Origin of the sequence: Catenulispora sp. GAS73, assembly GCF_041262085.1 — a bacterium.
Taxonomy (GTDB): Bacteria; Actinomycetota; Actinomycetes; order Streptomycetales; family Catenulisporaceae; genus Catenulispora.
Genome location: NZ_JBGCCM010000057.1, coordinates 1 through 54,678, shown reverse-complemented (window position 1 = coordinate 54,678; position 54,678 = coordinate 1). Strand labels below are relative to the sequence as shown.

General features: G+C 68.1%; 52 protein-coding genes, 1 tRNA gene and 2 pseudogenes. 30 read left to right on the top strand and 25 right to left on the bottom strand.

The window, feature by feature from the left end; translation table 11 throughout:
- Nucleotides 1-379: 379 nt before the first annotated feature.
- Nucleotides 380-1,849: a class II fumarate hydratase gene (locus ABH935_RS47505; protein ID WP_370384611.1), complete on the bottom strand. Its 1,470-nt coding sequence runs from the start codon at nt 1,847-1,849 to the stop codon at nt 380-382.
- A gap of 111 nt (nt 1,850-1,960) precedes the next feature.
- Here ABH935_RS47505 and ABH935_RS47500 point away from each other — a divergent pair, with 111 nt between their 5' ends.
- Nucleotides 1,961-2,617: a Bax inhibitor-1 family protein gene (locus tag ABH935_RS47500; RefSeq protein WP_194918852.1), complete on the top strand. Its 657-nt coding sequence runs from the start codon at nt 1,961-1,963 to the stop codon at nt 2,615-2,617.
- A 129-nt stretch (nt 2,618-2,746) separates the two neighbouring features.
- Nucleotides 2,747-3,952 (top strand): LCP family protein, encoded by a 1,206-nt coding sequence (locus ABH935_RS47495; RefSeq protein ID WP_370384610.1) that lies wholly within the window; start codon nt 2,747-2,749, stop codon nt 3,950-3,952.
- A 13-nt stretch (nt 3,953-3,965) separates the two neighbouring features.
- On the opposite strand, the gene ABH935_RS47490 is transcribed toward ABH935_RS47495, so the two are convergent.
- The gene (locus ABH935_RS47490; RefSeq protein WP_370384609.1) at nt 3,966-5,114 is read right to left on the bottom strand and encodes an LCP family protein; all 1,149 of its coding nucleotides are present in this window, start codon (nt 5,112-5,114) and stop codon (nt 3,966-3,968) included.
- Between the two features lie 233 nt (nt 5,115-5,347).
- On the opposite strand from ABH935_RS47490, the gene ABH935_RS47485 reads away from it, so the two are divergent.
- Nucleotides 5,348-6,208 carry a DUF1003 domain-containing protein gene (locus ABH935_RS47485; RefSeq protein ID WP_370384608.1) on the top strand — a complete coding sequence of 287 codons (861 nt, stop codon included), beginning with the start codon at nt 5,348-5,350 and terminating at the stop codon, nt 6,206-6,208.
- Between the two features lie 2 nt (nt 6,209-6,210).
- Here ABH935_RS47485 and ABH935_RS47480 read toward each other — a convergent pair whose 3' ends face one another.
- On the bottom strand, nt 6,211-6,939 hold the full coding sequence (locus ABH935_RS47480) for a hypothetical protein (protein ID WP_370384607.1): 729 nt from the start codon (nt 6,937-6,939) through the stop codon (nt 6,211-6,213).
- Between the two features lie 147 nt (nt 6,940-7,086).
- On the opposite strand from ABH935_RS47480, the gene ABH935_RS47475 reads away from it, so the two are divergent.
- Nucleotides 7,087-7,506, top strand: coding sequence for an SRPBCC family protein (locus tag ABH935_RS47475; RefSeq protein ID WP_370384606.1), 420 nt, complete (start codon nt 7,087-7,089; stop codon nt 7,504-7,506).
- Complete coding sequence (locus ABH935_RS47470) at nt 7,506-7,952, top strand: MarR family winged helix-turn-helix transcriptional regulator (protein ID WP_370384605.1); 447 nt, start codon at nt 7,506-7,508, stop codon at nt 7,950-7,952. The genes ABH935_RS47475 and ABH935_RS47470 overlap by 1 nt, the downstream gene beginning before the upstream one ends.
- Before the next feature lie 48 nt (nt 7,953-8,000).
- On the opposite strand, the gene abc-f is transcribed toward ABH935_RS47470, so the two are convergent.
- A complete protein-coding gene (abc-f, locus tag ABH935_RS47465) occupies nt 8,001-9,623 on the bottom strand; it encodes a ribosomal protection-like ABC-F family protein (protein ID WP_370384604.1) in 1,623 nt (540 codons plus the stop codon).
- 211 nt (nt 9,624-9,834) lie between these two features.
- A pseudogene (locus ABH935_RS47460) lies at nt 9,835-9,945 on the bottom strand (alpha/beta hydrolase); the annotation flags it as partial.
- Here ABH935_RS47460 and ABH935_RS47455 point away from each other — a divergent pair.
- The 3 genes and pseudogenes from ABH935_RS47455 to ABH935_RS47445 all read left to right on the top strand — a co-directional run.
- Nucleotides 9,932-10,563: pseudogene (locus ABH935_RS47455) on the top strand (FAD-dependent oxidoreductase); the annotation flags it as partial. The pseudogenes ABH935_RS47460 and ABH935_RS47455 sit on opposite strands and share 14 nt — an antisense overlap.
- An 87-nt stretch (nt 10,564-10,650) precedes the next feature.
- A complete protein-coding gene (locus ABH935_RS47450; RefSeq protein WP_370384615.1) occupies nt 10,651-11,241 on the top strand; it encodes a TetR/AcrR family transcriptional regulator in 591 nt (196 codons plus the stop codon).
- Between the two features lie 106 nt (nt 11,242-11,347).
- Nucleotides 11,348-12,112: an SDR family NAD(P)-dependent oxidoreductase gene (locus ABH935_RS47445; protein ID WP_370384603.1), complete on the top strand. Its 765-nt coding sequence runs from the start codon at nt 11,348-11,350 to the stop codon at nt 12,110-12,112.
- A 15-nt stretch (nt 12,113-12,127) separates the two neighbouring features.
- Here ABH935_RS47445 and ABH935_RS47440 read toward each other — a convergent pair whose 3' ends face one another.
- Together ABH935_RS47440 and ABH935_RS47435 are read right to left on the bottom strand one after the other, a co-directional pair.
- On the bottom strand, nt 12,128-12,859 hold the full coding sequence (locus tag ABH935_RS47440) for a TetR family transcriptional regulator (RefSeq protein WP_370384602.1): 732 nt from the start codon (nt 12,857-12,859) through the stop codon (nt 12,128-12,130).
- Nucleotides 12,860-12,947: 88 nt separating this feature from the next.
- Complete coding sequence (locus tag ABH935_RS47435) at nt 12,948-13,901, bottom strand: amidohydrolase family protein (protein WP_370384601.1); 954 nt, start codon at nt 13,899-13,901, stop codon at nt 12,948-12,950.
- Nucleotides 13,902-14,104: 203 nt separating this feature from the next.
- On the opposite strand from ABH935_RS47435, the gene ABH935_RS47430 reads away from it, so the two are divergent.
- Nucleotides 14,105-14,521: a YidB family protein gene (locus ABH935_RS47430; protein WP_370384600.1), complete on the top strand. Its 417-nt coding sequence runs from the start codon at nt 14,105-14,107 to the stop codon at nt 14,519-14,521.
- Nucleotides 14,522-14,745: 224 nt separating this feature from the next.
- Nucleotides 14,746-14,818, top strand: a tRNA-Ala gene (locus ABH935_RS47425).
- A 270-nt stretch (nt 14,819-15,088) separates the two neighbouring features.
- Here ABH935_RS47425 and ABH935_RS47420 read toward each other — a convergent pair.
- Complete coding sequence (locus ABH935_RS47420; RefSeq protein WP_370384599.1) at nt 15,089-15,760, bottom strand: hypothetical protein; 672 nt, start codon at nt 15,758-15,760, stop codon at nt 15,089-15,091.
- A 736-nt stretch (nt 15,761-16,496) separates the two neighbouring features.
- Between ABH935_RS47420 and ABH935_RS47415 the strand changes: the two genes are divergently transcribed.
- Both ABH935_RS47415 and ABH935_RS47410 read left to right on the top strand, forming a co-directional pair.
- Entirely contained in the window at nt 16,497-17,024 is a 528-nt protein-coding gene (locus ABH935_RS47415) for a hypothetical protein (protein ID WP_370384598.1), read from the top strand.
- A gap of 36 nt (nt 17,025-17,060) precedes the next feature.
- Nucleotides 17,061-18,077 carry a peptidase gene (locus ABH935_RS47410; protein ID WP_370384597.1) on the top strand — a complete coding sequence of 339 codons (1,017 nt, stop codon included), beginning with the start codon at nt 17,061-17,063 and terminating at the stop codon, nt 18,075-18,077.
- Between the two features lie 31 nt (nt 18,078-18,108).
- Here ABH935_RS47410 and ABH935_RS47405 read toward each other — a convergent pair whose 3' ends face one another.
- A complete protein-coding gene (locus ABH935_RS47405; RefSeq protein WP_370384596.1) occupies nt 18,109-18,657 on the bottom strand; it encodes a hypothetical protein in 549 nt (182 codons plus the stop codon).
- 915 nt (nt 18,658-19,572) lie between these two features.
- Here ABH935_RS47405 and ABH935_RS47400 point away from each other — a divergent pair.
- Nucleotides 19,573-19,716: a hypothetical protein gene (locus ABH935_RS47400; RefSeq protein WP_370384595.1), complete on the top strand. Its 144-nt coding sequence runs from the start codon at nt 19,573-19,575 to the stop codon at nt 19,714-19,716.
- A gap of 230 nt (nt 19,717-19,946) precedes the next feature.
- Here ABH935_RS47400 and ABH935_RS47395 read toward each other — a convergent pair whose 3' ends face one another.
- From ABH935_RS47395 to ABH935_RS47365, 7 genes are all read right to left on the bottom strand, one after another.
- Complete coding sequence (locus ABH935_RS47395) at nt 19,947-20,672, bottom strand: choice-of-anchor P family protein (protein ID WP_370384614.1); 726 nt, start codon at nt 20,670-20,672, stop codon at nt 19,947-19,949.
- Nucleotides 20,673-20,922: 250 nt separating this feature from the next.
- On the bottom strand, nt 20,923-22,794 hold the full coding sequence (locus tag ABH935_RS47390; protein ID WP_370384594.1) for a hypothetical protein: 1,872 nt from the start codon (nt 22,792-22,794) through the stop codon (nt 20,923-20,925).
- 104 nt (nt 22,795-22,898) lie between these two features.
- The gene (locus tag ABH935_RS47385) at nt 22,899-23,090 is read right to left on the bottom strand and encodes a hypothetical protein (RefSeq protein ID WP_370348223.1); all 192 of its coding nucleotides are present in this window, start codon (nt 23,088-23,090) and stop codon (nt 22,899-22,901) included.
- Nucleotides 23,087-24,748, bottom strand: coding sequence for a hypothetical protein (locus ABH935_RS47380; protein ID WP_370384593.1), 1,662 nt, complete (start codon nt 24,746-24,748; stop codon nt 23,087-23,089). The genes ABH935_RS47385 and ABH935_RS47380 overlap by 4 nt, the downstream gene beginning before the upstream one ends.
- Nucleotides 24,749-24,753: 5 nt before the next feature.
- Complete coding sequence (locus tag ABH935_RS47375; RefSeq protein WP_370384592.1) at nt 24,754-25,617, bottom strand: septum formation family protein; 864 nt, start codon at nt 25,615-25,617, stop codon at nt 24,754-24,756.
- Entirely contained in the window at nt 25,614-27,086 is a 1,473-nt protein-coding gene (locus ABH935_RS47370) for a glycosyltransferase family 2 protein (protein ID WP_370384591.1), read from the bottom strand. Before ABH935_RS47370 ends, ABH935_RS47375 begins: the two co-directional genes overlap by 4 nt.
- Nucleotides 27,087-27,111: 25 nt before the next feature.
- A complete protein-coding gene (locus ABH935_RS47365) occupies nt 27,112-27,720 on the bottom strand; it encodes a hypothetical protein (protein WP_370384590.1) in 609 nt (202 codons plus the stop codon).
- A 421-nt stretch (nt 27,721-28,141) separates the two neighbouring features.
- Between ABH935_RS47365 and wecB the strand changes: the two genes are divergently transcribed.
- Nucleotides 28,142-29,260, top strand: a complete 1,119-nt coding sequence (gene wecB / locus ABH935_RS47360) for a non-hydrolyzing UDP-N-acetylglucosamine 2-epimerase (RefSeq protein WP_370384589.1) — start codon at nt 28,142-28,144, stop codon at nt 29,258-29,260.
- Between the two features lie 405 nt (nt 29,261-29,665).
- Nucleotides 29,666-29,986: a DUF3024 domain-containing protein gene (locus tag ABH935_RS47355; RefSeq protein WP_370384588.1), complete on the top strand. Its 321-nt coding sequence runs from the start codon at nt 29,666-29,668 to the stop codon at nt 29,984-29,986.
- A 27-nt stretch (nt 29,987-30,013) separates the two neighbouring features.
- Here ABH935_RS47355 and ABH935_RS47350 read toward each other — a convergent pair whose 3' ends face one another.
- Nucleotides 30,014-31,243 (bottom strand): hypothetical protein, encoded by a 1,230-nt coding sequence (locus tag ABH935_RS47350; RefSeq protein ID WP_370384587.1) that lies wholly within the window; start codon nt 31,241-31,243, stop codon nt 30,014-30,016.
- Between the two features lie 751 nt (nt 31,244-31,994).
- Here ABH935_RS47350 and ABH935_RS47345 point away from each other — a divergent pair.
- From ABH935_RS47345 to ABH935_RS47335, 3 genes are all read left to right on the top strand, one after another.
- Nucleotides 31,995-32,762 carry a hypothetical protein gene (locus tag ABH935_RS47345; protein ID WP_370384586.1) on the top strand — a complete coding sequence of 256 codons (768 nt, stop codon included), beginning with the start codon at nt 31,995-31,997 and terminating at the stop codon, nt 32,760-32,762.
- Between the two features lie 546 nt (nt 32,763-33,308).
- Nucleotides 33,309-35,852 (top strand): trehalose-phosphatase, encoded by a 2,544-nt coding sequence (gene otsB / locus ABH935_RS47340; RefSeq protein WP_370384585.1) that lies wholly within the window; start codon nt 33,309-33,311, stop codon nt 35,850-35,852.
- 883 nt (nt 35,853-36,735) lie between these two features.
- On the top strand, nt 36,736-37,356 hold the full coding sequence (locus ABH935_RS47335) for a hypothetical protein (RefSeq protein WP_370384584.1): 621 nt from the start codon (nt 36,736-36,738) through the stop codon (nt 37,354-37,356).
- 207 nt (nt 37,357-37,563) lie between these two features.
- Here ABH935_RS47335 and ABH935_RS47330 read toward each other — a convergent pair whose 3' ends face one another.
- Nucleotides 37,564-37,725, bottom strand: coding sequence for a hypothetical protein (locus ABH935_RS47330; RefSeq protein WP_370384583.1), 162 nt, complete (start codon nt 37,723-37,725; stop codon nt 37,564-37,566).
- A gap of 63 nt (nt 37,726-37,788) precedes the next feature.
- Here ABH935_RS47330 and ABH935_RS47325 point away from each other — a divergent pair, with 63 nt between their 5' ends.
- From ABH935_RS47325 to ABH935_RS47290, 8 genes are all read left to right on the top strand, one after another.
- Entirely contained in the window at nt 37,789-38,130 is a 342-nt protein-coding gene (locus ABH935_RS47325) for a hypothetical protein (protein WP_370384582.1), read from the top strand.
- Nucleotides 38,131-38,152: 22 nt separating this feature from the next.
- The gene (locus ABH935_RS47320) at nt 38,153-39,115 is read left to right on the top strand and encodes a metal ABC transporter solute-binding protein, Zn/Mn family (RefSeq protein ID WP_370384613.1); all 963 of its coding nucleotides are present in this window, start codon (nt 38,153-38,155) and stop codon (nt 39,113-39,115) included.
- 117 nt (nt 39,116-39,232) lie between these two features.
- Nucleotides 39,233-40,108 carry a metal ABC transporter ATP-binding protein gene (locus tag ABH935_RS47315; protein WP_370384612.1) on the top strand — a complete coding sequence of 292 codons (876 nt, stop codon included), beginning with the start codon at nt 39,233-39,235 and terminating at the stop codon, nt 40,106-40,108.
- Nucleotides 40,108-41,007, top strand: a complete 900-nt coding sequence (locus ABH935_RS47310; protein WP_370384581.1) for a metal ABC transporter permease — start codon at nt 40,108-40,110, stop codon at nt 41,005-41,007. Before ABH935_RS47315 ends, ABH935_RS47310 begins: the two co-directional genes overlap by 1 nt.
- Complete coding sequence (locus tag ABH935_RS47305; RefSeq protein ID WP_370384580.1) at nt 41,004-41,888, top strand: metal ABC transporter permease; 885 nt, start codon at nt 41,004-41,006, stop codon at nt 41,886-41,888. Before ABH935_RS47310 ends, ABH935_RS47305 begins: the two co-directional genes overlap by 4 nt.
- Before the next feature lie 22 nt (nt 41,889-41,910).
- A complete protein-coding gene (locus tag ABH935_RS47300) occupies nt 41,911-42,360 on the top strand; it encodes a Fur family transcriptional regulator (protein ID WP_370384579.1) in 450 nt (149 codons plus the stop codon).
- A 96-nt stretch (nt 42,361-42,456) separates the two neighbouring features.
- Nucleotides 42,457-43,428, top strand: coding sequence for an ATP-binding protein (locus ABH935_RS47295; RefSeq protein WP_370384578.1), 972 nt, complete (start codon nt 42,457-42,459; stop codon nt 43,426-43,428).
- A 32-nt stretch (nt 43,429-43,460) separates the two neighbouring features.
- Nucleotides 43,461-43,853 (top strand): SCO5389 family protein, encoded by a 393-nt coding sequence (locus tag ABH935_RS47290; protein ID WP_370384577.1) that lies wholly within the window; start codon nt 43,461-43,463, stop codon nt 43,851-43,853.
- Nucleotides 43,854-43,985: 132 nt separating this feature from the next.
- Here ABH935_RS47290 and ABH935_RS47285 read toward each other — a convergent pair whose 3' ends face one another.
- The 5 genes from ABH935_RS47285 to ABH935_RS47265 all read right to left on the bottom strand — a co-directional run bounded on the left by ABH935_RS47285 (nt 43,986) and on the right by ABH935_RS47265 (nt 48,172).
- The gene (locus ABH935_RS47285; protein WP_370384576.1) at nt 43,986-45,044 is read right to left on the bottom strand and encodes a WD40 repeat domain-containing protein; all 1,059 of its coding nucleotides are present in this window, start codon (nt 45,042-45,044) and stop codon (nt 43,986-43,988) included.
- On the bottom strand, nt 45,041-46,033 hold the full coding sequence (locus ABH935_RS47280) for a GTP-binding protein (RefSeq protein ID WP_370384575.1): 993 nt from the start codon (nt 46,031-46,033) through the stop codon (nt 45,041-45,043). The genes ABH935_RS47285 and ABH935_RS47280 overlap by 4 nt, the downstream gene beginning before the upstream one ends.
- A gap of 798 nt (nt 46,034-46,831) precedes the next feature.
- Nucleotides 46,832-47,257 carry a DUF4267 domain-containing protein gene (locus ABH935_RS47275; RefSeq protein WP_370384574.1) on the bottom strand — a complete coding sequence of 142 codons (426 nt, stop codon included), beginning with the start codon at nt 47,255-47,257 and terminating at the stop codon, nt 46,832-46,834.
- Between the two features lie 138 nt (nt 47,258-47,395).
- On the bottom strand, nt 47,396-47,761 hold the full coding sequence (locus ABH935_RS47270; RefSeq protein WP_370384573.1) for a VOC family protein: 366 nt from the start codon (nt 47,759-47,761) through the stop codon (nt 47,396-47,398).
- Nucleotides 47,762-47,797: 36 nt separating this feature from the next.
- On the bottom strand, nt 47,798-48,172 hold the full coding sequence (locus ABH935_RS47265; protein ID WP_370384572.1) for an antibiotic biosynthesis monooxygenase: 375 nt from the start codon (nt 48,170-48,172) through the stop codon (nt 47,798-47,800).
- A 97-nt stretch (nt 48,173-48,269) separates the two neighbouring features.
- Between ABH935_RS47265 and ABH935_RS47260 the strand changes: the two genes are divergently transcribed.
- On the top strand, nt 48,270-48,851 hold the full coding sequence (locus tag ABH935_RS47260; protein ID WP_370384571.1) for a TetR family transcriptional regulator: 582 nt from the start codon (nt 48,270-48,272) through the stop codon (nt 48,849-48,851).
- A 19-nt stretch (nt 48,852-48,870) separates the two neighbouring features.
- Here ABH935_RS47260 and ABH935_RS47255 read toward each other — a convergent pair whose 3' ends face one another.
- Entirely contained in the window at nt 48,871-49,233 is a 363-nt protein-coding gene (locus tag ABH935_RS47255) for a hypothetical protein (RefSeq protein ID WP_370384570.1), read from the bottom strand.
- Nucleotides 49,234-49,242: 9 nt separating this feature from the next.
- Between ABH935_RS47255 and ABH935_RS47250 the strand changes: the two genes are divergently transcribed.
- A complete protein-coding gene (locus tag ABH935_RS47250) occupies nt 49,243-49,722 on the top strand; it encodes a hypothetical protein (RefSeq protein WP_370384569.1) in 480 nt (159 codons plus the stop codon).
- A gap of 152 nt (nt 49,723-49,874) precedes the next feature.
- On the opposite strand, the gene ABH935_RS47245 is transcribed toward ABH935_RS47250, so the two are convergent.
- Nucleotides 49,875-51,047: a LacI family DNA-binding transcriptional regulator gene (locus tag ABH935_RS47245; protein WP_370384568.1), complete on the bottom strand. Its 1,173-nt coding sequence runs from the start codon at nt 51,045-51,047 to the stop codon at nt 49,875-49,877.
- 211 nt (nt 51,048-51,258) lie between these two features.
- Between ABH935_RS47245 and ABH935_RS47240 the strand changes: the two genes are divergently transcribed.
- Nucleotides 51,259-53,178: a discoidin domain-containing protein gene (locus ABH935_RS47240; protein ID WP_370384567.1), complete on the top strand. Its 1,920-nt coding sequence runs from the start codon at nt 51,259-51,261 to the stop codon at nt 53,176-53,178.
- A 44-nt stretch (nt 53,179-53,222) separates the two neighbouring features.
- On the top strand, nt 53,223-54,678 hold a 1,456-nt coding region (locus ABH935_RS47235; RefSeq protein WP_370384566.1), incomplete at its 3' end, for a discoidin domain-containing protein.

Genomic DNA, 54,678 nt, shown 5'->3' with positions numbered 1-54,678 from the left:
GTCCGGTTTCGCCCGGCTTGACACCACCGGCCCGACCAGGTTGGCTGCGCCCGCCGACGCGGCGAGGGACCCAGAACCAACACCCCGCATGGTCCTTCGGACCCCCTCACCACGGGGCCGGCCGCGCTGACCCGTCACCACCCGCAGCCACCAAAGCACCAGTCCTCACCGGAACCGACATCCCGGCTGCCCCGGCCCTACTTGCCCCCTTGCCGCTGCGAACCGCCCCGGCGGTGCGACTTGCTGCGCTTGAGCTCCCGCCCGGCGCCGGTCGCTGCCGCACCGCCGCTTGCCGCCTTCTGTACCGCGGCATCGCCGGTCGCCAGTCGCCGTGCGCCGCACCGCCGCTCGCCGCTCCCCGAAGACCGCCGCCTCGCCGTCACCCCCCGGCGCGCCAGCCGTCCTGCCCCGTCATCGCCCGCGGGTCCACGATCGCGTCGAACTCCTCCGCCGTCAGCCAGCCGCTGCGCACCGCGGCGTCGCGGAGCGTCGTGCCCTCGGCGTCGGCGGTGTGCGCGATCTGCGCGGCGCGGTCGTAGCCGATCTCCGGGGTCAGCGCGGTCACCAGCATCAGGGAGCGCCCCAGGTCGTGGTCGATGCGTTCGCGGTCCAGCTCGATGCCTTCGATGCAGAAGACCCGGAGGTTCCGGATGGCGTCGGTGAGGATGCGGGCTGAGTGCAGGAATGAGGAGGCGATCAGGGGGCGCATGGTGTTGAGTTCGAAGTTGCCCATGCCGGCGGCGGTGGCCAGGGCGCTGTCGTCGGCCATCACCTTCAGGCAGACCATCATCGTGGCTTCGCACTGGGTCGGGTTGACCTTGCCCGGCATGATTGAGCTGCCGGGTTCGTTCTCTGGGAGGCGGAGTTCGCCGAGGCCGTTGCGGGGGCCGGAGCCGAGGAAGCGGATGTCGTTGGCGATCTTCAGTAGGGGTGCTGCGACGCCGCGTAGGCCGGCTGAGGCTGCGACCATCGCCTCGGCGCCGGCCAGGGCGGCGAACTTGTTCGGTGCTGTGACGAAGGGTTGGCCGGTGAGTTCGGTGAGTTCGGAGGCGAAGCGTTCGGCGAATCCGGGTGGGGCGTTCAGGCCGGTGCCGACTGCCGTGCCGCCGGCGGCGAGTTCGTGCAGGCCCGGGAGTGCGGATTCCAGGTGGTCGGTGGCGGCGGCGATCTGGGCGGCGTAGCCGGACCATTCCTGGCCGACGGTGAGGGGGACGGCGTCCTGCAGGTGCGTGCGGCCGGTTTTGGGGACGTCGGCCCACTGCCGGGCCTTGTCGTCTAGGACCGCGTGCAGGTTGCGGAGTTCGGGGAGCACGTGGTTCTGCAGCGTCAGCACCGCGGCTACGTGGGTCGCGGTCGGGAAGCTGTCGTTGGAGGACTGGCCGAGGTTGACGTGGTCGTTGGGGTGGACCGGGGACTTGGTGCCGAGGGTGCCGCCGACCAGTTGGATCGCTCGGTTGCTGATGACCTCGTTGACGTTCATGTTGGTCTGCGTGCCGGAGCCGGTCTGCCAGACGTAGAGCGGGAAGTGCTCGTCGAGGTCGCCGGCGATCACCTCGGAGGCGACCCGGGCGATCAGGTCGGCCATCCATCGCGGCAGCCGGCCGGCTTCGCCGTTGACCAGGGCGGCGGCCATCTTCACGTAGCCGTAGGCGTGGTGGATCTCCTGCGGCATGTGGTCGTCGCCGACCGTGAAGTGCTCCAACGAGCGCTGCGTCTGGGCGCCCCAGTACTTGTCGGCGGCCACGTCGACCGCCCCCATGGCGTCGGTTTCCCGCCGCGTCCCGGCCGCTTCGATGCCCACCGGGAGGTCCAGGATCTCCGGGGGCGTCTCCTGCTGTGAGTTCGTCATGCAACCTCCACCCGGAAACGCCAGAATCCAATGCTGTAACGCTATCGGGCCAGCGCTGACTGTGCCTTCCAGGAAGTACTGAACGCCCCCGACCGGGGGTAGGAGGTGACCGTGTACGACACGACAATGTCCCGACGGGGCTATGGGATCTCGACGAACACCCTGTTCGCCCGGACCATGGGCTTCGTCGCCGCCACGGCGGCACTGTTCGCGCTCGGCGCCTACGCCGGCCGGAACCTTTCGAACGCCGCGGTGTTCATCGGCTTCATCGCGGCCTTCGTCTGCCTGATCGCGATGCGCTTCACCGCCGCGCGCTCGCCGCAGGCCACCGTCGTGCTCCTCGGCGCCTTCGGGCTGCTGATGGGCATCGCGATGTCCCCGACGCTGGTCTACTACGCGACCGTGAACCCCAAGGCGCTGTGGCAGGCGGGCGCCGCGACCGCGCTGTTCATCGGCGCGCTGGGCTCGGCCGGGTACGCCACCGAGCGCGACCTGTCCGGGGTGGCCCGCGCCAGCTTCTGGGCCCTGGTGGCGCTGCTGGTCTTCGGGGTGGTCGCGATCTTCGTGAACATCCCGCACGCCTCGGTGATCTACAGCGTGGCCGGCCTGGTGATCTTCGCCGGGTTCACGCTCGTGGACTTCCAGCGGCTGCGCCGGACCCAGAACATCGCCTCGGCGCCGCTGCTCGCCGCGTCGATCTTCCTGGACATCCTGAACGTGTTCTTGTTCTTCCTCAGCCTGTTCGGCGGCGGTGGTCGCCGGAACTAACCAGACGCCGCGCTGATCGCCGGTTCGGCTCCATTTAGGCGACATGGAGCCGTGACCGGCGGTTTTGCGGTGTGAAGCGGCCTTGTCCCGGCGACCATACAGGGACAGTAGTCGCGAAGGGGTCAATGAATGGCAGCGGGCCGGGCAGCACAGATCAAGATCATCATCGCCCTCTGCTCGGCCTCCCTGCTGCTCACGGTCGGCGGCGCGGCGAGCTACGTCTACCTGCACCTCAACGGCAACATCAAGACCGCCGGCGACCTGAACACGCTGACCGGCCGCCCCAAAGCCGGCCCGCCGGTCAACATCCTGCTGCTGGGCTCCCAGACCCGCGACGGCCAGACCGGACAGTTCGGCGGCTCCGACTCCACCGGCAGCTTCGGCGGCGCCAACGGCACCGACCTGTCGGACACCTCGATGCTGCTGCACGTCTCCGGCGACCGGAAGCACGCCCTGGTGGTGTCCATCCCCCGCGACACCATCGTGAACCGGCCGCCCTGCCCGACCCGCGACGGCACCGGCACCATCCCCGGCCAGGACGGCGCGATGTTCGACGCCTCCATGAGCCTGGGCGGGCCGCTGTGCACGGCGGCGACCGTCGAACAGTTCTTCGGCGTGCGCGTGGACCACTTCGTCCGGCTGGACTTCAACGGCTTCCGCAAGATCGTCACCTACCTCGGCGGCGTCGAGGTCTGCGTCCCGCCCGGCGGCATCGACGACCCCTACAGCCACCTCGACCTGCCTGCCGGCCGGCACGTGGTCACCGGCGACGAGGCGCTGGCCTTCGTCCGCGACCGGCACGGCATCGGCGACGGCAGCGACCTGGGCCGCATCGAGATGCAGAAGATGTTCCTGACCTCGCTGATCACCAAGATCGAGGACAGCGGCACGCTGAGCGACGTCGGCAAGCTCTACCAGCTGGCGGACATCACGACCTCGTCGATCACCACCGACCAGGCGCTGGGCTCGGTCTCGGCGCTGCTCGACCTGGCCGGCCAGGTGCAGGGGCTGAAGCCGCACGACATCAACTTCATCACCTTGCCGACGGTGCAGGACCCGAACGATCCGAACCGGGTGGATCCGGCGCCGTCGGCGCAGACGGTGTGGAATCTGATCAACGCCGATCAGAGCTTGGAGGGGGCTTCGGCGGCGGCGACGACCAGCCCTGCGACTCCGTCGCCGACCACCTCTCCGGCACCGAACACTGTTGCCCAGCCGTCCGGATCACCGAGCCCGGTACCGTCCGCGGCGGCGCCGACCGACCTCAAAGACCGGCCGGCCGACACCGACATCTGCTCCAACCTGCCCCAGCCGAACAACGTCGCAGCGAACTGATCGGCGCGCCGAGTCAGTTCACGCAGGCGATCCCGTCCTCCGTCGTCCCGTCGGAAGCCGTCCCGTCCGACTGCGGCAGCGCAGCCAGGCCGGCCCGCGCGACCGACGCCTGACGCGTCTCGCCGGCGTTCCCCGAAAACGCCGCCACCTTTCCCGGTCCGGCCTTGGCGTCCGACAAGTACGCCTTCATCGCCGCCCGCACCTTCGCCGGATCGACCAAGTTCACGTCCTCCCCGTCGTGAGTCGCGAACCCCTCGATGGGCAGCGTGTGGAACTGGATCCGGCCGGCCTTCAAGCTCCCGGCCTTGGAGATCAGCGACAGCACGTCGAAGCTGTCGTCGACCACGACGTCCCGTTTCACCGCGCCGATCAGCCCGGACAGCCTGCCGACGTCGGTCAGCACCCCGTCGTCCGACAGCTTCCGCTGCACCGCCGCCAGGAACGCCTGCTGCCGCCGCGTCCGGTCCAGGTCGCCGCCGGGCAGCCCGTGCCGTTGCCGGACGAACGCCAGCGCCTTCGACCCGTCCAGGGTCTGCACGCCGGCCGGGAAGTCGGCGCCGGAGTAGTCGTCCTGCACCGCCTTGTTCAAGCACACGGTCACCCCGCCGAGCGCCACCGCGACGTCGTAGAACCCGGCCAGGTTCACCTCGGCGAAGTGGTCGATCGGCACGTTCAGCAGCCCCTGCACCGCCGCGATCGCCGCGGCCCGCCCGGCCTCGCGGCCCGCCGCCTCCAGCGCGTCGCCGGTGGGCCCGCTGCCGGCTTTCGCCAGCGCCGCCTCCTCGGCCGCCTTGGCCCGGCCGTAGGCCTCCTTGATCTTGTGCCAGCCCAGATTCGGGATGGAGACCCAATCGTCGCGCGGCACCGACACCGCGGTGGCCGGCGAGCCGTCGGCCGGGACGTGCAGCAGGATCAGGGTGTTGGTGTTGTAGCCGCCGACGTCGCTGGAGGAGCCGGCGTGCAGCTTGTCCAGCATCGCGGCCGGCAGGTCGTGGCCCTGGTTGTCCCGCCGCGAGTCCAGGCCCATCAGCAGGATGTTGACCGAGCCGTCGTGCGACTTCGGGATCGTGCCGCCGAGCGCCGCCGAGCGCTGGAAGCCGCCCAGCACCGCGGCCCGCAGCCAGGCCCCGGTGAGGCTGACCAGCAGCACCGACATCGACATCGTCGAGGCCGTGGCCCACAGCCAGCGGGAGCGCCGGCTCCGACGGACCGGCGGCCGCGGTCGGGGCCCGGGCCGCTGCCGGGCCCCGGAGCGGGGACCGTGGGATCCGGCGGCGTTCGGCGTTCCCGCTGTTGGTTGGTGCACAGATCCAGCAAACCGCTTGAAGCCACGTCGACTTGAGCCGACACGCCATGAAACCGATGTTTGCCAGGGTTCGGATATTTTAGGCGCTTGTGAGCCTCTACACGTCCATGCGCCACCCCCACGTCCACGTGCGGCTCCGCCATGGCCACGTCCGCGTCGAGCACGAATACACCGGGGCCGGCGGACGGCTCGCGGCATGGCTCACGCGCAGGCTGGGGTCGATGGGGACGGTCTACGCCTGTATGGCGATCACCGTGGCGTGGATGCTGCTGGGCTCGCGGGCGTTCTTCGGGTTCGACCCGTATCCGTATCCGTTCATGCTGTTCCTGGGCAACGTGGTCCAGCTGCTGCTGGTCTTCGTCATTCTGCTCGGCCAGCAGGTCCTGGGCCGGACCGGCGACCGCCGCGCGCGGCAGACCTTCGAGGACGCCGAGGCGATCCTGCACGACTGCGAGCAGATCCAGAACCACCTCATCGCCCAGGACCTGCACCTGGCGTCCTGCGTGGTCCTCGACGAGATCGAGCAGGGCCAGCTGACGGCCGCCGCCGAGCGCTTCGCGACCCCGCCGTCGATGGCGGACGAGCACGTCGGCGTCAACGCCCGGCTCGCGGCCCGGATCACGCAGCGCTGCGGCAGCATGGGCGCCTTCTACGTCGCGACACTGTTCCAGCTGGTGTGGATCGCCCTGGCGCAGGCCGGGGTGCTGCGGTTCGACCCGTATCCGTTCGCGTTCCTGCTGTTCCTGTCGAGCCTGACGCAGCTGCTCCTGATGTTCGTGATCATGCTCGGCCAGCAGGTGCTGGGCCGCGCCGCCGACCGGCGCGCGGAGATGACGTTCCGCGACGCCGAGGCGGTGCTGCGGGCCTGCGAGCGGCTGCAGGCGCACCTGCGGGCTCAGGACCTCGCGATCCGGCACGTGGTCGACCACATGACCGCGTGCGGGAACTAGAACTAGATGACACCACCGGCGACGAGCCCGCCGACGAGCAGCAAGGTCCCGGCGGTCAGCAGGTTGGCGCCCCGGTCGATCCACGGCGCGGTCAGCAGCCTGGCACCGGCCGCGGTGGCGGTGGTCAGCCCGACGATCGTGGCGACGGTGACCGTCGCGAACACGAGCAGCGAGGTGACCGAGGCGGCGACGCCGACCGCGCCGGCGGCCAGGAAGACCGGCAGGATCGTCAGATCCGGCGAGGCCGCCGCCCCGAACGGCACCAGGAGCGCGGCCAGGCGGCGGGCGTCGCGCTCGCCGTGGGCGCGGTCGTGGTAGTGGTGCTCGTGCTCGTGCCGGCCGTCCTCGTGGTGGCTGTGCTCGTGCCGGCCGTGATCATGCGCGCGTCCGTGTCCGTGCTCGCCGTCGTGGCTGTGCCCATGACCGTGCCCGACCAGCTCCATGATCAGGAACGCCACTCCGGTGACCAGCAGAATCCCGCCGATCACCAGATCGGTGTGCCGAGAGACCGTGTCCCGGAACTGCAGCCCGACCAGGACCAGGACCGCACCCATCAGCAGCGACACCAGGACGTGCGTGACCCCGGCGGCCAGCGACAACCGCACCGTCCGGCGGGTCGGGTAGCGCCGGGTCCGGGACAGGACCGCGAGCGGCATCCAGTGGTCGGGCAGCACGGCGTGGCCGAACCCGACTCCAGCGGCGGCGAGCATGAGGGCGGGGAGCGTCTTCACGGCAGCCACTATAGCTTCCCATCTTCGCATTGACGAATATGAGCAACTATTGCCAGCCACTCTCACCTGCGAAAACTTCGCAGTTGCGAGATAGCCTGCGCGCAGATAGTCTGTGCGTAGACCAATTCATCACGGGAGGGGAACACCATGTGGGAGTACGAATACAGTGCCACCGCCGAGGCCACGCCGAACGCCGTCTGGACGCTCTGGGCCGACCCGCTGGGCTGGCACACCTGGAACGACGGCGTCGGCGAGGTCGAGCTGCACGGCCCGTTCGCCGCCGGCACCGCGTTCACGATGACGCCGCCCGGCGAGGACACGATCCACATGACGATCACGGAAGTGGTCCCGGACCAGGCGTGGATCGACGTCTGCGAGGTCCCGGGCCTGCTGATCACCACACACCATCTGATCGACGACCTCGGCGACGGCCGCACGAAAGTCACCTACCGCACCGAGATCACCGGCGAGGCGGCCGACGAGGTCGGGCCGGAGATCGGGCCGCAGATCTGCGCCGACTTCCCCGACGTCGTCACGAAGCTGCTGGCACTGGCGGCGAGCGCCTGATGAGCGATGGTGCAGGCGGCCCCGGAGACCAGCCCGGCTTCCTCCTCTGGCGCGTCACCCTCCGGTGGCAGCGTGAGATCGCCGCGGTCCTGGCCCCCCTGGACCTCACCCACGTCCAGTTCGTCCTCCTCGCCTGCACCTTCTGGCTCAACGACCAGGGCTTGGCCCCCAACCAGGCCACTGTCGCCGAGCAGGCCGGCACCGACGTGAAGATGACCTCGCAGGTGATCCGCACCCTCGAAGCCAAGGGTCTGGTCACCCGTGAGGTCGACCCCGCCGACACCCGCGCCCGCCGCCTGCGCGTCACGCCCGCCGGCGCCGACCTCGCCCCGCGCGCGATGGCGGCCGTGGAGGCGGCGGACGCGGCGTTCTTCGACCCGGTCGCGCGCCCGGACGCCCTCAGCATGCTGAGCAAGCTGGCGCGCTTCGGGCACTCTGACCGGTAGCTCAGCCAGCGATGCGGTCCACGCGGGCGCCAACGCACCATCAACTGACTATTTGGTTGAATCGAGCACCCCGGCCCGGAGCTCGATCCTCCGATCGACCCCGATCTCCTCCAGGAACCGCTCATCGTGGCTGACCACGACGAACGCGCCCTGGTAGGCGTTCAGCGCGTTCTCCAACTGGCCGACGCTGACCAGGTCCAGGTTGTTCGTCGGCTCGTCCAGCAGCAACAAGTGCGGCGCCGGCTCCGCGTACAGCACGCACGCCAACGTCGCGCGCAGCCGCTCGCCCCCGGACAGCACGCGCACCGGCAGGTGGATACGTGCGCCACGGAACAAGAACCGCGCCAGGACGTTCAACCTCTGGTTGTCGGGCAGCGACGGCGCGAACGCGGCGAAGTTCTCCGCGACCGTCTTGTCGTCGTCCAGCAGGTCCAGCCGCTGGGACAGGTACGCCACCCGGCCGTCGGCGCGGCGGATCGTCCCGCTGTCCGGCTCCAGATCGCCGTGGATCAGCCGCATCAACGTCGACTTGCCCGCGCCGTTCCCGCCGGACAGCGCGATGCGCTCCGGCCCGCGGATCGTCAGGTCGACGCCGTCCCCGGCGAAGATCTCGGTCTCGCCGAGCCGCTTGCGCAGCTGCTCCCCCACGAACAACGTGCGCCCGGCGGGCACCTGCGTGTCCGGCAGGTCGAGCGCGATGCTCTGGTCGGCACGCACAGCCTTGGCCGCCTGGTCTGCGCGCTCCTTCGCCTCGGTGACCCGCGAGGCGTGCATCGTCTGCGCGCTGCCGGCGGCCTTCTCCGCGCCGCGCTTCATGTTCCCGGCGAAGATCCTCGGCAGGCCGGCGTTCTTGAGGTTCTTCGCGGCGGTGCTGGCGCGCCGGTCGGCCCGCTCGCGCGCCTGCTGCATCTCGCGCTTCTCACGCTTCAGTTCCTGCTCGGCGTTGCGCAGGTTCCGTTCGGCCGACTCGCGCTCGGCGGCGACCGCCTCCTCATAGGCGCTGTAGTTCCCGCCGTAGAACCGGATCTCGCCGCCTTCGAGCTCTGCGATGCGGTCCATCCGGTCCAGCAGCTCGCGGTCGTGGCTGACCACCAACACGCATCCGCGCTGACTGTCCAGGACGTCATAGAGCTTGTGCCGCGCGGCGCCGTCCAGGTTGTTCGTCGGCTCGTCGAGCAGCAGCGCATCAGGGGCCTGAATCAGCAGCGCGGCGAGCCCGAGCGAGACCACCTGGCCGCCGCTGAGCGCGCCGAGCGGTTCGCGCAGCCGGACATGCCCGAGGCCGAGCCGATCCAGCTCGGCCCGTGCGCGGTCCTCGACGTCCCAGGCGTCGCCGATGGTGGTGAAGTGCCGCTCGTCGGTGTCGCCGGACTCGATGGCGTCCAGCGCCGCGATCACGTCCGCGATGCCGAGCACCTCGGCGACCGTGCGGCCGGCGGTCAGCGGCAGGTCCTGCGGCAAATAGCCGAGGACGCCCTCGACGCTGATGGAGCCGGCGGCCGGCGTCAGCGCGCCGCTGATCAGCCGCAGCAGCGTGGACTTGCCGGCGCCGTTCGGGGCGACCAGGCCGACCCGTCCGGCCTCGACGCTGAAGCTGAGGTCGTGGAAGACGGGGGTGTCGTCCGGCCAGGTGAAGGACAGCCCGGAAACGACAACAGGGGATTGAGACATGACAGTGCCCTTGAAGGAGGAGAGGAGGAACGACGAAAGGAACCGAGCCGTGGATCACAGATCAGAACGCGCTCGGGAACCCAGGCATCTCAGTGCGAGATGTCGTCGTCGCCCAACATGTCGAACTCCTTGTTTCGGGATCTCCAGCACGGTAACACGAGCCGTGCCGCTGCCCGGCGGCGGTTCTCATCAACTGATCCGACAGGTTGTCGGCGAGCCAGGTGAGAACGTAGTCGGCGATCTCGCGCCAGCCGCTGTCGAAGACCAGCGAGTGGCCTCTGTCAGCGAACTGCTTCAGGTCGGTGACGGCGGCGGCGCTGCCGCCGCTGGGGTCGCGGGTGACGCTGATCGCCCGGGAGCCGGGGTTGCTGCCGCGGGTGGAGGAGTTCGCCGCGGAGCTGGTGACTGAACGGCTGCGGGAATCAGGGGTCGAGTTCCGGTTCGATTCGGGGATCGCGGCAGCCGTGCGATGGAGTGGCGCTTCTTCGGGCTCTGATTCAAGTGAAGTGCACATCACGCTGGTCGACGGCACCGAGCTGGTCCTCGACGAACTGTTGCTGGCGACCGGCCGCGCCCCGGACCGAGGACATCGGCTTGGAGACCGTGGGCCTGCGGCCCGGCGACTGGCTCGCGACCGACGACATGTTCACCGTCGACGAGGTCGCCGGCGCGTGGCTGTACGCGGTCGGGGACGTCAACCGGCGCGCGCTGTTCACGCACCAGGGCAAGTACCAGGCGCGGATCGCCGGAGCCGTCATCGCGGCTCGCGCGCATCGACGTCCGCTGGACATGCGGCGCTGGAGCCGGTTCGACGATCGCGATCGTCGGCGAGGTGCCGGTGGAGCGGTTGTGGCATGCGGTGCCGGCGTTCCCGACCATCAGCGAGGTGTGGCTGCGGTTGCTGGAGACGTACCGGGACTCGTCGGCGGCGGCGATCTAGAGTTGCTTCGTGATCGATGCTGAAATCCAGGCTGAAATCGACGCCGAGGCCGCTACCCCGGTGCTCCGCAGCGCCTCCGGGACAGCCCTGACGGCGAAGGGCCGCGCCACGCGGGCCCGCATCGTCGAAGGCGCGGCCGAGGTGCTGCGCGAGTCCGGCGTCGAGCTGGCCACCCTGGACGACGTCATGGCCCGCACCCACACCAGCAAGAGCCAGCTGTTCCACTACTTCCCGGCCGGCAAGGACGAGCTGCTGCTGGCGGTCGCCGGCTACGAGGCCGACCGCGTGCTGGAACATCAGGAGCCGTACCTCGGCTGCCTGGACACCTGGGAGGCGTGGGAGCGGTGGCGGGACGCGACCGTCGAGCGCTACGAGGAGCAGGGCGACCGGTGCCCGCTGGGGACGCTGTCGCTGTACTTGGGGCGGAGCACGCCGGGTGCGCGCGCCGTGGTCGTGGCGCTGCTGCGGCAGTGGCAAGCCGCGCTGGCCGACGGCGTCCGCGCTCTGCAGGACGCCGGCCGGCTCCCCGCGTCGGTCGACGCCGACGAGCGCGCCGCCGCGCTGCTCGCTGCGATTCAGGGCGGGGTGGGGATCCTGCTGGCCACCGGCGAGGTCTACCACCTGCGCGTTGCCCTGCATCAGGCGGTCGCCGACCTTCGGCGCCTGGCTACGTCCTGAGGCCCTGACCGCGTCCTGAGGTCCCGGCCAGGAGTGGACTTGCTGGTCCATTTTTCGCCTCGCAGAGTGGGTTCCGCAGGTTGGAACGAGAACTCAGGAGTGCGAGATGAGTGGACGTCTGCAGGGTAAGCGCGCGCTGGTCACCGGCTCGACCAGCAACATCGGCCGCGCCATCGCGGAGGCCTTCGGCGCCGAAGGGGCGCACGTGATCGTGTCCGGTCGCGACACCGCGCGCGGGGCCGAGGTCGTGGCGGGTATCCGGGCGAAGGGCGGTCGCGCCGACTTCGTCCGTGCCGACCTCGACGGGAGCCCCCAAGCCTCCCGCGCGCTGGCCGAGGAAGCCGCAGCCCTCCTCGGCGACACGGTCGACATCCTGGTCAACAACGCCGGCATCTACCCGGCCGGCACCACCGTGACCACGGACGACGAGACCTTCGACCGGGTGTACGCAGTGAACGTCAAGGCGCCCTTCTTCCTGACGCAGGAGATCGCCCCGCAGATGGCGGCGGCAGGCGGCGGGACGATCATCAACCTGGGTTCGTGGGTCGCACGCCTCGCCGTCCCGGTCGGCGCGTTGTACGCCTCGACGAAGGGCGCGATGGAGACGCTGACGCGCGCGTGGGCCGCAGAGTTCGGGCCGCAGGGCGTGCGGGTGAACGCGGTGTCGCCGGGCGTGATCCTCGAACCGGTGCCGGGCCGGCCGCACCCCGGCGAGGTGATGATGAACGGCACTCCCGCCGGCCGCCTCGGGAAGCCGCAGTACATCGCGGACGCGGTGGTGTACCTCGCCAGCGATGAGGCTTCTTACTCGCACGGGACTGTGCTCGACGTGGACGGCGGGCGGACGGCGGCAGCAGTCATCGCCGCTTAGGACTCAGCCTTGGGCTCAGTCCAACACTTCCTGAACTCGCTGCACGACGCGCCACATCGGGGTGCCGCGGCGTGCGACGACGACCATGACGTCCTCTTCCGGCTCCGCGGCGCGCGGGGCGGAGGGGACGTCGTCGGTGTAGGTCGCGCGGACCCATTCCAAGGCGTGTTCCACGAGTCCGGCGGGGTCGCCGTTGCCGTCGGAGCGAAGCCAGCCGCGCAGGGCGTGGTTGTGGGCGGCGACGACGGCCGCCGAGACGACGTCGGCGCGCAGGTCGCCGTCGGCGCGTCCGGCGTAGCGGGCTCGGAGGAACGCCGCCAGGGCGCTCTCGTAGCGGCGGACGACGGCCAGTTCGTGCGTGCGCAGGGCCGGGACCTGGCGGGTCAGCCTGTAGCGGGCCAGGGAGAACTCGGGGTCGGCCGCGTACATGGCCAGGACCATGCGGGCGGCGTCGCAGACCCGGGCGACGGGATCCTGGGCGAAGCCGGACTCGTCGGCGAGGAAGTCGGACATGCGGGCCAGGGTGCCCTCGTGGTCGGGGAAGACCACTGACTCCTTCGAGGGGAAGTAGCGGAAGAAGGAGCGGCGGCCGACGCCGGCACGGGCCACGATGTCGTCGACGGTGGTGGCGTCGAAGCCATGCTCGGCGAACAGGGCCACGGCCGCCTCGACCAGCGCGTCGCGCATCGCCGGGCGGGGCTCGGCGGCGATGGCGGTCGGGACGGGGTCGGGCTGGTCGGCGGGCATGGGTGGACGGTAACACCGCACGGGAGCGAGGCCGAAGCCGATGCGGCCTGAGTCACACGAGTGCGTTTCCCGTCGCCTTTCCTGGCCGCTACTTCGCGATTCCCAGATAGTCCGCCGCATTCGTATCCACGATCACCTTCGCCTGATCATCCGACAATCCCGCCGCGAGGATGAACTCGATGTGGTCCCGCAGCGACGGGCCCTGCTCGAACGGGTAGTCGGTCCCCAACAGCAGGCGCTCGGCGCCGACCACCTCCGCGGTCAGGCGCAGGGCCGCCGGAAGCGGGTTGGCGGTGTCGTAGGCGATGCCGCGCATCAGCTGCCCGGCACTCGGCGCGTCCTTCGGGAGGTACCAGTCCCGGTGCCGATCCAGGCGTTGGATGAGGAACGGCAGGTAGCCACCCATGTGCGGGGCGATGATCCGGATATCGGGGTACTTCACGGTGATCCCGGCCTGGAACAGCTGCAGGATCGCGGTCGAGACCTCCGCCGCGTGGCCGATGACCGGTCCGAGCTTGGAGGACTGCATCAGCGGCGATCCGGCGGAGTCACCGATGGGATGCACGAACAGGACCGCCTTGCGCCGGTTCAGCGCCGCGAAGAGCGGATCGAAGTCGGGGTGGCTGAGCGGCCGGCCCAGGATCGAGGTACCCACCGCGGCCCCCGGCATGCCGTCCTGCTCCATGGCCCGGTTGAGCTCGTCGACGGAGGCCAGGATGTGCGGAAGCGGCAGCGTGGCCAGCGCGCGGAGGCGCTCGGGGTGCCGCGCGACGGTGTGCGCCAGCGCGACGTTCGCACACCTGGCCGCCTCCACCGCCGCCGTCGGGTCGCCGGTGTAGGGGCCCTGCGGACACGTCGAGAGCAGCTGCACGTCCACCCCGACCGCGTCCATCGCCGCCAGCCGCAACCGCACCTCACGCTCACCGTCGCCCCCACCCAGCGCACGCACCCCCTGCGTCCCAGCACCCCTGTCACCCCGCAGATCGTCGAGCAGGTCGAGGTAGAGGGCGGGGAACAGGTGCGCGTGGACATCGACTCTCATGCCGTCAGGCTGGCGCGACGCCCGCCGCGAGGCGTCCCGAGACAGGGCAGCCACCGGCCGTCCGGACGAAGCACCGCACCCCATTGCCCCGAACGGCTGCCTCCGCCAGCACACACCAAGCGCCGGTACCGAAGGCTCATACATGGCCCGCAGACAAGGCCCGGCGCCACCCGGCCCGGGCCCGTTCAGAAAGGCGGAACGCCATGGCCGACACCCCGGACCTGGGCAAACTGTGGAAGCAGCTGACCGACAACGTCGGCGGCGGCATGAGCGAGGCCCTCGACAAGCTGAAGAAGAGCAGCATCGGCGAGCAGGTACAGAGCTGGATCGGCAAGGGCGAGAACAAACCCGTCAACGCCGACCAGGTCACCCAAGCGATCGGCCAGGACCAGATGGAGCAGATCGCCCAACAGGCAGGCACCACCCCCGAACAAGCAGCCCAAACCATGGCCGAAAAGCTCCCCGGCATGGTCGACAAGATGACCCCCGACGGCCAACTCCCCAACCCCCAGTCCATCAGGGACAACGTCGCCGGCGCCGCCCAGAACACGCAGAACGCAGCAACGAGCACAGCCCAAACCGCCATGCCCCGCAGCAACCCCACCCCACCCGCGATGTAACAAGCCACAGGCAACACCCAAAGGCCCCAGCACCACCGAGGCCACGAAGGCACCAAGCACCACCCCACGGCCGGACCCCAACCCCCCGGGGCCCGGCCGCGCCACGCCCAAAACCCGCAGGTAGCGAATCGATTTCCCATCCAGCCGCAGCTCTGGCTAATATAGGCAACGCCCGCCGGGGAGATCAGGAAGATCGATCGGACGATCTCACCGGGGGACCAGATGGGGCTTTAGCTCAGTTGGTAGAGCATTTGTCTGGCAGACAAAAGGTCAGGGGTTCAAGTCCCCTAAGCTCCACATAGTGGGTAGTGGCACCCTCGCGATGAGGGTGCCACTTCGCTGTTCAGGGCGTTGCGCCGCAGGTCGCGGCCGTTTCCCGGCCCCGCCGCCACGAAGACGTTTGTCTCACTGTGGTTCGCTGCCGATCACGCTTTGTCGGTGATCGCGAACTATTCGCGAACTGATCTTGGTGAGACTTCAGGCCCAGCACGTTCCACGGGCGAACCTGACGTCACCGAACTCAGTGAACTTGCCGTGGAATTTCGCGGCGACAGTAGCAGGGGCGGATCAGCGCCCACCAGCCTCTAGTTCTTCACGCGACATGCGGTACACAACGATGTTCGGAGGACGATAGAACTCGATCCCGCCGTCTTCGGTCCGCCGGCACAGCAGAGGTTCCTCCTGAGCAGCCCCGTTGTTCGATCCCGAAGCGAGTGCTTCCTCAACCCGTCGTAGGTCGCGTTCCTCCTGTCCGTCGATGCATTTGGCGTAGACGGACAGCAGGACGTCCACGCTGTGACCGGCCCATTCGGCGACCTGCGGCGCACTGACGCCAGCGTTGAGCCACGTCGAGACGGCGGCATGGCGCAGGTCGTAGGGCCGTTTGCCCAATGGGGAGTCGAACTCATCGGGGGCTAGTACAGCCTTGCGGGCCTTGGACCACAGGTCAGCGAAGGTGGCATACCGGATGGTCTGCCCGTCGGCGCGGACGAACAGGCGGCCGTCAGGCGCGGCGCCGAATTGCGCAAGGTGAGTGCGCAGGCATGCGACCAGTTCGGGGTGTGCAGGAACGCTACGGCTTTCGTGTTTGGCGCGGTGTTTGAGGGTCTTTCGAGGACTGTCGTCGCCGCTGTCGGTCCACGCGCTGCCGACGTAGGGGCTGGATTCCGCGAAACAGAGCCGGCCCCAGCCCGTCTCCGGCAGCAGACAGTCCTGCCTGCGTAAGAGTCCGTTGTTCAACCGAGCATGCTCTTTGAGCTGGGAAAATAGTTCGAGTTTCGGGGCGTGAACGGTGCGTGGGGGCGGTAGGGCCTGCGGTGACGGTTCGGGGTGGGTTCGGCCGGCGAGGCGTGTGATGGTTTCGGTGGATGGTCTGCTGGATGCCCATGAGGTCGCGGTGCGGGCACGAGTGGAGGAACTGCGGGTCCTGCTGGCCGATACCGAATGAGACATCGAGCATGTGGCGTCACGCCATCTCAGGGACCCACCACGAGATCGGGACGGCCGCCACTCTGACACCCACAGGTCACTGAGCAGGTCTGGACCGCGCGAGGCCCGCCACGCGGAACAACCCGATGGCGACGCAACGGCAAGCCTCCGGAAGCGTTGCGTTATGGGCAATGAAGAGGGAAGGCGATGGGATCGTCTGGCGGAGGCTGCCGGAATCGGTGGCGTGGTACCCCCGCCCTAGATGATTGAGTCCAAGGGCTCAGTCATCTAGGCCTCCAGAATCAGGAGGCTACTTCGAGAGCCCACGTGACGACGCCGGCAGGCGACTGCCAACCCTCGAACGGCCCAATCGGACCCGACGAACCCTGATGCCTAAACGCCCGCCGTGACCAGGGATGCAACCCTCTCGAACCGAAGCAACAGTCTCATCTACACACGAATTTCAACGTTTTGCGCATCTTATTCTGTAAAGATTGACATGTAGCGGTTACCTCCGCTGTCACCATGGGTTGGGAAGGTCGAAAGTATGCACAGGAACCGCATTGCCGTACTTGCTGCCGGAGTGGCGATGGTGCTCGGCACCGCGAGTCCGGCGCTGGCGGCCAGCTCCGGCACCACGGTCATCACGTTCACGGTAAGCGCCGGCACATTGGACATCACCGTCCCGGCCGGGCCCGTGTCCATCGGCACCGTGACCCCCAGCACCTCGGCGCAGACGATCGGCCCCACCCCGCTGGGGAACGTCGAGGTGTTGGACAACCGCGGCGGGACCACCGGCTGGACGGCGACCGTGAGCGGGACGAACTTCGTCGGCCCCTCGACCGTCCCCATCGGCGCCGCCAGCTACACCACTCCCACCGCCACGGTCACCGGCACCGCCACGGTGGCCAACACATCGGTCAATCCCCTGACGAACACCGCGAGCAACGTGCAGGTCGCGACTGCCGTCTCCGGAATCAACACCGCGACCTGGAACCCGACCATCACGATCGTCATCCCGGCGAACACGCTGGCCGGAACCTACACCAGCACCCTGACTCACTCGGTCTCCTGACCACGACACCCTGGCACGATAGAGACCTTCGGCGAAGTGCGAAAACTCTTCCCCCACTCGACGCTGGTGGCTGCGACCCTGGTCGCGGCCATCGCCGCGTTCACCCCGACCGCCCACGCCTCGACCCGGGCCGACACCGATGACCCCGCGGGCGGATTCGGCATCCGCCTGCTGGACGTTCCGGTATCGGAAGCGGACAACCCCCGAGCGATGCAATACGTCATCGACCACCTGATGCCTGGTACGACCATCCGCCGGCGGGTCGAGGTGTGGAACAAGTCGGAGTCCAGTCTCCACGTCAAGATGTATCCGGACGCGGCCCACATCGCTGACGGGTCCTTCACCGGCGACGACGGTCACACCGTCAGCGACCTGACCACCTGGACGACGCTGAACGAAGACAGCCTGGACATCCCGCCAGGCGCCCGCGCAGCCGACACCATGACGATCTCGGTGCCGGACGACGCCGCCCCGGGCGAGCGATACGCGGTGATCTGGGCCGAAGTGGACACACCCGGCACCAGCGGCGTCATCCTCGCCAACCGCGTCGGGACCAGGATCTATCTGTCGGTCGGGGGACACAACCCTCCCCCGTCGAACTTCACCGTGGACACTCTCACAGCCCAGCGTGACCTCTCGGGCAAGGCACTGGTGCAGGCCATGGTCCACAACACGGGCGGACGAGCCATCGACCTGTCGGGCGGCCTGACCTTGACCGAGGTCTCGGGCGCGCTGTCAGCCGGACCCTATCCCGCCCGGCTGGGCACCACCCTGGCACCGGGACAATCCGAGCCGGTGACGATCCCCGTGACCGACCCGGTCGGAGCCGGCCCGTGGAAGGCCAAAATCGAGCTGAGGAGCGGACTGCTCGACGAGACCTACCAGGCACAGATCGCCTTCCCGAACTCCGCCGGCTCCGCCGTACCGGCCGCGGCACAGCGGGCACTCCACGGAAGCGGCGACCATCTGACACTCGCCTTGGGCAGCGGTCTGGCCGCAGCACTGCTTGCCGTAGCCGCACTCACCTATCACCGACACAGAAGAAGAGCCTGAACACGCTGGCTGGGCGGTGTTACACCACGTGTCACAACACTGAGTGCGTCAGCGTCCCGGTGTATGTGCCGGCCAGCGCACCGGCCGGCAGGTGAATGATGAGGGTGGGGTTCCACGTCGCGGAATTGGCGACGAGGCCGACCCCACTGAGGCTGTACGCCGTTCTGGACATGCTGAGGCTCTGCGCATTGGCGGCGGTGGCCTGACCGGGGGTGAATCTGCTGAGGATCAAGCCAGTGGTCGCAGTGGCGATCCCCGACCAGTAGGACACGTCGACGTTGGGGATCGTTTGGGCGGGCGTGCCGGTGCCGGTGATGAAGCTGGTGGAGGTCACCGATGCCGTCCACCCCTGGGTGATGATGCCGGACTGCGTGACTTGGACCGCCCCCACGCTTGCGGTGATCGTCCCCCCTGGGGCAGCGCTGCCCAGCGACGCCGCGGCGGGGACCGTGATCGACAGGGGATCGCCGGCATCGACCACGGCTGCCGCGGTGCTCCGCGCGTTCTCAGTGAACGTGGTATGCGTGGTACCGCTATTGGCCGCCGATGCCGGACCGACGATACCCACCGCCGAGAGCACCCCCGCGATCAGTGGGGTGATAAAACTATGTTGGCGCATTCCATATTCCTTACCGAAGTCCGCACAAGCAGCGCTGATCGCCGCGCTTTGCGAAAGCTACCACCCGCCAGATCACCCGAAGCGTCTCGGCACGCCCGAAGCTGAATTCATAGAGCCCCGCCGAGTACGCCCGCGTGGCCCGCCGAAATCGACGGCCTGATCCACCCGCATACACGCAGCTCAGCGATGTATCAGCATTCTGACGAGACCTGCACCTGCGCTTCGATCATTTGCTTCCAGGCACTGGTCGGTGAGGAGCCGCTGAAGCTCAAGCCTCGCGCACGACTGCTGCCTGGCCGAATAACCAAGTTCACACTGAGGGGGCTCGACTGCTGAACTGGTCGCCGACCATCAAGGCGACGACCTGCTGCCTCTTGCGGCCGCAGCGGATCGGCGGAGCATTCGGCACCTACCTCGTCGACGGCACCGTCCACCCGAACTGGGACTGGAGATCGGTTCGGCGACCTGTACGTGGCCAAGGCCTGCCACCCCGGGCATCGAGCCCACCCCACGACGCGGCTCGTCATGGAGCACGCCACCCGCCGGGCCCGCGGCCACGGTGAACTTCCCGATCCGCGACCCCGGCTCCGAGTGTGCCCCCGCCCTCGACGCCGTCATGGCCGATGCCGGCATCCGTACCATGTGTGCAACGCGCGGACCCACGTATGAACGCGATCATGCAGCACTGGATCGGGTCGGCCGCCGGGAACCCCTGAATCGCACGCTGTTCTGGGACCACGCACACCCGCCGCTGATCCTGCACGACCTCAGCGCGCTCACCGTTTCTCAGGTTCCACGGGTTCTGCGATTCGCTCGTCCGACACGCCTGGCCGTCATTGCGGTGACCTTCACAGCGATGACGCCGTTGAGCCGGGCATGTCGCCGAATGCCGTACCGTCGCCGCGCCACGATCACGAGTGGAACGCCGCGCAACTGAATCTGATGCTCCACGGTGCGTTCGGCCGCACGCTGGATGCCACGCCGGTCGAGACGATTGCATGCTTCTCGCATGAAGGCTGAGCCGGGCGATCGCTTGCGGATTCACGGGCCTTGAACGGTTCGACGACAGACATGTCGCGTCTTTCGCTGTGGGTGAACGTCTGCGTCGCTTCCCAACGCTACTGGGGCTCCGTGAGCACGACCTCCGGGGGTGAACGCACGGGCTCCCCTCATCCGTCACCATGGAGATGCGACAAGGGGAGCCGTGTGGAGCACACTCTGCGAGGAGCCTGTTTCGGAGCCGAGCGGTATCAGCAGCCGTCGGTGTCGGTGCCGTTGCGGCGACGCCGGTAGACGACAGCGGTGCCGGCGATGGCCATCGCGCCGAGGCTGAGGCCGACCTGCGGGTTGACCATGGGGACGGCCTGGGTGGGCGGGGCGCCGCCGCACTGGGCGTGGCCGATGATGAGGTTGAGGCCGTTGAGAGCCGGCAGGAGCGTCAGGTGCACGGCGTTGACTGTCAGGACGCCGTTCGCGTCAGTGCTCTGCTCGTTGAGGATGATCGTGCCAAGGCCCGGCACCGACACCGAGGTGTTCGGCGCGGCATTCGCCTGCAGGGTGACCGGGACGAGGCTGTCGACCGTGACGGTTCCGCTGGCGATCACGCCCGAGCCAGTCGCCTTCCCCGGCGCCGCCGGTGCGGTGCACGTGGAGTTGACGCCGGTCACCGACAGGGTGGTCGGCGAGATGGCCGTGGGGATCGGCAGGTTGACGTTGAGGCTGTCCACCGTCGCCGAGGCCGAGGAGGTTCCGGCGGTCACGTCGCCTGCCGTCGTGGCGGTCAGCAGAGCGTTGCTCGCGAAGGGACCGACCGCGATACCGAGCGTGGTCACGGGCCCGGGTCCGGGCGGCCCGGGGAAGTTGGAGTGCGGGGTGGGGGGCACGGCCACCAGGCCGGCGATAGCGTCGGCCGAAACAACATAGGCATCTGCAACCGGAGCAGCCAGAACGGCCTGTGCCGGCCCGACAGTGCACATCAGGGTGCCGAGGCCGAGCGCCGCTACAGCTGAAAGGCGGCGGCCTTTGCGTGAACTCATCGGGGTGGAGCCCTTCTTCTCGTGGGGATGGCCGTGAGGTCCGATCTCAACGATCGCGGGTGCGTGTACCGCATCCGTGCAATGACATGCCGATCATGAAATGTCGTATTGGGAATTCAGGCTGATGGCTCAACCGATCAGTGCACAAGGCGCGCCCCGAGTCGGAACGCGCCTTGTGAGGTCAGCGCCGCTACTTCCCGGCAGCCGACGCCTGTCCGGAGATCTGAGCGGGCCGGCCGCGCAGGAACGGGAAGTCGAACAGGTGGTCGTCCAAGACCTTGTCATCCGGAACGAAGTTGTTCGCGACCGCTCGCTCACGCATCGCGGGCAGGGCGCGCAACAGCTGCGTTCCCAAACCGTGTTTGACATAGACGTTGAGCCAGTAGCCGTCGGCGTAGGGCACTCCCTGGGCGTAGTCGAAGCCGCCGCCCTGCTGCAGACGGGCGAAGACGGGCCCTGAGGAGGTGTCGCCCCACCACATGCCGCCTCTGGCCGGGCCGCCGCCCAGAGTCACGACGGCGGACAGGTCGGCGAGTACTGCGGGAGGGACCGGCTGGTCCAGGAACGGGTCGGCCAGGCCGCCGAGGTCCAGGGAGCGCTGATGTGCGTTCAGGCTGAAGGGAAGCGCTCCGGAGTCCATGACCGCGATCGTTCCGTCCAGGCTCCGGTCCGCGGCGATCGCCGAGCCGAGGGCGTGGTGGGCGTACTCGAGGTGGTAGCGGTACACGGCCCAGCCGACCAGCTCGCCGGCGCTGACGGCGGAGACCGCGGTCATCAGGCCGACCGCGCCGGCGATCAGCGCCGCGGTGCGTCCGGTACTCCAAGCGATGAGGACCGCGAGGAACGCCGCACACGCCCCGACGATGACGGTGGTGCGATGCGCGGTGAAGCTGGATCCGCCCTCCAGCACAGCGACCGCCCCGATCAGCAGCGCGAGCGCCACCCACCGCGCCGAGGCCGGCGGCGCGGCCGTCTTCTCGGCACCGGTGCGCGGCACGAACAGCGGACGGGCCAGCAGCACCACCGCGATGGGGAAGATCAACTGCCAGCGGAACCGGTTGCCGAAGTCCATCTGCAGATTCGAGACCTGATACAGCGTGAAGATGATCAGGGCACTGGTGGCGGCCAGGACCACCGGCGTGGCCTCCCGCGCCGGCGACAGCCGCTGGGGCCGCCCCTGCTCGGAACGGGCGCCGGCGCGGTTGCGCCGCAGCCACTCGGCCAGCACGATCAGCGCGACGAACAACAGGACCTTGAGCTGTAGGTCATGGAAGATCTTGACAGTGGAGGCGACCACGCTGGTCTGGTCCGCGGTCTTGAGATAGAATGGGTTGGGGAAGAACTTGCCGAAGTACTCGGCCCGAGCCAGCCAGTAGACACCGAGTCCGGCGACGACAGCAGAGGCGTTGACGAGGTCGTCGCGGCGACGGCTGAGGTAGTAGGTCCAGAACTCCGCCACGGCGGCGAACAGGATCCCCTCCGGACGGCTGAACGCGACCGCGACGGCGAGCAGATGACCGGTCCGGTCCAGACGCCCGCGTAGGTACAGGCGGCCGAACAGGGCGCTGATACCCAAGGCGAAGGAGGTCGTCTCCAGCCCGTCGAGCAGGTGCACGAAGAACAACGGGTTCACCAGGGCGAACCCGGCCAGGACGAGGCGTTGCATGCGCGGGACGGCCAGGCGGGAGACGACGCGGAGGTAGGCCGCGCCGATGCCCAGGGCGAGGATCTTGAAGAAGAGCTCGGTCGAGAAACCGAGCAGGGCCGGAATGAAGGACAGCGCCGCGTACAGCGGGTTGCTGTACGCCTCGACCTTGTCCTGCGACGTCGGGTTCCAGTTCCAGTGGCCGCGCGTCAGGCTCACGCCATAGCGCCAGGAGATGAAGGCGTCGTCGACCGTGAACCGGATCAGCAGGAACACAAGGACCGCGGCGCACGCCGCCATCCCGATGTATGCCGCCGTGTAGCCGGCGTCACGCGGCGCGATCTCCGACGTCGGTTCGCTCCGCGACGCCGAATCCACGGCGACGGCGGGGGGATCGACGTCGTGAAGTGTTGTCATGCACAGATCGTGACACGATTTGCTGTGCTATCAGGACATTGGCCGCGAAAACACCGATATATGTGGTTTGTTCAAGATCTCAATGCCCCTATGATCCGCGGCACTCACCGATTGCCGGGGGCTGTGGTCGGGCATCCGTCGGCGGTCGAGGCTCCGGCTCCGCTCGGCGCGCACTGCACGACGCCGTCCGGAGCCGCAGGATGACCACCGGCGAAGACGCCGATGGCGACGCCGATCAACGTGGCGAGCACCGCCGCGGACACCGCGACCCGGCCGAGGACGGCGACCCGGCTCACGGCATCTCCTCCGCTTCTGGATCCACCGCTGTGCTGTCCACTGCTGTGCTATCCAACGCGGCCAGCCCGGCCAACAGCAGTGGGCCGAGGAGCATCGTTCCGTAGAGCACGAAGACCATGTGCTTCTCCAGATCGCTTTCCCCTTCGGACAGCATGACGGCCCAGAACTGCGCGACAGTCGCGGCGGCGAACGCGGCCAGCGTCACGCCTACTCCACGGGCCGCCACGCTCAGGGTGCGCCGCCGAAACAGGAACACTCCGCCGACCAGCCCCGCGCCCCACAGCCCGGGGATCACGACCCAGCGGAACGGCTCGGCCAGAGTGAACACAGCCGAGGACACGCACACCCTGCATTCCTGTGCGTAGGGCGGCTTTCCCGCGGTGATCGGGTAGTTGCCCAAGTAGGAGGGGCGGGTGGCGGTCACACCGACCAGCCCACGGTCTGCGACGCCCAGGAGCCTGACCGGGTGGCCCACGTAAAAGCCGAGGACCTTTCCCAGCGATGCCTTCGCGACGAACTGGGGATAGTCCGGCAGGTTGGCGGCGGACTCGGGGTCGACGATCGAGGTTCCCGCCGCCGATGCCAGCGACTCGTCGAGGCCCAGCGCGCGCAGATCCGCCTTCGGATTCGGGCTGTGCCCCAGGATCTCCCGGAAGACGGCGTCGTAGACGACGATCTCGTGGAACCAGCGTGGCTGCACCTGTTGGAACGACAGTGTGCCGAACGAAAGGACGGCGCAGGCCGCCATCGCCGGACCCCGAACGGCCAATGCGCTGCCGACGCGGTTGCCGGCGGCTGCGAGCCGGTCGCGTGAGGCGGACGGACGCATCAGCAGGATCGGTACGACGACGATCAGCAGGCTCGCCATCTGCGTCTTGGCACCGATGGTCCATGCCGTGAGCACCGTGACGATCAGGATGTCGGCACCGCGGTAGCGCGCCTGGCTGAGCAGACGGAGAAGCGCCGGGATCAGGAGCAGCATTCCGATCAGGGCGGCGGGCTCGCTGAACGGGGAGTTGAAGTACGGCGCGATCGCGCTGTCGCAGGTGGCCAGCCCGATTCCGGACGCGATCAGGATCCGCAGCCACTTCGGACCGACGAGTTCGTGAACGGTCCACGCGATCCCCGCGGCGAAGACAGCGGTGAACACGATCCCCAGCATCCGCAGGTCCAGAGCACCGGGCAGACCGAACAGACCGGTGAGCCACTTGGTGGCCCACAGCGGGACGATCTCAGTGGACAGATATCCCTGCCCGCTGCCTCCGGCCGAGCAGGCCTCGCCGTACCAGGTGTAGGAGTCATAGCGAGGCGTCGTATAGGCCCACAACGCCTGGGTGACCGGCAGCGGATGCGGTGCCACGCCGAGTTGGCACAGCAGACGGTGGCCGTCGAAATTGTCGGCGAACCCGACGGCTCCGCCAGCGTAGAGCCGGACCAGCATCACCAGCGCCCACACCAGGCCGGTAGCCAATGCGCAGTGCTGCTGTGCAACGCTTGTGACGATTCTCTTGGCGGTGTTCACCGCGGCAACGACCATCGCCTCAACGTCGGGCGCGTCGGGCGCGTCAGGCCTGTCGGGCGCGTCCGACGCCACCGCTGCGACACCGGCCGCAGCCTCGGGCAGGACGGCCTCGTCCGGGACAACCACGGTATCCATCCCACTCACGGCGTCACCGAGCCGAGCGTGCGCAGTGTCCCGGTCGCCAGTCGGTCCTTGTCCTTCGGACCGATCCAGCAGAACCCTGAGACGGCGCCGGCGTGCGGCCCGTCCCCCGGCGGGGGTTCGGGGTAGAGCACCAAGTCCGGACGATTGGTGAGCGCGGTACCCAGGTACGTCGCCACAGGGGAGACGCATGCGGCAGCGACCTTGGCCACCTTCGTCTTGCGATCGGCCTTCAACTCCGTCGCGGTGAACTTGACGTACGGATACACCAGCTCCCAGTTGTGCGGCTGGTCACAGGTGAGCTCGACATCCCCGAAGGAGCAGACCCGGAACCTGGCGCCGGCCGCCCGGCGCAGGATCTGCTTCAACGGCATGGCGACCGATGCGACCGACGCCGTGGTCCGGGGCCCGACGAGTGCGTCGCAGCGCACCTCGCGGATTCCGGCGCGCCACTCGTCGTCGCTCGGCAGAATCTGCAGCGGGACGATGTCGCGGAAGATGTCGACGTCGGTCGCGCCGAGGTAGGCGCCCAAGTCGGACCACTTGCACGCCCCGGCCACCGCGTGCTGGAGCCACAGCGGGCTGGGCCGCTGCTCGGGGGCGGCGACGGCGCCGGTGATCGGCACCACCGCGTACGTCTCGCTCTGATGCTCGGACTGGCAGGGCACAGCCGGAGACGTGTCCGACAGCATCATCGGGTCGGTCTGGACCGGCTGGTCCAGCCGGTGGCAAGAGCCGACGTCCCAGACCGTGGTGAACGTACCGACGCCCATGCCGGCGTGTTCGAAGATCGGAGAAGAGGCACAGCCACCGAGTCCGGCGGTCAGCACGGCCGCGGCCAGCATCGCCATCGCGCGCGTCATCGGGCGATCGCGTCCGAAGTCTGGGCGTCCTGAGTCTGGGCAACCTGAGTCTGGGCAACCTGAGTTCGGGCGTCCTGAGTCTGGGCGTCCTGAGTCTGGGCGTCCCGCGAAGCCTGGGCGGAACGGGGAGTCGGGAGTGCCAACTCCGCATTGCGCCGGGTCTTGGGCCAGGCGGTGCGCCCGGTGACTAGACGGGCGAAGGCACGCCAGGCGATCGCGTAGCTCAGCCAGGCATAGCCGACCAGCCCGACGCCGATCGCCCAGGCCTGGCGGCCGCTGAGCCCGCGCTCGCAGCGCCGGCGATAGACCCAGGCCCAGATCGCGAACTCACCGAACCCGATCACGAAGTACAACGCCAGCATCGCCGCGCCGCCGTCCCGCAGGAACGTCTCCATGAAGGCCGGGTAGCGCGCCGCGTTGGAGAACAACACGATCAACGGCGCCGGGTAGGCGACCGTGCCGATGATCTGTAACCAGGGCTGCGCCATGAAGTAGGTGACTTCCAGGAGCCCTGCGTTGGAGAACTGCGGAGACTGCCAGATCTGCGGCAGGTACCGGACGCACTGCATCGAGCCCTGGGCCCACCGGGTGCGCTGGACCAGCAGCGCGCGAAGGCTCCACAGCGCCTCCTGCTCCACCCAGGCGTCCGTGGTGTACGCGATCCGCCACCCGGCCAGCATCAGCCGCAGCCCGATCTCGTAGTCCTCCAACAGGGCGTTGCCCCACGGCGCACCGGCTTCCTGTGCAGCGGAGTCCAACGCCGACAGACGAACGAGTTGGCCGTTGCCACCCAGGTTCACCGTCGCCGACCGTTCACGGAGGATCTGCATGGCGGAGATCGGGCCGCGGAACTCCACATCCTGCAACCGCGCCAGCAGCATGGCCGACAGGTTGCTGACGATTCCCTTGCCGGGCAGCGGATGGCGCCGGTCGCGGTTGGACATGCGCACTTCGACTTGCGCCGCACCGTAACGGCGGTCGGCGAACACCGCGCTACCGGCACAGACCTCGAACAAGTTCGCCGAGGGACGGCCGTCGGCATCGACCACGCACACCAGCACCCTGTCTCGGTCGGCATCGGTCGCCATCGTCCGGCACAGCTCCCGGTAGGCGGCATTGAGGGCATCGCCCTTCCCGGTGCGCGCTTCCGGCATGGTCCGACGCACCAGGCGCACAGCGGCGTCATCGCGACCCAGCTCCTCCACGATGGACGCGGTGGCGTCCTGCGAAGCGTCATCGATGACCCAGAGCACCGCCGACGGGAACGTCCCCCGGAGGTAGGCCACCGTGTCGGCGATAACGGCTGCTTCGTCGCGACACGGGACCAGGAAGTGCCACTGATAATGCGCGGGATCACCGGGCGATCCCGGCGAGCGGTGCAGAAAGCTGAACACCAGCGCGATGACGTACCACAAGAAGGAGAATCCGAAGACCAGGGAGAGGACGACACAGAGTTCGAGCGGATCCATTATGTGGTGAAGATACCCTTCGAGATCAAGACCGCGATCGCCGATCCCGGCCGACACGAGGTCGCCATTCCCGCGAAACAATCAGGTAATAGACAGCCGAAGCTGCCGCCATGCCCACCAAAGTGAGAATCGAACCGAACAAGGTGTGACCCCAGCCGAAGCCGGTCTGAACACCCCACCAGACCATCAGGCCGGCGATCATCACCAGCCGCAGCAGATTGACGGCGATGAAGACCACTGCCGCGGCCGCAGCCGCGAAACCCAGCTTGACCAACGGCCTGGCGCTGTACGCGGCCATGATCCCGGTGATCATCAGCATGGGGGCCAGCAAGAACACGCTGCTGCACCCCAGCGACACGTTCAAGCCCAGCATGTGCTTCGTGCCACCGGTCTGGAAGGCGAAGAAGAACGTCTGCCGGTCGGTGACTGCGACAGCCGAGAATCCCAGCAGCTGGTGGACCGCACCGGCGGCAAGTCTCGACTCGAAGCCCCGGTAGCCCGCTTCGGCGACGATCAGCAGCGCCGCCGAACCACACATCAGCCCGGCGAACAGCCACCGGACCACGTGGCGGGCACGCGCCGGGGGCAGTGCGGCTCGCAGCGCACCATCCCCAGCGAGGAAGTCGGCGGACATCCGCCTAACGGCCCGACCGCTTCAGAACCATCGTGGAGCGGACCAAGCACGCACCGGCGACGACCGCCCCCACAGCGAAGCCCACGATGACGGCGATGTTCGGAGCTCCCGTCGCCGCCAGGGCGCCCATTCCGCCCGCTCCCCCGATTGCTCCAACGTGAGCACTCATTCCGAATTCTCCTCATCCGTGGTCGACCTGCCTCAGATTAGCCACTCGGCATCCCGATACCGCCGCCCAACACGCCACGGAATAAGCCACGAATCCCACTGGTCAGAATCGCCCTTCGCGGTAATACAAAGTACCTACTAGGCCGACAGGGCCAATTTCCCGGAGAACCGCGTTGAGGATTTCGGCGACACGCACCCGACCCCACACAGTGGCATCGCCCAAAGTGATCGACGCGAGAAACGGATGGTGGACATGGCTGCGGGTTCGAATTCTCTGACCGGGACGGCGGTACTGGTCCTGGGAACTCGGCCGGAGATCGTGAAACTGGCCCCCGTCGCGCGCCACCTCCCTGATCGCGTCCGCGTCGTCCACACCGGCCAGCACTATGACCACGACATGTCGGACATCTTCTTCGACGAGTGCGAACTGCGCCGTCCCGAAACGACTCTCGCCATCGGGGGCAAGCCCCGCGGTGCACAGATCGGCCTGGCCGTGCAAGCCCTCGACGAGTTGTTCGGCGCGCAGCGGCCCGCGGTCGTGCTGGTCCAAGGCGACACCAATTCAGTGGTCGCCGGCGCACTGGCCGCCAACGCCCACGACATCCCCCTCATCCACGTCGAGGCCGGACTGCGCAGCCGCGACCGCCGCATGCCCGAGGAGCACAACCGGATCATCGCCGACCACCTGGCGACCGTTCTGTGCGCAGCCACCGAGCTCAACGTGGAGAACCTGAGGGCCGAAGGCATCCCCGCCGACCGCATCGCCCTGACGGGGAACACCATCGTCGACGCTGTGAACCAGGCGCTGCCCGCCGAAGGACAGCGTGCGAAGGTACTCGCCGAACACGGACTTCAGGCCGACCGGTTCGTCCTGGCCACCATCCACCGACCGGAGAACACCGACGATCCGGCCATCCTGACCACCGTCATCTCCGAGTTGGCAGCCCTGACGACAGCCGGATGGCCGGTACTCTTCCCCGCTCATCCCCGCACACGCGCCGCCCTGTACGCGGCCGACTGCCAGCACCTGCTGGCGGGCCTCATCGTCACCGAGCCGCTTGGCTACGCCGAGTTCCTGGCGCTGGCCGCCGAAGCGGCATTGGTCGTCTCAGACTCCGGCGGGGTACAGGAGGAAGTCACCGTCCTGAAAAGACCGCTCATCGTCGTACGACGCTCGACCGAACGTCCAGAAGCGCTGCGCGACTTCGCCAGGCTCATGCCGCCGGGAACGCCCATCGCCGACGAAGCCCTCACGATGCTCGCTTCCGCGTCATCGGAGCTGCAGCGCCTGTCCGTTCTGGAGTCTCCGTTCGGCGACGCACACGCAGGGGCTCATATCGCGCGCATAGTCGAACGGTTCTTGCGCGCCTAGCTCTGACGAATACGAAGGCGCTACATCTCAGGATCTTGATCGCGATAAGTGGAACCTGGCGCCTCACACCCCACTCCGCTACAGAGTGACCTGGAAATTCGACCAGCGAAACAGCACCGTTTCACGCGAGCCATACGCGAACCGATCTTGGCTCTTTGCTTCCCGCTGAACGTAAACGACCAGGTCAGGACCTCAGTTTTGTGCCTACAGGTTAACGCCCCTAAGCTCTACGCAGTGGTATGAATCAGCTCGTTCCGGATATCTCCGGAACGAGCTGATTCGTTTGATCCGGGCCGGCGTAGCTCGCAGGGGACTGGAGAGCCGTCCACTGTGGGAGCGCCGCTGCTGCCGCGACTGGTTCGGCGGCATCCGCGTTTACGGCACCGAGCCACATATATTGAGGCTATGACGGTCTCGCAGCCCGACTTGGACCGTGTCGCGGCCTGGTGTGAGCAGCAGGTACCTGTCCGTGTCCGCGACCAGGTTGCCTTCGGCTACACAACGCGAGGAGCGTCCATCACGCTCCTTGAGCGGCGCGCGCCGTGGGACGGAGTGGGCGGTTGGACAGCCCGGCCGTTTGCCCAATTGCGCCATGTCGGCTCGGCTTGGCGGCTGTACTGGCCCGATCGCAATACTCGGTGGCACCTTCGTGAGGAGTTTCCCGCTGCGCGTGACATCCAGACCCTCCTCGATATCGTCGCGGACCCGCGCTCCGGCTTTGAGTGATCCGCGATCAGCCCACGGGTGTGGGACTCACTCCCGGATCTGCGCCGTCGGGTTCCCGATGTGATCTCTCAGATCGGTATCGGGAGTCACCACGCTGTCGGCGTACGCCCGGACTCGGGCGGCCGCGGTATCCGGAAAGCCGACTCGATCGGTCAACCAGGCCGCCAGGTCTGGGATGATTCGCAGGAGAACGTCGGCGAAGTCGGCGTTGTAGAGGTCGCGGATGCCGACGGCTGTCAAGGCGATCCGGTGCGGTGAGCAGGTGTAGGCGAACTCTGGGAATTCTTCGCTGAGCCAGGTGAAGGCAAGCTCACGGTAGACCTCCGCTTCCGTGAGCGGTTCGTCTTCGGCTGGGAAGTCCTCCGGCACCACGCTTCGACCGGGCCGATGTTCGGCGCGCCAGGCCATGAACTCGGCAATCCAGGCGTCCTTGTCGACCTCCTGTTCCGGCAGAACCGTCGCGGTGGACATGCCGCCGGCCAGATGCTCCGAGCGGCACAGTTCCTGTGCCGGCCGGCGGCACCGGTGGAATTCCGCGTACTGCGGTTCCGACTCCCCTCCGGGACGGAATATGGAGGACGGCCCTGGGAGAATCCGTTCCGCCAGCTGGGCGTCGGACACTGGTTCGAGCTGGGCTCCGCTCGTGGCGTCCAGCCCGACCGCCGAGCGCCACGCGGCGAACGCCTGCTCGGCATCTCGGAAGTACCCGGCTCCGACGGTGTAGGACTCGCCACCGCACACGTCGATGTCCCACAGATACCAGCGGTCGGTGCCGTCAGCTGCCGCGAACGGAGCGGTTATGGCGAACCTGGTGCCGAAGACGTCCCGGCACCATTGCGCCGCCGCGGTCGGCGCCGCAACGATCGAGCCCTCGGGAAACGAAGCGACCGCGGTCCGCAGATCCTCGACGGTTCCGGCGGGGATCCGAGCATCCGGGTGCGGGACGATCCTGGCCAACGCCACCAGCAGGCGCCACGTGCCGTCGCGGTCGCTCGGCTCGTCGGTGGCAGCGACGGCTTTGACCGCCGCCAGGCAGGTCGCATCGGTGATTGCGTCGAGGAGTTGGTCCGGGTTGTAGGCGTCGAGAATCTCTGCTTCGCCGGATTCTCGTCGCGCGTCGGTCGAAGCGTCTTGGGCGGCTAATGCCCGGCCCAGACGGCGGCACAACTCGTCCTCGATCCATGACACCGTCTGGTCGGCAGCCGCCAGATCCGCGATGATCGGTTTGGCATCTACTTTCGCGTGCCCTGTCCGCACCCGGTCGAGCTGCTGCCGATACTCCGCGAACGGATTCGTTGAGTGCGGCCACGCAGATCTGGCGGCGTGCTCCTGCCGTATCTCTTCCTCCTCGAGGCGCCGAACGGCTGGGTTCCCCGAACGGCTCGCGCGGCTGGCCGGACGTTTGGGCTTCTTCTTGCGAGGTTTGGAAGCGGGCACGCCCTGATTCTAAGAAGTCGTCACCCACCGGCGTGGGGATTCGGTTCACCAGCCCAACCGCGATCACGGCGATCGCGGTTTCGTCGGGGATGGCTGCGCGGGCCTTGGCTCTGCCTTGCAACTCCACAGATCGACAACGGAAGACGGCATCGATGCAAGGGTCGATGGAGGTCGGAATACGACGCAGCGCACGATGCGGCTCGCGCCGCTGAGGACATTCGATCCGGCGCCATCCCATCAGGAGCGTTGGCCGCCAGATTGGGTGATTACTGTCTGGCTGCGCCGTCAGCGTCAAGCCTCGCGAGTGATGCACTGCACGTCCGCCAGCGGATCGACAACTGGGTTGTTCGGTGTGCCGGACCAGGTGCAGTTACGCATCGGCGTTTACCACCTGCTGTCGCGGAGATTAGCGCACCGCCGACCAAGACGTTGCTGACGGCTGGACGCCCCGTCGTCTGAGTGCTCCGGAACTGGGCACAGCGCCATCCGAATGTGAGGAAGCATGATGCCTCTACCTGCGAAGTCGATTGAGCATGGCGTCAGGGGTCTGACGGCGGTCGCGGAGGTGGGGGTGGCGCGAGCCGCTGTGGTCATCGTCGGCGGCCACGAGGCTGGCGCCGGTGTGGTTGTCGATCCGCTGGTCGAGCACGGGCCGGTGCTGCGCGCGCCGTCGGCACGGAAGGCTCTGGAGGCGACCGTAAGGAAGGCCCTTGACAACACCGACTTGCCGGTGTGCGTGGTACCGATGACGCTGGGGCGCGATCCCCTGCTGGTCGCCGACACCGCGCGCACGCTCACGTCGCTGGCCGGCGCCGCGGCGGCCGGCCGGGTCATGCTGGCCGAGCCGTTCGGCGACGCGATCCTGCTGGCCGGATGGCTCCGGGTCGCGGTGTCCAGGGCCGCCAGCCGGCTCGGCGCGACGGACCTCGCGGTGCTTTTGACTGCGAACCCAGCGAACCGGTTTGACGACGCCGAGCTGTTCCGGATCGCCCATTTGGTCCGGGTCCAAAACGACCTTCCGTGGGTGGAAGTCGCCTTCCGCGGCGGCGATCCCGACGTCGCCCAGGGCGTCAAGCGCTGCGAGCAGTTGGGCGCGCGCCAGGTCGCCGTGATTCCCGCGGATTTCGGGCCCGCGACCGACACCCCGGTACCTGAAGTCGTCGACGGCGGACCGCTGCTGGCGCCTTCGGTGATCTCCGGCATGCTCGCCACGCGTATCGCCCGGGCGATGCTCAAGCTCAGCCAGGGCGACGACGCGGTCGCCGCCGGATTGGATGCCGATCACGGCCGCGGACACGGCGGCGAACCCCGGCAGGATCCGGACTCCGAGGTCGGCTGAGCGGCGATCAGGCGGCTCCCGCGCAAGACTTTGTCGCCGGTCCGCCGGTCCGCCGGTCCGCCGGCAGCCAGCGTCGGTCCCTCGTCGTCGCCATCAGCGTCAGCCGCCGGATCGCCTGTCGTTGCCGAGAAGCCATCCGTGTTGGTCGAAAGATCATTTGATATCGGGACCTGGCCAAGATGTTCATACTCTGTGCGGTCCATTCCCCGGTGGCATGCAGCGTGCTGCCGAGGATGTGGATACGCCGGGTGGCAGGCTCGATAGCGGCCACCACTTACACCTTCGTGCCGTCCAGGAGGTCATCAGTGTAAAAGTCGCAGGCCACGCTACCCTTCAGCACCATCTGGACCGCGTGAAGGACGCACTCGCGGAGGCAGTTACCCTCGATACCGCAGAGGGCCGTCGCCGCATGCGCGCCATGCGGCGTCAGAGCCTGACCCATGACCTCGACCGATGGGCGCACTCGTTCCTGGGGCATGGCGCTGGGTGCGGCGCCGGAAAACCCTGACGTCGCACACCCATGACCGAACTCCTTGAGGAGGAGTGTTGACTGCTGAGGCCCTGCCGGCGGAGCTGCGGCGGGCGATCGTCCAGATCGCCCGGACTCCGCGGCTCCTGGTCGCCTGCGACTACGACGGCACGCTGGCCCCGATCACGCTGAACCCGGAGGAGGCGAGGCCGCTGCCGGAGTCGGTGGGTGCGCTCAGATCGCTCGCGGCACTGCACGAGACGACCACGGTGGTCATCTCAGGCCGGGCGCTGCGCGACCTCGCCACGCTGTCCCGGCTGCCCGCCGAGGTGAACCTCGTCGGCAGCCACGGCTCCGAGTTCGACATCGGCTTCGTCCACGAGCTCGCCCCGGAGGCCCTGGCGCTGCACCGGCAGCTCGGCGCCGAGCTGGAGCGGCTGGTCATCGACGTGCCGGGGGTGAACCTGGAGGTCAAGCCGGCGAGCATCGCGGTGCACGTCCGCCAGGCCGACCACGACGCCGGTCGCGAGGTGCTCGCCAGGGTGCACGAGGGGCCGGCCACCTGGCCGGGCGTCTCGACGACCGTCGGCAAGGAGGTCATCGAGCTCTCGGTGATCGAAACCGACAAGGGCCACGCGCTGGACGTGCTGCGCCACCAGGTCGGCGCCACCGCGGCGATCTTCCTCGGCGACGACGTCACCGACGAGAAGGCGTTCGCCCGGCTGTCCGGTCCGGACGTCGGCGTGAAGGTGGGCCCCGGCGACACACTCGCGGCCTACCGTGTATCGGGAACAGCGGACGTCCCGGTGGTGCTGGCGTTCCTGCTGGAGGAGCGCCGGAACTGGCTGTACGGCCAGTCCTCCCACCCGATCGAGCGGCACTCCCTGCTGGCCAACGAACGCTCGGTCGCCCTGGTGACACCGGACGCCAAGCTGACCTGGATGTGCCACCCCGGCGCGGACGCACCCGCGGTCTTCGCCGACCTGCTCGGCGGGGCCGGCGCCGGCCACTTCAGCATCGGCCCCCGGCACAACGGCCTGCCGCTGGGCCAGCGTTACCTGCCGAGGACCATGACGGTGGAGACCCGCTGGTCGCGGCTGCTGGTGACGGACTACCTGGAGCTCGACACCCCGCCGCACCGCACAGACCTGGTCCGGGTGGTGGCCGGCGACACCGAGGCCTTGGTGACGTTCGCGCCCCGTCCGGAGTTCGGCGGTGTCCCGGTGCACCTGGTCGCGGAGGCCGACGGCCTCCAGGTGCACGGGACCTCCGAGCCGTTCGTGCTGCGCTCGCCGGGCGTCCAGTGGACCATCACCTCCGACGGGCTGCACGAGACGGCGTCCGCGGTGATCCGGCCGTCGGCGGGGAACCCGATCGTGTTCGAGCTGCGCTGCGGGACGGCCGAACTGGAAGAACACGAGGTGCCCGAGGCGGAGCGACGGGCGCGCGCGGGCCGATACTGGAGCGAGTGGGCGGCGACGCTGAAGCTGCCCAGCGTGCTGCCCGAGCTGGTGCTGCGGTCGGCGCTGACTCTGCGCGGGCTGGTCAACACCGACACCGGCGGCGTGCTGGCGGCGGCGACGACGTCGCTGCCCGAGGAGATCGGCGGGGTCCGCAACTGGGACTACCGCTACTGCTGGATCCGCGACGCGGCGATGACGGTGCGGGAACTGGTGCACTTGGGCTCGGTCGAGGAGGCGGAGGGCTACCTCACCTGGCTGCACGGCGTGCTCGGCACCCTCGCCGGGCCGGAGTGGCTGCACCCGCTGTACACCCTGTCGGGCAGCGTGATCGGCGCCGAGGCGACGATCGAGTCGCTGCCCGGGTACGCCGGCTCGCGACCGGTCCGCGTCGGCAACCTGGCCAACCACCAGGTCCAGCTGGATGTCTTCGGCCCGGTGGTGGAGTTGGTCAGCACGCTGGCCGAGATGTGCGGCGAGCTGCGCGACCAGGACTGGCAGATGGTGCAGGCGATGGCCGAGGCGGTCTCGCAGCGCTGGGACGAGGCCGACCACGGGATCTGGGAGGAGCGGCACGTACCGCGCCACCGGGTCTACTCGCGGGTGATGTGCTGGGTGACCATGGACCGAGGGGTCAAGCTCGGCGAGCGGTACGGCCGCAAGGTGCCGCCGGAGTGGACCGTCCTGCGCGACAGGATCCGCGCGGACGTCCTGGAGCACGGCTGGAACGACGAAGTCCAGGCGTTCACCACCGCCTACGACGGCACAGACTTGGACGCAGCCTCGCTGTTCGTGGGCTTGTCCGGCCTGCTCGACCCGGCCGACGAGCGCTTCCAGCAGACGGTAACGGCGATAGAGGCCGAGCTGCGGAGCGGCTCCACGGTGTACCGGTACCGGCGCGACGACGGCCTGCCCGGCGGCGAGGGCGGCTTCCACATCTGCGCGGCATGGCTGACCGAGGCTTATCTGCTGGCCGGCCGCCGGGACGAGGCGGAGGAGCTGTTCGCGCAGATCGTCGACGCGGCGGGACCGACCGGCCTCCTGCCGGAGCAGTACGACCCGGTCGCCGAGCGTTCGCTGGGCAACCATCCGCAGGCTTACTCGCATATCGGGCTGATCCGGTGCGCGAACCTGCTGGCCGGGTATCAGGGTGCTGTCTGAGCTTGGTGGCGCCGGTGCCCTGCTGAAGTGTGGCGAATGTCTGCTCTGACAAGCCCAGGTAGACGGCGCACCATGGCTCGTTGAGGGTCAGCCGTCGGCGTCCTCACGGGTCTGGGGCGGCTGCGAGTGACCAGCTTGGGCCGGAACTGCCTGTAGTACGCGACCAACGCCGGGAGCACGTTCGCCGCTTGCCTCACAGGCGAGAACGGCCGCCGGCCTGGTAGATGGCACCGAATAGTCTGTGGTGTTCTCGTAGCGCAAGATCAGCTGGCCCGCTCCGGAGAACTTCGGAACGGGCCAGCTTGCGTGGATCCGTTGGGCGTCGGGCCGGTCGGATACGGCCTGATAATTCGTCGATGCTTGTCGAATCGGGGGCAGTGTCGACGAGCGCGCGGATGAGGGGGCGAAGGCCAGTCCGGCGCAATGCCCTCACTGCACGGGCGTCCGCGTCGTCTGTTTGATGACGACGTGGCTTGTGGTGGTGCGTTGGTTGTCGCACGGCATGAGCGCGTTCCGGACGTGGTGCCAGTGGGCCATCTCGTGATCCTGCGATCGGATCAGCGTATTGACGGCGGATGCGTCGGAGGGGCGTCTCGCCCGCGATGTCTCATGGATCAACGGTCGGTGCTGGCCGGCCCGGCGACAACCCCGCTTCGGATACCCGCAGATACCTTTTCCCGCCCCATTTGGTCCGTGACGTCCTCCGGGATCGGTCGGCAAATACGAGTCAACTCCATGCGTTATCAGATCTCCTCTCACCCCAATTCCGATATCGGCCCAGCACAAGATATGAGGATTAGGCTAAGGCTTTTATCGATCACCGATTCGCGGCAGCACATCACCAAGAGGCCCACGGGATGTTCGCGCAATCAGGAGGGGTACCTTGGCCTGCCTCGTCGGGACCGACGCCTTCAAGTCGCTTGAGATTCATGCAGCACAGGTTGGAATTCCAGAATTGCCAATGTTCGGATCAGTTCTCGCCGAGGGGCGCAAGCTACTCTGCGACCGACAAGGAGACACTTTCGAAGCCAACGCGTGGTGGCAGGAGCTGATTGCACGCGCCCGCCGCGTCGGCGAGCCGTGGCAGTTGGCGACTATCTGGATGGCCCTCCCCGGCTCCGCCGCCATCAAGAATCCACCTTCCACCCAACGACTGGAGGGGGAGCGGCTGGGCGCTCTTGCTGACAAGCTCGGCCTTCGCGCCGCAATCAGGAAAGTGGAGCACAGAATTTTCGACGATGAAGCGATGGATTTCGCCGACATATTCAGCCTTCCGGAGATGATCGACATCGGAGTCGCCGCCGACGCCTTAGGGATCAGCACGACGACCGAGTACAAGAGGATCAAGAATAGAACTTTCCCGTGCGCGGTACTCCGGCGGGCCGGCGCCTTCTCGATTCCGGCCATGAGCCTCGCGATAGCGATGGGAATTAACCCATTGCCCGTCGACCCGCTCGACTTCCTCCGGGGCGCAAGATTCTCTGCTCTGCACGATTGGAAGTGACGGCAAAAAGGTCCGGCAAATGCGACTCGCAGCCGGTGGCATCACCGCCTGCTGGCCTGATCTGACCAGACAACAGCCCGTCACGCGAGGTCCTTGCCGCTTGTCGGTGAGCAGAGCCTTCAGCACGTCAGTGGTGTTCAGGTAGCGCCGCATCAGCCCCACATAGTGGAAAGCGGCACCCTCCCGAGGAGGGTGCCGCTTCGCTGTTCAGGGCGTTGCGCCGCAGGTTTGGGCCATCGCCCGTCGGATGTGTGGCAGCTTCAAGGCCTTGGTCAGCGCGATCGCCTCGTCGAAGGCGGTGCCGGAGACTGCGGCGGTGGCCGAGGCCGGGGCTTTTAGCCGCAGCGGTGCGGGGATCTCGACGGCCATGGAGCGCTGTTTCCTGTGGATGGGGGTTTTGCGGTGGGCGCTGCGGGTTGGGGTGCTTCGGCGGTGACCGACGACGCCGAAGCGCTCGTGAACGACCGGTTCTGGGACGGTCCCCGGTATCGGGTGCGCACCGAGGCCTTCGAGGTCTCGTTTCTGCCGGGCGATGGTAAGGATGTCGAGGCGGCGTGCAACATCGACGCGTTCGTCGACCTGACCGACGGCTCGCGTCGGTCGGCGACCGTCTTCACCCTTGCCGAGGTGGAACGCCTGCTGAACCGGTGGGCGACCATCGGCCATCAGGCGCACGGGCGATCAAGCATGCCTCACGCCTCACTCTTGCTTATCGGAAACGATTTTCATATGCTCTTCGAGAGACGTATTGAAAACGGTTTTCATCATCGATGAGGGGGTTCCCGTGAGCGGGAGCATGAAGCGCGTGGTCGGCGGCGCGGTGGCGGTCGGCCTGGGGGTCGCGATGACTGCGGGTTGCTCGACCAAGTCGGCGGCCAAGCCCGCCGCGCAGGCTGCCGGGGCGACGGGTTCGACCGGTTCCGGCGGTTCGTCGACGAAGCTCGTGGTGGTGGCTGCCGAGAACTTCTGGGGCTCGATCGCCACCCAGCTCGGTGGGACGCACGTCGCCGAGACGTCGATCATCACCAACCCGGACACAGACCCGCACTCCTACGAGGCCACGCCGAACGACGCCAAGCTCATCGCCGGTGCGCAGCTGTTCATCCAGAACGGCATCGGCTACGACGCCTCGTGGGCTCCGAAGCTGGTGTCGGCGAACCCGGCCTCTGGCCGGGATGTGGTGACCGTCGGCGATGTGGTGGGGCTCAAGGCCGGCGACAACCCGCACCAGTGGTACTCCCACGACAGCGTCTACAAGGTCATCGACGCGATCGTCGCCGAGTACAAGAAGCTGGACCCGGCCGACTCGGCCTACTTCGACACCCAGAAGCAGACCTTCGAGACCACCACGCTGGCGAAATACAACCAGCTGGAGTCCGACATCAAGGCCAAGTACGCCGGCACCCCGATCGGCGCCAGCGAGTCGATCGTCTCGCCGCTGGCCGACACCGTCGGACTGAAGATGTTGACGCCGTACTCGTTCCTGAAGGACATCTCCGAGGGCAACGACCCCTCGGTGGCCGACAAGACCACGATCGACGGCCAGATCAAGGGCAAGCAGATCAAGGTCTACGTCTACAACTCCCAGAACTCCACGCCGGACATCGCCGCTCAGGTCACCGAGGCCAAGGCCGCCGGTATCCCGGTGACCACCGTGACGGAAACCCTCGCCCCGGCCTCGGCGACCTTCCAGGACTGGATGGTCAGTGAGCTGACGTCGCTGCAGGCCGCGTTGGCGCAGGCAACCGGCCAGAGCTGATTCACAATGCGACGGGCGGGGACTGACGGTGAGGATGTGACGGCGGTGGAGACAAGCGCAGGAATAGCCGATTCCAAGACCGACCGCGGCGAGGGCGACGCCTTGCTCTGCGCGCAGGTGCACGGCGCGAGCGACGAGGCTGCCGCGGCGCATCCCCGGCACGAGACCGTCGTCGGGCTGCGTGGTGCGGCGGTGTCGGTCGGCGGCCGCGTGCTGTGGAGCGGCGTCGACCTGGACGTGCGGTGCGGCGAATTCGTGGCCGTGCTCGGACCCAACGGCGTCGGCAAATCCACCCTGGTCAAGGTTCTGCTCGGTGTCCTCCCCGCAGCGTCGGGCACCGTCGAGGTGCTGGGTCGTCGGCCCGGTACGTCCGGCGGCGACGTCGGCTACCTGCCCCAGCGCCGCAGCTTCGACGCCTCCCTGCGCATTCGCGGGATCGATGTCGTGCGTCTGGGCATGGACGGAGATCGTTGGGGGATCCCGCTGCCCGGCGCCGCGCGCTTCAGCGCGCAGCGCCGGGCGGCCGAGGCCCGGGTTCGCGAGGTGATCGATCTGGTCGGAGCGTCCGCCTACGCGCGCCGTCCGATCGGCGAGTGCTCCGGTGGCGAGCAGCAGCGGTTGCTGATCGCCCAGGCGCTGGTCCGCCGGCCCCGGCTGCTGGTGCTGGACGAGCCGTTGGACTCCCTGGACCTGCCGAACCAGGCGGCGGTCGCGGCCCTGATCGGCCGGATATCGCGGTCCGAGGACGTCGCGGTCGTGATGGTCGCCCACGACGTCAACCCGATCCTGCCGTACCTGGACCGGGTCGTGTACCTGGCTGAGGGTGGCGCGGCGTCGGGAACCCCGGCCGAGGTCATCACCACCGAGACCCTGTCCCGCCTGTTCCGGACGCCGGTCGAGGTGTTGACCGCGTCCGACGGGCGCCTGGTCGTGGTCGGCGGCCCGGAGGCCCCCGCGCTGCACATCGACCGGCACGCGCTCGGGGGCAGATGATGTCCGCTGACTCCGGCTTCTCCTGGAACCTGCTGTCCGACGTTCAACAGATGTGGCAGCTGGACTCGATGGTCAACGCCTACCGAGCCGGCACGATCGTCGCCGTCCTGGCCGCCGTCGTCGGCTGGTTCATGGTGCTGCGACGGCAGACCTTCGCCGGGCACACCGTGGCTCTGGCCGGCTTCCCCGGTGCCGCGGCCGCGGTGTTTCTCGGCGTGAGCGCCTCGTGGGGGTACTTCGGGTTCTGCATCGGCGCGGCGGCAGTGATCGCCGTCCTGGCGCGCAACGGCAGGGGCGGCCTGGCGGAGGAATCCGCACTCACCGGTGTCGTGCAGGCCTTCACCCTGGCCTGCGGCATGCTGTTCGTCGCGCTGTACAAGGGATTCCTGAACGGTGTCAATGCTCTGCTGTTCGGCACCTTTCTGGGCGTGACCCCCGGCGATGTCGCTGTCCTGGCCGTGGTCGCCGCGGTGGTGCTGGTCGCGATGGCGGTGATCGGCCGTCCGTTGCTGTTCGCCTCCGTCGACCCGACGGTGGCTGCCGCGCGGGGCGTGCCGACCCGGCTGCTCGGCGTGCTGTTCCTGATGCTGCTGGGCGCCGCCACCGCGGAGGTGTCGCAGATCACCGGGTCGCTGTTGGTGTTCGCGCTGCTGGTGATGCCCGCGGCCACGGCGCAGCGGCTCAGCGCACGTCCGGCGATCAGTCTCGTCCTGGCCGTGGTGATGTCGGTGTTGGTCACCTGGTTCGGGCTGGGCGCGGCGTTCTTCTCGTCGTATCCGATCGGGTTCTGGATCACCAGCTTCGCGTTCGGTGCCTATCTTCTGGCCAACCTGTATTCGATGGTGGCCCGCCGAAGCGACTTCACCGGCCGGGCGGCACGGACCATGGGGGTCTCATGATCAGCATGTTCAGCCATCCGTTCATGGTCTACGCGCTGCTCGGCGGAACCGGGATCGCCGCGGCGTGCGGAGCGGTCGGTTTCTTCCTGGTGCTGCGCGCGCAGGTGTTCACCGGCGACGCCCTGTCCCACGTGGCGTTCACCGGGGCGTTGGCGGCCCTGGCGTTCGGCATCGACCTGCGGGTCGGGTTGTTCGCCGCGACGATCGCCGTCGCGCTGCTGTTGGGGGCGCTCGGTAAAAGGGGTCGGGCGGACGATGTGGTGATCGGGAATGTGTTCGCCTGGATCCTGGGCCTTGGCGTGTTCTTCCTGACCCTGTACACCACCAACCGCTCCGGCTCCGGCAACGGCTCGGCGACCATCAACGTGCTGTTCGGCTCGATCCTCGGGCTGTCCTCGTCGCAGGCGCAGACCGCGCTGTGGATCGGCGTCGGGGTGCTGGCCGCGCTCGTGGTGATCGCCCGGCCGCTGCTGTTTGCCACGATCGATGAGGCGGTGGCCGCGGCTCGCGGTGTGCCGGTCCGGGTACTGGGCTTCGCGTTCCTGGCGTTGGTCGGCGCGGCCACCGCCGAGGCGACACAAGCGGTCGGCGCGCTGCTGTTGCTCGGGCTGGTCGCCGCCCCGGCCGGTACCGCCCTGGTCCTGACCGACCGGCCCTGGCGTGGTCTGACGTTGTCGGTCGGGCTGGCGGTGGCCGAGATGTGGGCCGGCCTCATCGCGGCGTATCTGATCCCACGCATGCCGCCGAGTTTCTCCATCACGGCTGCCGCCACCGTGGTGTATGCCGCGGCCCTGATGTTCCGGTGGGCCAGTTGCCATCGCCAAGTTGTCCCAGACCCGGCGGCGGCTCCGGTCCGGGTGACGGACGCGGTCAGCGTCTGATCAGCAGGACGGCGGCACCACGATGGCAGACATCCTCGCTGAAGGCGATCGGCCCACCACACCGACTCTGCACCGCTATGCCACGCGACAACGCCAGGCGGTACTGGACGCCTTGTCCGAACACGGCGAGTTCATCACGGTGCAGGACCTGCACCACGCGATGCGCACGGCGGGACACCAGGTCGGGTTGTCCACGGTGTACCGAGCGCTGAACGCACTGGTCGACGTACACGCCGCGGACACCTTCCGGGACGCGGCCGGCGTCCAGCACTACCGCACCCGCACCACCGCCGAACACCAGCACTACCTGGTGTGCCGGTCCTGCGGCAGCAGCGTCCCGATCACCTCCCAACGCATCGAACGCTGGGCTGACGACACCGCGCGCGAGCTCGGATTCGCCGACGTCGCGCACGTCATCGAGCTGTCCGGGATCTGCGCGGACTGCCAGGACGGCCCTGGGCCGAACGACTGAATCACCGATTCGAAGGCACCCGAACCACCCGCGCCCGGCGCAGAACCCTGCTACGTTAAATGAAAACAGTTTTCATCATCGATAGCGGAGTAAGACATGAAGATCGCGTTCGTGGGCAAAGGCGGCAGCGGCAAGACCACTCTGTCCGCGCTGTTCGCCCGACACCTGGCCGCGTCCGGAGCCCCCGTGGTCGCGATCGACGCCGACATCAACCAGCACCTGGGCGTCGCACTCGGACTCGACGACCACACCGCCGCAACGGTCCCGGCCCTCGGCGCCCACGTCTCCGAGGCCAAGGAATACCTGCGCGGCCACAACCCACGCATCGAAAACGCTGCCGACATGGTGAAGACCACCCCGGCCGGCCGCGGTTCCCGCCTGCTCCGCCCCGGCGGCGACGACCCGTTCCACACCCGCTGGAGCATCCCGGTCAGCGCCGGACTGAGCCTGATGGCCAGCGGGCCGTTCAACGAGGACGACCTCGGCGTGGCCTGCTACCACTCCAAAACCGGCGCAGTGGAGCTGTACCTGAACCACCTGGTCGACACCGAGGACGAGTACGTGGTCGTCGACATGACCGCAGGCGCCGACTGCTTCGCCTCCGGCCTGTTCACCCGCTTCGACCTCACCTTCCTGATCGCCGAGCCGACCGTCCGCGGCGCCTCCGTCTACCGCCAGTACCGCGACTACGCCGACGGCTACGACGTCGCGCTGGCCGTGATCGGCAACAAGGTCACCGGGCCGGAGGATGTGGACTTCCTGCGCGAGCACGTCGGCGAGAACCTGCTGGCCTGCTTCGGCGCCTCTCGCTACGTCCGCGCCGCCGAGCAGGGCCGCCTGGCACCGCTGCACGCGCTGGAGCCCGAACACCGCGACGTGCTGGAAGTCCTCCGCCAGAAGGTCGACACCCAAGTGAAGGACTGGACCCGGTTCCAGAACCAGGCCGTCGACTTCCACCTGCGCAACGCCTACGCCTGGGCGAACAACAGCACCGGTCTGGATCTCGCCACCCAGGTCGACCCCGAATTCGTGCACGGCCCGCAGGCACTGTCGGCCGTGAGCGTGTGACACCCGCATCGATCAAGAAAAGGCAGGACCCGATGTCTCTCGACGTCTCCCCGCAGCTGCTGGCCCAGGCCGAGTCCGGTGACGTGGACGCGGACGCGTTCCTCGAAACCGTCCGCACCTCACTCCCCTACGCCTACGACATGGTCGCCTCCCTGGCACAGGACCTGAAGGGCGGTGCGGCCACCTTCGCCGACAACCAGGTGCCGCCGCCGTCGGAGGCAGCACGCGGGCAACTGCTGCGTGCCCTGGCCTCCGACGCCATCCGCGGCAGCCTGGAGAAGCACTTCGACGTGAAGCTGGCATTCCAGAACTGCCACCGCGTCGCCGCCTTCCGCCCCGGCGCCGAGACCGGCGACACCTACGCCAAGTTCACCTCGCAGCGCGCCCAGATCCTCAACCAGTCCCCCACGCTGCGAGACTGCTGAACATCCCGCTCGGCCGCCGCCACCGTCGGCGGCGGCCGAGCGATCAATCAGTACCTTGATATCAGAAGCCAGTGTCACCTGCCGACGGACAGAACATGGAATCCTGTTTTCGGGAACCCATGAATATCGCGGCTATAGGGAGACCGTGAAGCAGGCGATACCGCCGTCTGCGTCGGCAGCGACAATCCGGTCTGCGTCCAGCCAGGCGACCGCCGTGGCGGGCGCCCCGAGTTCGAAGCGCTGCCTCGGGCGGCGGCTGCGGCCCGGGATGCCGGTGACCGGCTTCCACACGCAGACACCGCCCTCGGCGCCCGCGCTGGCCAGGATGCCCGCACCGCCGGGCCGCCAGGCCAGATCGGTGACCGCGTCGTGGCCGCGCAGTTGCCGCGGGGAGGTGCCGCCGGGGCCTTTGCCGCTGAAGTCCCAGACGGTGATGTCCGGGGCGCCGTTGTTGGCCAGCCAGCGGCCGGTGGGGTCGAAGGCCAGGCGGGTGACCTTGTCCGGGTACCCGGCCATCTCCAGTTCGCTGGCATCGCGGGTGCGCCAGATGTGGACGCTGCGATCCTGGTTGCCGGTGCAGATCCACTTGGTGTCCGGAGTCGCGGCGATCGCCAGGTGCGAGCCGGGGTAGGCCAGGTGGCCGGTGGGAGCGGCGCTGTGCGGGGCGTAGCGGTAGACGCCGCCGTAGGCGCTGGCGGCGACCTCGCGGCCGTCGCGGATCCAGGTCAGGCCGGTGACGGTGCTGGGGGCTTCGTCGGTGCGCCACAGCTGTTCGCCGTCGGCGCCGTGCACGACGATCGTGCGCCCGGCCGCCACGGCGACCCGCGTGCTGTCTGCCGTCCAGGCCGCACCGCAGGACCAACCGGCGCGGTCGAAGCGGTGCAGCCTCACGTCGCTGCCCGCCCAGCCGGCGCCCACCGACCGGGTGGCCTCACCGCCGGCGCGCCAGAGCACGTATCCGCTCGGGCCGCACACCGCGAGAGCCGATCCATCCGGGGCGAAGGCGGCACTGAGCAGCCCGCCGTCCATGTGTCCGGAGGCCAGGCGTTCCCCGGTTCCGGCGTCCAGCACGGTGCATTCGCCCTCGGCGCCGGCGACGGCGATCAGCCCGGCGGTGGCGGCGACCGCGACCGGTGCGTCATCGATGCGGTTCTGCCACAGGCTGGCCTCGATGATTGTGCCGGCGGTCATGCCTTGGCCCCGGCGAGGCAAGCGGCGAACCCGGCGTGCAGCGCCTCGCGGTCCAGGTTGCGACCGATGAAGACCAGGCGGTTGACCCGTTCCTCCCCCTCGCGCCAGGCCCTGCCCTCGTCGCTGTCGAAGAGCATGTGCACGCCCTGGAACACCTGCTGCCGGTCGCTGCCGGAAAGGGACAGGATCCCCTTGGAGCGGAAGATGTCGACGCCTTTGGACGCCAGCAGCTCGCCCAGCCAGTCGTTGAGCTTTTTGACGCTCAGCGCGCCTGGCAGCTCGATACCGACCGAGGTGACGGTGGCGTCGTGCTGATGCTCGGTCTGTTCCAGGAACGTCGGATCGACCTGCAGGACCCGGTTCAGGTCGAACGCCCCGACGTCGAGCACGGCGGCCAGGTCGATCTTCGCGTGCTGCGCCGGGATGATCTCAGCCAGGGCATTGATCCCGCGCAGCCGATGTCCGATCGCATCCAGGTCGGACTCGCCGACCAGGTCGGTCTTGTTCAGCACGATCCGGTCAGCGAACGCGACCTGCTCGATGGCCTCGTTCTCCACGCCCTCGGGCTTGACCTCGTCCAGGTGCTCGCGGATGTGGCGGGCGTCGACCAGCGTCACGATCGCGTCCAGTCGCAGTTTGGCCTTGACCTCCTCGTCGACGAAGAACGTCTGCGCGACCGGCGCGGGATCGGCCAGACCAGTGGTCTCCACGATGATCCGGTCGAAGCGGTCCCGGCGCCGCATCAGGGCCCCGAGGATGCGGATCAGGTCGCCGCGCACGGTGCAGCAGATGCAGCCGTTGTTCATCTCGAAGATCTCTTCCTGGGCATCGAGCACCAGCGCGTCGTCCACACCGACCTCGCCGAACTCGTTCTCGATGACGGCGATCCGCATCCCGTGGTTCTCGGTGAGGATGCGGTTGAGCAGCGTGGTCTTGCCGGAGCCGAGGAAACCGGTCAGCACGGTGACGGGTACGCGGTCGTCGGTCACAGGAGTCTCCCAAGGGTCGGGGATGGAACACCCAAAGCTTAATGAAAACAGTTATCATTTCAAACAGGGATCGGTGGCCCTGTCGGCCCGAACGCCATCGAGACGCGCTGCGGCGACGTGGGCCGCCCGCTGCGACTGTTCGACTTCCGATTGCAAAGGAGGGCCCTGACTAGGCATCGTCACGTCAGGACAGAACGCAGACGCCCACGCTTCCCGACGACCGAACTGCTGAGAAGCCCTGCCAACGAACAGGTCCTGACCCAGGCACGAAAGTGCAAGGTTCTGCCCCGCGTCGGTCCGCCTCAACGTAGTCGACTGTGAAGACCTGGAACGCGACGAACCCAAGAGCAAGCGTGGCGAATTGCCCGACGACCTGGCCATTTCCTGGCGCGCGAAGCGGCGCGCTCGACGGCGCGTAGTTGACCACGCTCCGCCCCTCGCAGTCCCAGCAGGCCAGCCATAGCAAGGACCTGGGCGGCGGTTTGACCTGGGCAGCTGGCCGCTGCTCAAGCTGGCCCAGCAACCAGCCCAGTTCGGCGATGCTGGGCTCGTAGCCCTCCACCGGACGTACGCGTCGTTGTTGCAGACACCGTTGAATGCGCGCAGCAGCCACTTGGGGATCACGTCCTCATCGGTCGGCCGATCGGCCGACCCGCACAGCACACACGCCACTTCACCAGCGCGACACCAGCCGAGCACAGGAACCACCTGATTTCGTTCTTCCCGCATGCGCGCATCGCCCTCGGCCGTTCCCTCTTAGTCCGCGGATTCCTCCGCTCGGGAGCTTCGGCGGGGGGATCAGGCGAGTTGTGCGGCGGGCGTCGTCTGATCGGGCGTGACCTTGTGGGTCTCGGCCATCATCAGCAGGCCGTTGACCACCATCAGCGTCGCGGTCAGGCAGTGGATGCCGAGCGCGGCGGCCACGGAGCCGTGGTGGGCCAGCACGTTGGTCATGTCGCCGTAGGCGGCGAATGCCTCGACCAGCAGCACCCAGGCCAGCGCCCGGCGGTGGCCCGTCACCAGCAGGATGCCCAGGACCATAGCCAAGACGACGTCGCGGATTCCCTTGATTATCAGGAAGCCGTCGCCGTCGCCGGACGGCCAGTGCGGCAAGCCGTAGCCCTGCACCACCGTCTGCGGGCTGAGGATGAACTCCAGCCCGAACCAGAGGATGAAGAGGATGAAGGCAGCGGTCAGGATGGTGTTGACCTTGTTCAGCGACATTGATCTTCTCCTTGCGAGTCTTCGTTGAGCTTGGTGATTCAGTTGCGCGGGTCTGTTCGGGCTTTGCCAAGACCGCTGATGGGGCGCGTGCCGTCCCGCCATCAGCCATGCCGTGAGCGGCTGGTGGCGGGATCGGCCTCACGATCCGGCGCCCCCTGCGGTGAGGATTTCCATGAGGTGCCCGTTGGGGTCGCGGAAGTAGGTACCCCTGCGGCCTTCGACGCTCTTGCTGGTGTAGATGTGCCCGGCCTTTTGGCATGCGGGATCGCCGTAGTAGGTGATTCCACCGTCCTGAATGCGGGCGAAGACGGCGTCGAACTTCCTGGTCGCTGACCATGAACGCGTAGTGGTGCGGCTCGAACTCGTCGGCCTGGTCGTACCTGGTTGGCCAGCGTGACCGGCGTGAAGTGCGCCAACGGCCAGGCCGAGGATGTCGGCCAGGAACTGTGCCGAGGCTTCCGGATCGTGGGCGGGGACGATGGTGTGGTTCAGTTCGACGGCCATGGTGACTCCCTTTGAGTAATGGGGCTGCGCGCCGTGTCAGACGTCGATCTGCTCGAAGATGTGCGGGTAGGACACGACGTCGTCGGGGGACTCGGCGGCCAGGCGCTGGAACTCCGGGTTGCCGAACGCCGTGGCCAGTGCCTCGGTCGACTCCCAGACCGCGACGTTCATCAGCAGCTGGCTGCCGGCGGTTCCCCGGTGCTTCTGCAGGGAGACGAAGCCCGGCTGGGCCTTCATGAACTCGGCCTGCCTGTGGAACAGGGCCAGGAACGACTCGGCATTCTCCTCCGGGACTACGAAGGTGTTGGCCAGGACGATGGGCCCGGTCTTCCCCTTGAACTGCGCGAACAGCGGCGTGTGCGGGTCAAGGCTCATCAGCTCGGCCATCTTCGGCACGTCCTCTCGATTCACCAACGCTTGTTGGCCAACGCCTGTTGGTCAACGCTTGTTGGCAACCGTAGAACCCGCGCGCTGGACTGTCAACACGCGTTGGCCTACATTTGTTGGCATGACCGGCAACACGGAGAACGACCAGGCCGCGCGACGTTCCGACGGCACCCGTGCCGCGATCCTCGCCGCGGCCCGCGAGCGGTTCGCCGCGGACGGCTACGAGAAGGCGACCATCCGCTCCATCGCGCGCGACGCGAAGATCGACCCGTCGATGGTGATGCGCTACTACGGCAACAAAGCGGGCCTGTTCGCGGCGGCCGTCTCGATCGACCCCCAGATCCCCGCCCTGCCCGTCGAACCACGCGAGGAGATCGGCCGAACGCTGGTGCGCCACTTCCTCACCTTGTGGGAGGAGAACGACGAGCTCACCGCGCTGATGCGGGTCGGTGCCACCGACCCCGCCGCCGCCGACCAAATGCAGAGCGTGCTCCGCGACCAGCTGATCCCGCTGGCCCGGCACGTGGGCCCCGAGCCGGAGCAGGCACCGATGCGGGCGGCGCTATGCTCCTCGACCGTGCTGGGGCTCGCGCTGACGCGCTACGTGCTGCGGTTTCCGGCGAGCGTGGCGCTCACCCCCGAGCAGATCGTGGACTGGCTCGGACCGACGATCCAGCGGTACCTCACCGCACCCACACCCTGAAGAACGCGCTATCCCCGGCCTAGACGAGGCCGCGCAACGTCGCAGCGACACGGTCGAGTACGCCCACGGGCGGTGTGAACGGCACACGCAGGAACCGCGCCAGCGTCGCGTCCACGGCAAAGCGGGAGCCGGGGCTGAACCGCAGCCCGGCTGCCTCCGCGGAGGCCACCAAATCGCCGGCCCGACGCGCAGTCAACTGCAGCCACAGCGAGAGCCCGCCGTCCGGAACGACGAAGCGCCAGCGTGGATCATCGGCGAGAAGGGCACCGGCCTCGCCCTCACCACCACACTCGGGATCCCGACCGCCGGAGCCGGTACCGGCAACGCGGCCAGCAGCCTTCCCATCCTGTATGCCATCACCCCGAGCCAGAACCAGGCGCACTCGTGCAAGGTGATCGGCAAAGACCAGTACGGCAACCAAGCCGTGGTGTGCGTGAAACTCACCGTAATCATCGTCGGTGGCCCCGGCGCCGCTCTACCGTACGGCGTGAACGCACAGGCCGTTCTCCTCTGCGAGAACAGCTCGAACGTCAAAGTGCAGTGCGCGAACATCTCCGAGAGAGTGCAAATGGCCGACGCACAAAATGGTGTCGACGTAACCCAAAACAACATCTGCGGTCACGCATACGGCGCCTGTCCGGTAACCGGGCTCAGCGCCCAGACCGGAACCATGGACTACACCTCCATCGAGCCGCTCTACTTGCACATCCACGACACGGCCGACGCCATCGTGCTGACCATGTGCGCAGACACCCACTACCTGGCACCCGCCGCGATCGAGGGACTGGCCAGGGACATGGAGACGGTCGCGGTCGCGGCTGCACTCGACCCGGCCGTACCTGTCGCCATGACGCCAGCCTCCCGCTCTTGACGGCGCACGGGCCTGTGACCCGGACGCGCGGCAGTAATAATCGGTCCTCGTGTGTCTGGTGTTTCACGGCAGCCCGGTCGCCGGCTGCGCCCGAGCCGCTCCGCGCCGAGGATCCGAGTCGCCCCTCCTGGCGGGCTGCCTTAACGCAGGGTTCACCGAACCGCCCCGCACGAGCCGCGCACGATGAGCTGAGTGGGATTGAGAAGCGGCGCGGCCGCAGGGTACGTATTCCGTTTCGAACCGCGGCCATCGTCATCGCCGGGTCCGATGGCGTTCAACAACGTCTCGACCGCACCGGCACCGATGCCGGCCCGATCCTGGGCGACGGTGGTCAGCGCGGGACGCACCAACGACGCGGCCTCGATATCGTCGAAGCCCACGACCGCCATGTCCATAGGCACCGAGACGCCGGCGTCGGCGAGCGCCTGCATGGCGCCGATGGCCATCTCGTCGCCCGCGGCGAAGATGGCGGTGGGCGGTTCGGGCAATGAGATCAGGCGCTGTGCGCACTCGTAGCCGCTGGACAGGAAGAAGTCCCCGTGCTCGACGTACTCCGGCCGGGGATCGAGGCCGACGCGGGCCATCTGGTAGCGGTAGCCGGCCAGGCGTTCGGCGGCGGGCATCACGGGGAGCGGGCCGGTGATGGTCGCGATCGCACGGTGGCCCAGGGAGTGGAGGTGGCGGACGGCGCCGGCCGCTCCGGTCCGGTTGTCGGAGGTGACGTACGTCGTGCGTTTGCGTTGCAGTGGCAGGTCGATGGCCACGCAGGCGATGCCGGAATCGACGAGCGCCGTGATCGCCGGATGCCCTTCGTCGACGCCCATCATGATGACGCCGTCCAGGCTGTGCTGCCGGGCCGCACGCACGTACGCGTCCACGCCGGCGGCGCCGCCGGCGATCGACAGGACCATGAGATGGAAGCCGCTGGCCGTCAACGCCTGCTTGATCCCGACGAACAGGTCGAGCAGGAAGGCAGGCCGGCGACCCTCGTTCGCGTAGCCGGTGTCCCAGAGCAGGCCGATCATGTCCGAGCGGCGCCGGACCAGGGTGCGGGCCGGCTGATTGGGGGTGTAGCCGAGTTCCTCGGCGAGTTCCAGGACGCGGCGTCGGGTCTCGGTGCTCACTTCCGTACGGTCGTTGAGCGCGCGTGACACAGTTGCCTGCGATACCCCGCTACGGCGGGCCAGCTCGCGGATGTCCACCACAATTGGAAACGTATCCGGTAGTCGTTCACGTGGGAAGACCATGCGGCGCCCCGGCTGGGGCAAAGAACTGGTTGTCGAACGCCGCAGAGCCTTGACAGCGGCAAACGGCGGGTGCAGCATCCGCGTCAGACAGACGAAACAGCAAGGTAACATTTCGCAACTTGGCCGGAAACGCTTCCGGCCGCTTGCCGCCACGCCGGACGCGCCACCCGGCGACCCCCGCCAGATCATCAGCGTCCGGATTCTCTCGCCAGGCCGGAAACGTATACGGGGCAACCGTCGAACGCCCGGGATCCAGATCCGGATCCCGCACCCCGACCCAGGAGTGAAGATGGGTACTGCTCTCCACCGACGGCGACGCGTCGTCGTCGCGATCGTCGCCGCGTTGGCGCCGATCGCCGCCACCGTGGCGGTCGCGTTCCCGACGTCCGCCTCAGCCGCAGCCCCGGCTGCCGTTCATGCCGCAGCCCCGGCTGCGATCCCGTCCGCCGTCCCCGCTCCGCCCGCAGGCTGGACCACGACCTTCAGCGACGACTTCAACGGCGCCGCGAACACGCCCATCGACAGCAACTGGATCTACGATCTGGGCACGAGTTATCCGGGCGGGGCCGGCAACTGGGGCACCGGCGAGGTCGAGTCGGAGACCAACTCGACCCAGAACGTCTACCAGGACGGCGCCGGCCACCTGGTCATCAAGCCGATCCGGGACGCGCAGGGCAACTGGACTTCTGGTCGCGTGGAGACCGCGCGCACCGACTTCGCGGCTCCTCCGGGCGGCCAGATGGAGATCACCGCCTCGCTCCAGCAGCCGAACCCGGCGAACGGACTCGGCTACTGGCCGGCCTTCTGGGCCATGGGTGCGAACGCCCGTCCGGTCGGGGCCACCAACTGGCCCAGCATCGGCGAGTTCGACATCATGGAGGACGTCAACGCGCTGTCGGAGGTCTCGCACACGTTCCACTGCGGCGTCGATCCGGGCGGCCCCTGCAACGAGACCACCGGTATCAGCAGCGGCCTGCTCGCCTGCGGTGGCTGCCAGACCGCGTTCCACACGTACTCGGTCATCATCGACCGGACGAACGTCAACGCCGAGCAGCTGCGGTTCTACACCGACAACGTGCTGCAGCACACGGTCAACCAGAACCAGGTCGACGCCAACACCTGGTCGACGGCCGTCGACCACGGATTCTTCGCGATCCTCAACGTGGCCATCGGCGGCGTCTACCCCTTCAACGTGTGCCAGTGCACTGAGCCGACGGCGGCCACCACGTCCGGTGCCCCGATGACCGTGGACTACGTCGCCGTCTACACGACACAGCAGGGCGGCGGCCAATCCGTCGCCACGCCGACGTTCAGTCCGGCCGGCGGTACGTACGCCACCGCGCAGTCGGTGACGTTGTCGGACGCGACGCCGGGGTCGAGCATCCGCTACACGCTGGACGGTTCGGTGCCCACGGCGGCATCGACTCTTTACACCGGGCCGATCAACGTCGCCGCGACGACCACGGTGAACGCCATCGGTCTGGCGTCGGGTCTGACGAACTCCGCGACGGCGAGCGCGACGTACACGATCGGCTCTTCCTCGCCTGACTACACGCAGAGTGCGACGCAGCTGAATGCGACGCAAGCTCAGCTCTCGATCACCCCGACCACGCCGGCCGCCTACGTCGACGTCCACTACCTGGTCAACGGCGGCGGTCAGCAGAACTTCCGCATGACCAACAACGCCGGGACCTGGACACAGGCCGTGAGCTCACTCACGACCGGCACCGTACTGGAGTACTGGTTCACCTACGAGAAGAACGGCGCCCAGTACGACACGCCGCACTTCACCTACACCCAAGGCGGGAGCAGCAGCGGTGGCGGCACCCTGCTATCCCAAGGCCATCCCGCGACCGCTTCGTCGCTGGAGAACTCCACCTTCCCGGCCTCGAACGCCGTGGACGGCAACACCGCCACCCGTTGGTCCAGCGCGTTCAGCGACCCACAATGGCTCCAGGTCGACCTGGGCGCGACCCACTCGATCTCCAGCGTGGTCCTGAACTGGGAGGCGGCCTACGCGACGGCCTTCCAGATCCAGACCTCCAACGACGGCACCACCTGGACGCCGGTCTACTCGACGACGACCGGTACCGGCGGCGTGCAGACCCTCGCGGTCAGCGGGTCCGGCCGCTATGTGCGGATGTACGGCACCGCCAGAGCCACGCCTTATGGCTACTCCCTGTGGGAGTTCCAAGTCATGGGCAGTTAGGCGCCGGATCGGAAAACGTGCACCTCGACCAACCTGGAGATGTCATGAAAGCGCCCTCCTTCGGTGGAACGCTTCACCGGAGACCTCTGATCCGCTCGGCGCATGCCGCGTTCCTCCTACTGCTCGCGCTGAGCCTCGCGCTCCTCACCGTCGTCGCACCCGCCGCGCACGCCGCCGACTCCCTGCTGTCCCAGGGCCGCCCCGCGACCGCTTCGTCCCTGGAGAACTCCACCTTCCCGGCCTCGAACGCCGTGGACGGCAACACCGCCACCCGATGGTCCAGCGCGTTCAGCGACCCACAATGGCTCCAGGTCGATCTGGGCGCCACCGCGACCATCGACAAGGTCGTCCTGAACTGGGAAGCCGCCTACGCGACGGGTTACCAGATCCAGACCTCGAACGACGCCGTGAACTGGACGTCGATCTACTCCACCACGACCGGCACCGGCGGCGTGCAGACGCTGACCGTCGCCGGCACCGGCCGCTACGTGCGGATGTACGGAACCGCCCGAGCCACCGCGTACGGCTATTCGCTCTGGGAGTTCCAGGTCTACGGCACCAGCGGCAGCGGCGGTTCCTCCTCGCCTGACTACACGCAGAGTGCGACGCAGCTGAATGCGACGCAAGCTCAGCTCTCGATCACCCCGACCACGCCGGCCGCCTACGTCGACGTCCACTACCTGGTCAACGGCGGCGGTCAGCAGAACTTCCGCATGACCAACAACGCCGGGACCTGGACACAGACCGTGAGCTCACTCACGACCGGCACCGTGCTGGAGTACTGGTTCACCTACGAGAAGAACGGCGCCCAGTACGACACGCCGCACTTCACCTACACACAAGGCGGGAGCAGCGGTGGCGGCACGGCCGCGACGCCGACGTTCAGTCCGGTCGGCGGTTCGTACACGACAGCCCAGTCGGTGACGATCTCCGATTCGACGTCCGGTGCGAGCATCCGCTACACCCTGGACGGAAGCACGCCAACAGCGTCGTCGACCCTTTACTCGGGTCCGATCAGCGTCACGGCGACGACCACGATCAACGCGATCGCGATCGCCTCGGGCCAGACGAATTCGGCGGTGGCCAGCGCCACCTACACGATCGGCAGCAGCGGCGGCGGCACCGGCGGCGGTCTGGGTCCGAACGTGATCGTGATCAGTCCGAGCGAGTCGGTCGGCACGATCGCCAGCCAGCTCAACGCGATCGGCACCCAGCAGGCCCCGAACCAGTTCGGCAACCAGCGCTACGAGATCCTGTTCCAGCCCGGGACCTACGGTTCCACCGCGGCGCCGCTGGACTTCCAGCTCGGGTACTACGAGAGCGTCGAGGGCCTGGGCCAGAACCCGGGCCAGGTCGTGATCAACGGAACGATCGACTCCTGGAACCAGTGCACCAACGGCGCTTCGAACCAGTGCTACGCCACCAACAACTTCTGGCGCTCGATCTCGAACCTGACCATCAACGTCACCGGCCTGACCGGCTGCAACGCCGGCGAGGACG

Excerpts from the sequence above, each read along its gene's own strand:
- ABH935_RS47285 (WP_370384576.1), bottom strand. The coding sequence starts at position 45,044 with ATGACCGCCGGCACAATCATCGAGGCCAGCCTGTGGCAGAACCGCATC.
- abc-f (WP_370384604.1), bottom strand. The coding sequence starts at position 9,623 with ATGTCTCAATCCCCTGTTGTCGTTTCCGGGCTGTCCTTCACCTGGCCG.
- ABH935_RS47400 (WP_370384595.1), top strand. The coding sequence starts at position 19,573 with ATGTCGCCGAATGCCGTACCGTCGCCGCGCCACGATCACGAGTGGAAC.
- ABH935_RS47505 (WP_370384611.1), bottom strand. The coding sequence starts at position 1,849 with ATGACGAACTCACAGCAGGAGACGCCCCCGGAGATCCTGGACCTCCCG.
- ABH935_RS47355 (WP_370384588.1), top strand. The coding sequence starts at position 29,666 with ATGACGGTCTCGCAGCCCGACTTGGACCGTGTCGCGGCCTGGTGTGAG.
- ABH935_RS47380 (WP_370384593.1), bottom strand. The coding sequence starts at position 24,748 with ATGGATACCGTGGTTGTCCCGGACGAGGCCGTCCTGCCCGAGGCTGCG.
- ABH935_RS47390 (WP_370384594.1), bottom strand. The coding sequence starts at position 22,794 with ATGACAACACTTCACGACGTCGATCCCCCCGCCGTCGCCGTGGATTCG.
- ABH935_RS47445 (WP_370384603.1), top strand. The coding sequence starts at position 11,348 with ATGAGTGGACGTCTGCAGGGTAAGCGCGCGCTGGTCACCGGCTCGACC.
- ABH935_RS47395 (WP_370384614.1), bottom strand. The coding sequence starts at position 20,672 with ATGTGCACTGTCGGGCCGGCACAGGCCGTTCTGGCTGCTCCGGTTGCA.
- ABH935_RS47435 (WP_370384601.1), bottom strand. The coding sequence starts at position 13,901 with ATGAGAGTCGATGTCCACGCGCACCTGTTCCCCGCCCTCTACCTCGAC.
- ABH935_RS47260 (WP_370384571.1), top strand. The coding sequence starts at position 48,270 with ATGACCGGCAACACGGAGAACGACCAGGCCGCGCGACGTTCCGACGGC.
- ABH935_RS47275 (WP_370384574.1), bottom strand. The coding sequence starts at position 47,257 with ATGTCGCTGAACAAGGTCAACACCATCCTGACCGCTGCCTTCATCCTC.
- ABH935_RS47240 (WP_370384567.1), top strand. The coding sequence starts at position 51,259 with ATGGGTACTGCTCTCCACCGACGGCGACGCGTCGTCGTCGCGATCGTC.
- ABH935_RS47310 (WP_370384581.1), top strand. The coding sequence starts at position 40,108 with ATGTCCGCTGACTCCGGCTTCTCCTGGAACCTGCTGTCCGACGTTCAA.
- ABH935_RS47330 (WP_370384583.1), bottom strand. The coding sequence starts at position 37,725 with ATGGCCGTCGAGATCCCCGCACCGCTGCGGCTAAAAGCCCCGGCCTCG.
- ABH935_RS47475 (WP_370384606.1), top strand. The coding sequence starts at position 7,087 with ATGTGGGAGTACGAATACAGTGCCACCGCCGAGGCCACGCCGAACGCC.
- ABH935_RS47295 (WP_370384578.1), top strand. The coding sequence starts at position 42,457 with ATGAAGATCGCGTTCGTGGGCAAAGGCGGCAGCGGCAAGACCACTCTG.
- ABH935_RS47270 (WP_370384573.1), bottom strand. The coding sequence starts at position 47,761 with ATGGCCGTCGAACTGAACCACACCATCGTCCCCGCCCACGATCCGGAA.
- ABH935_RS47370 (WP_370384591.1), bottom strand. The coding sequence starts at position 27,086 with ATGGATCCGCTCGAACTCTGTGTCGTCCTCTCCCTGGTCTTCGGATTC.
- ABH935_RS47365 (WP_370384590.1), bottom strand. The coding sequence starts at position 27,720 with ATGTCCGCCGACTTCCTCGCTGGGGATGGTGCGCTGCGAGCCGCACTG.
- ABH935_RS47440 (WP_370384602.1), bottom strand. The coding sequence starts at position 12,859 with ATGCCCGCCGACCAGCCCGACCCCGTCCCGACCGCCATCGCCGCCGAG.
- ABH935_RS47245 (WP_370384568.1), bottom strand. The coding sequence starts at position 51,047 with ATGCTGCACCCGCCGTTTGCCGCTGTCAAGGCTCTGCGGCGTTCGACA.
- ABH935_RS47320 (WP_370384613.1), top strand. The coding sequence starts at position 38,153 with ATGAAGCGCGTGGTCGGCGGCGCGGTGGCGGTCGGCCTGGGGGTCGCG.
- ABH935_RS47430 (WP_370384600.1), top strand. The coding sequence starts at position 14,105 with ATGGCCGACACCCCGGACCTGGGCAAACTGTGGAAGCAGCTGACCGAC.
- ABH935_RS47470 (WP_370384605.1), top strand. The coding sequence starts at position 7,506 with ATGAGCGATGGTGCAGGCGGCCCCGGAGACCAGCCCGGCTTCCTCCTC.
- ABH935_RS47305 (WP_370384580.1), top strand. The coding sequence starts at position 41,004 with ATGATCAGCATGTTCAGCCATCCGTTCATGGTCTACGCGCTGCTCGGC.
- ABH935_RS47290 (WP_370384577.1), top strand. The coding sequence starts at position 43,461 with ATGTCTCTCGACGTCTCCCCGCAGCTGCTGGCCCAGGCCGAGTCCGGT.
- ABH935_RS47300 (WP_370384579.1), top strand. The coding sequence starts at position 41,911 with ATGGCAGACATCCTCGCTGAAGGCGATCGGCCCACCACACCGACTCTG.
- ABH935_RS47415 (WP_370384598.1), top strand. The coding sequence starts at position 16,497 with ATGCACAGGAACCGCATTGCCGTACTTGCTGCCGGAGTGGCGATGGTG.
- ABH935_RS47490 (WP_370384609.1), bottom strand. The coding sequence starts at position 5,114 with ATGTCGATGTCGGTGCTGCTGGTCAGCCTCACCGGGGCCTGGCTGCGG.
- ABH935_RS47375 (WP_370384592.1), bottom strand. The coding sequence starts at position 25,617 with ATGACGCGCGCGATGGCGATGCTGGCCGCGGCCGTGCTGACCGCCGGA.
- ABH935_RS47495 (WP_370384610.1), top strand. The coding sequence starts at position 2,747 with ATGGCAGCGGGCCGGGCAGCACAGATCAAGATCATCATCGCCCTCTGC.
- wecB (WP_370384589.1), top strand. The coding sequence starts at position 28,142 with ATGGCTGCGGGTTCGAATTCTCTGACCGGGACGGCGGTACTGGTCCTG.